This is a genomic window from Bartonella sp. AA18HLJMS (assembly GCF_042197245.1).
Classification (GTDB): domain Bacteria; phylum Pseudomonadota; class Alphaproteobacteria; order Rhizobiales; family Rhizobiaceae; genus Bartonella.
In genome coordinates, this window is sequence record NZ_JBHIRP010000007.1 from 14020 (window position 1) to 71690 (window position 57671).

The following is a 57671-nucleotide window of genomic DNA, read 5'->3' on the forward strand; positions in this document are numbered from 1 at the left end:
GTGCATCCTCTTATAGATTGGATACTGCCTTTATGAGGGTTTGGCAGTCTCCGTTGAGGGGAAGGATGCACTCTTTTGAAGGCTAGAGTGCATCCTCTTATAGATTGGATACTGCCTTTATGAGGGTTCGGCAGTTTCCGTTGAGGGGAAGGATGCACTCTTTTGAGGGCTAGAGTGCGTCCTTTCCATGGATTGAATGCACTCTTTGGAGGCTAAAGTGCATCCATAGGGAAAGGCATATTCCATAAGAAACAGAGATAACAAAAAGATTTGTTTTTATATTTTTATTGATAGGTTGCTGTATTTGCGAGGGCTATTCATTCTTTATTCTCAATATTTAAGATGATTATGTGATAAGGGTTGTTCGTCAATACAATCGTAAAAGACGCTGATGTATTTTTATAAAAATTGAGATATTTTTGTGCCTTTTTCTTGTTTTTTTTGTGTTTACACAAGATATGCACGGCTTTTCAACAGTTTGTTTTTTTAGCTTTGCTAATGGCGATGGCGTTGGCTAAACACTTCAATTGTTTTAACTGCTTCAATACCGCCTTAAAAAACAGTGCTTTATAATATGACAAAATAAGCTGTATAATTTTTGATTCTTAAGCGATGCTAGAAAAAGGGGAATGTTAGGAGAGATGTTGTCTATATTCTTAGTTTATCTCTTAAGGTAGGAAGATTAACATACTTTCCGGATCTATTTTTATTCGGTTTGACGGTTAAAGAGCAATATCTGAATGGAATCACACTTGTCTCATGTTTTTATTCTCACGCTTTAGATTTTTTCTCATAGGGATTTTGTTTTTAATGGGGGATTTTGTTTTTTAATGGGAGTTTACGCGACTCACATAAAACAGAATGTTCTAAATAGAATATATTTGTGTTGCACATTTACCTACTTGTTTAAAAACATTATGTGATCTTATCATCACAATTATATTGGTGATTGGAGATATTGGTAAATCTGATAATGGAGAAATCTCTTGTGAAGTGGATAAGTCCTTCTTTAAAATCTCATAAGGAAAAGCCAGCACATTATCATGCTATTCGCGCCTCATATGATGACAGCCTTTGGCTCTTGAGCGTGTTCATAAGAGGCATTTTGATTCTTTATCTTTGAAATCTTTGAAGTGCGTTATTTCATATGTCTCTCATGTTTGTAATGTGGAAAAGACAAGGTGTTGATTGATGCAACATGAAATAAATTTAAAATGAGAGAATCCCTATGATATCTGCGTCTCTTAATTTTATATGGATAACGGGATATGATGATTATAAATCAATATGTTGTCGTGATACATCAACCTGTTGGGGGGCGATAAAGAAAGTTATCCAATAGTTAAGTCATTCTGTTATGCCGTAAAACACGGTCATTTGAGGTTTGGTGATATGAAGCAAGCTTCCTTGGATATGTTTTAAGTGTTTTTTTAAGGGCGTGGTGAATCTTTAAGACAGAGCAAGATTCTGTTGCGCCTTGAGTTTAGCGGAAAAACCTGAATAGAAGCCAAGAGGGAATGGCAAACCAAGAGGGAAGTGTATCCAAGCTGTTTGTAAATCAGATTGAGTTAAGAATCTTTGTTCTTTAAGAATGGAACGCAAGTCAATTTGACAAAAGAATGATCTATTTTGCGGGTAAACCTTATGGAGGAATTATCACAAAGCTCATAAGGAAGTGATTTAAGACAATACAGTCATAAAAAAGTACAGTTATAAAAAAAAGTCCTCCGTCGCAATCAGAGGACCAAAAAGTAGGAGAATTTTAACATTGACTCGCAGGACGTGTCAAAAAAGAATAAATTCAAAAGGCCGTACTAAATACAAAAAATCATACTTAAAGAACCTACCATATTATACTTAGCAGAGAATTGAAAAAATAGCAATATAAAAAATACTTTTTACAAAAAATTTTGTCATTTTGCATTAAAACGTAATACTTTTTTCAATTGAATATTTGTTTTAAGACTCGATATTAATTAAACTATATTTAAAAATATTATGATACATGCAAGCATCTTGATAATATTCTTCAATCAAAAACGAATTAAGAGCCCCTCATGATTATAGGACTGATATGGGGGAAGGCTTTTTGTTTTTAAGAGTGTGGGGTGTATCTTAATTATGTGTGGGGGTGAAGTATTGTCCTTTTGGGTGTGGGGGGCAAGGTAATGGAAATAGGGGCGAGAGCTGCTCAATGGTTGAGCCCGTGTGGGGGAGGTTTCTTTAGAGGGGGCGGGGCAACATGGGAGGCCGCTTAAAATAGCGAGGAGGGGGATTATTCAAAATGTTTATGGTTTGCATATCCCCAATGAAATGCGAGCAAGTCTAAACAATCTCGTAAATGATCGGCAAGGGAGTTTTGTTTGCGTTTTGAAGAACTTAATTCTTTTATCGCTTGTCCATGGCCGATAACGCGTTCAAGCAGTGAATAGCCAAGAATACCCAGTTGAACTTTGATTGTTCTTAAATGATTGGAGGCTTCTATTTGACGTTCAATAGGGTGTGTGTACCCTTGGCTACAGGAAACCTTTTCACGGGTGTAGTCAAGGCTCATGTGGAGATCGGCTTGGCTTTGACGCCAGTAAAAATAAAAACGTTCTGCCGCTTTATATTGGGCTTTGCTGAGATGTCCTTTCGCATATAAAAGTGCAATGGGATGGCTTTGTGCATTGGCAATGGCATTGATGGTGCGCGGGTTGCTGGAACTTTCTCGATGATTGGGTTTAAAATAAGGATTACGCGTTTCAACAGGGATTTCTTGCGTCTTTAAATGACCAATGTGTTTTTCTTGATTTTGATGATCAAGCGGGCAGGTTTGCATATTTTTTTTCTGCTTATGGGTCATAGCATCTCCTTAAAAATTTTAATTTTGCTTCTCGTTTTTAAAAAATGTTGCTTGATCTAGGCAAAAGAGGGGGATGAGAGGAAGACATGTGTTGAAGTGTGCTGTGTGGGTATGCGCTCTTGGGGGTGACTTGGACTGTTGCGCTTGTGTGTGGGAAGCCCCATGGATTTGGTTCTTGAAAAGAGGGGTGTTTTGTCGCATGGTGGATTTTCCTTGAATGACTTGATGGGGGAATGGCATGATGTTGCGCGGGCTTTTGTCTTTGAAGGGATTGGTGTTTAGCTGTATTGTAGCCTATGTCTCTGTGGCTGTTTATGTGGAAATGAAGGCTCTTGGGATGACGTGGGGCGTATTTTTACGAGCTGTGGCGTTTTATGGCATTCCCGGTATTTTCCTTATGTTGGGTTATGAAGTAATGCAGCGGCGGGGTGTAACGAAGGGTTTGTTCCTCAAGATGGTGTTGTTGAGCTTCATTTTGGCTGCTGTCTCTGATTTTATTTATAAGCAAGCTGAGCATTTGGGTTTGGCTCAGGTGTGGTTTTCAAACAAGTGGGTGTTTTATGTCCTTTTGGGCTTTGTCCTTGCTCTTATTTATAGAGGGGCAAGGCGTCTTGGGTTTAGGCTTTCATTCTTTGAAAAGGATTGATCTTTTGCTGCATTTTTGGCATGGTCTCTGATTTTTATTGATGAAGGAGCGGGGCGTATGGTGGTTGCGCGGGACATGTTTTTAAAGGGGCTGGCGTTTTGCTGCGTTGTTGGCATGGTCCTTGGTTTTGCTTATGAAGATGCGGGGAGACCGGCTATTACGTGGGAGGTGTTTTGGCAGGGGATGGAGATTTCTTGCATTGCTGGAGCGACCCTTTGTTTTATTGTTGTGGGAGCAAATAGTAGAACTGTATCGTGGGGCGTGTTTTTGAAGGCTGTGGTGTTTTGCACCATTGCTGTAGTGGTTCTTGGCTTTGCTTATAAGGGAGCGAAGCATTTTGATATATCATGGGAATTTTTAGTGATAGGAGCGGTGTTTGTTGCATTGCTGGCGCTGTCCTTGGTTTTGCTTATGAGGGTGCGGGGTAAATGGATATCGCGTGGGGTGTGGTGCTTCAAGTGGGTGGTGTTTTCTTGCATTATTGGCACTGTCGTTGGGTTGGCACATGTGGGAGTAAAGCATATGGGCTGGAGCACGCATTGGTTCTTGAACAATGGGGTTTTTGCGGGCACTATTGGACTTGTTCCTTTTTTTGCTCTGGAGGGGGTACGGTGTATGCGTGTACTGTTGGGGTGCTTAAAAAAATGAGCATTTTTCTTTCCCACGGGCGTGGTCTTTGATGTTCTTTCTGTGAGGGGTATTTGATGTCGAACGATTTGATGTTTTGGCAGTGGTTGGGGTTTTTCTGCTTTGTTGCTCTTGTCTTTGTTTCTATTTATGCGGCAATGAGGTCTTTCGGGGTTACAAGGAAGGCTTTTTTAAAAAATTTGGCGTTGAGCTTCATTATTATCGCTATCTCTAAGTTTGTTTATGCGCAAGCTGAGCATTTTGGTTTGGCTCAGGTGTGGTTTTCAAAAAAGTGGGTCTTTAACATTCTTTTTGGCGTTGTCTTTGGTCTTATCCTTGGGCTTATTTGTCTAGGGGCAAAACGTCTTGGGTTTAGGCTTTCATTCTTTGAAAAGGATTGATCTTTTGCTGCATTTTTGGCATGGTCTCTGATTTTTATTGATGAAGGAGCGGGGCGTATGGTGGTTGCGCGGGACATGTTTTTGAAGTTAGCGGTGTTTTCCTGCGTTGTTGGATTGGCGTATAACGGAGCCAAGCATATGGGGGGCACTGGTTTTTGATCTTTAACAATGGGGTGTTTGTGAGCAGTGTTGGATTCGTTCCTTTGTTTGTTTTGGAAGGGGTACGGTGTGTGCGTGTACTGTTGGGGGGCTTAAAAAAATGAGCATTTTTCTTTTCCACGGGCGTGATCTTTGATGTTCTTTCTGTGAGGGGTATTTGATGTCGAACAATGTGATGTTTTGGCTGTTGTCTTGGTTTTTCTGCTTTTTTGCTCTGGCCTTGGTTTTTATTTATAAGGGAGCAAAGCGTCGCTCTGTTACAGAGTGGATGTTTTGGAGATGGGTGGTGCTTTATGGCGCCCTTGCCACCTACCTTGGTTTTGTTTATGTGGGCGTGGGCAGGCGCGCTGTTGATGGGGAGCTGCTCTTGAAGGGGGCGGTGTTTTCTTGCATTTTTGCAACTGTCCTTGGTTTGGTGCATCTGGGCGTCAAGAGTATGCCTGTGGCGGGGCAAGTGTTCTTAAAGGCGGTCATGTTTTGTTGCATGATGGGCTTTATCCTGTGGTTCGCTGCTGTGGGCGTCAGGGATATGGATAGCATAAGGGCGGTATTCTTAAAGGTTTTGCTCTTGTCTTTATTGTTAAAAGTGCTCTTGGGGTTCTTTATACGCGAGCAAAGTGATACGGTGCTACAGAGGTCGTTGCGTGCTTTGAATTTTGTGCTGTTTTCCTGCATTTTTGGTACTCTCCTTTTTTTTACTCGTCTGGGAGCAGAGAATCTAGGGTTGAGCTGGCTTTGGTTCTCGAATGAGAGGGTGTTTTTATTCATTTTTGGATTTACCCTTCCTTTTGTTTGTGAGGGAGCAAGGCGTGCGCGTGTTCTATGGGCTTGGTTCTTAAAGTAGGGTGTGTTTTTTTGTCTTATGGGTGTGATCTTTAATGGGCTTGCTGTGAGGGGTATGTGATGTCGAACGATTTGTTTTTTTTGCTGTTGTTGGTGTTTTCCTACCTTTTTATTGTTGTCGTTATTGGTACTTATAAGGTTTCCAAGCGCTTCGATATTCCGTGGTGGCGAGCGGCGTTTTATTGTATTTTTGGTGTTTCCCTCTTTTTGAAGGAAGTGCTGTTTTATTGCATTTTAGGAGTCGTCCTTTTTTTAGCTCTTTGGGGGATGGAGAATATGGACATACCATGGGGTCTCCTGTCCTTGATAGGGATCGTGTTTGCTGCACTGTTGGAGTGGTTCTTGATTTTGCATATGAGGGGGCGGCGAGATGGGGTGGTGACGCGTTGTTTGTGGCTATTGAAGGGGGGGGTGTTTTGCGCCGTTGTTGGAGCGACCTTTTTTTGTTTGCGTTTGGGAGCAGAGAATCTAGGGTTGAGCAGGCTTTGGTTCGCGAAGGATTGGGTGTTTTTCATCATTTGTGGATTGATCCTTCCTGTTGTTTCTGTGGGAGCAAGACGTGCGCGTTTGAAAGCGGAGGCGTTTTTAAAGAGAGTGGGGTTTATGGGGCATTACAGATAACGTCGAGGGAATGATTGTTCAAAAGAACAGCGATAGCGATAAGTTTGGGGATCAAACCAAAGCCCTATTTTGCCTTCAAAATCACCAGAACGTTGTTTGGCAATATTCATAATGACACCTGGGCGTTTGGCTAAATCTGCTTTTTCTTGTGCGAGAGAGGCGGCAAAGATTTTATCTTCCAACGACCGATTGCGCCAAATGGTGATGATGTTAAAGGCATTGGCACCAATTTCTGAGGCGCCTTTAATGTCTTCTGTGCTGGGGATATCTTTATCCAGACCGCCTTTGCGGGCATGGGCGACAAGGTGGATGTGCACACTGTTTAAAACAGCCCAATCAACCATTTTATAAACGGCTTGTTCTTGTCTTGCATAATCATCAGAGGCAATGCCAAGCCGCATCAAACTGTCGATGATAAATTGATCGCAGCCATAGCGCGCACGACAATAGTCAAAGACTTCAAGCAAGGTGTCAACGCTTGATTTGCCAACATGCTCATAAAGAATAAGCCCATCGTCTAAAAAATGAAGAATCCGTTCAATCGTCTCTTTTGTAGGCTGTTCTAAGCCGCCCGTTTGTTTGGTTAAACGGCGAAGCGATTGTTCTCCTTTCATTTCTAGAGACGCTAAGCAAAGGCGACTCTTTTGTGCAATCCAATGGGGAATACAGTCTGATAATAATTGGCTTTTACCTGCACCACTCGCACCGCTCCAGAGCGTTAATTCTGCTGGGCGGAAATGCAATTTGTCCTTCAGTTTAGGATAGGGAACCGTATAACCAAGATGTTTTTCAGGCTCTGGCCAAAAAAGCCCAATCACTTGATCTTTATAGTCTGAGGCGCGCCGTAAACCTTCTGGTGCAAAGCTTTGTGCTGAGGAAAAGGCGGCTTTTATGGTGGCTTTATCGATCCCTGCGGTTAAACAGTCATTGGCATCTTTAAGGGGTAAACGGACACGGTAGCAACGGTGGCGTCCAAGCCTGCTGGCAATCTCACGGGCTGCTTCTTCTCCGGGCGGATCCATATCGGTGGCTAAAAAAATCGTTTCAAAAGATTCTAAATGATCAAATTCATTTTCAATCCAGTTGTGTTTTCCTCCACTGCCTCCTCCAAAGGGAACAGAAACCGCCGGATATCCATAGGCGGCTAAGGATAGCGCATCAATTTCTCCTTCAGTGATAACAATGGTACGGTTTGTTGAAGAAAGAATGGGAAATGGCGCCTGTTGGGGGGTGTGGTTGGTTGAGGCGGTGTTTTGGGATGCCTTTGTGGAGGTGGGGTTGATTGAGGGTACCTGCTGAGGTGTGTTTTGGGGCGTGTGTGTGGAGGTGGGGTTGATTGAGGTGGTGTTTTGGGGCGCCTGTGTGGAGGGGTGGTTGGTTGAGGTGGTGTTTTGGGGCGCCTGTGTGGAGGCGTGGTTGGTTGAGGCGGTGTTTTGGGGCGCCTGTGTGGAGGCGTGGTTGGTTGTGGCGGTGTTTTGGGGCGCCTGTGTGGAGGCGTGGTTGGTTGTGGCGGTGTTTTGGGGCGCCTTTGTGGAGGCGTGGTTGGTTGAGGTGGTGTTTTGGGATGCCTGCGTGGAGGGGTGGTTGGTTGAGGTGGTGTTTTGGGGCGCTTGTGTGGAGGGGTGGTTGGTTGAGGGTACCTGCTGAGGTGTGTGTTGGAATGCTTGCTGGGGCGCCTGCGTGGAGGGGTGGTTGGTTGAGGGTACCTGCTGAGGTGTGTGTTGGGGTGCCTGTTGGAGCGCCTGCGTGGAGGTGTGGTTTGTGGGGTAAAGAGCTTGCCAACCAAATAAAATCGGTTCACATTGGGAGGCTGTTGGTTTGGTTTTTGCTCCCGTTTGCGCAAGCCGTTCTTTGACTAAAGCAAGGGTGCCGTCGGGTTTATAAAAGGGGAAAATGATTTTTTTGCCATTTTCTCCTATGCGGTAACGCTTTATAATTTCTAGAGGAATGCGGCGTTCTTCGTGGAGATAGGTTTTTACAAGATTCTGCGGGCTCTGCCCTGTAGGAACCGGTGGACGGCGATAGGAACGATGGGGCGCCATAAAGGGTTTGGGGCGTGTCAGATTGAGAGTCGCGCGTGCTTCTTCTAAGGCTTGAGAAAGGCTAATGCCTTTGACTTCACACCAAAGGTCTAAAAGATCTCCTCCAGTGCTTTCTGCAAAATCATACCAAAGTCCTGCTTTACTACCACTCAAGCAAATCGATAAACTTTGACCAGCTTCACCACGTGTGTTGCCTACAATCCAATTGTTGCCTCGTTTGTGCCCTTGGGGAAGAAGCATTTCTGCTATTTTATCGGCTTGTGAGATAAGTTTTTGTTTGATTTCAAAAATTGTGCTCATGGTCATTCGTGATATTATTTTCGTTTTTCTCAAGATGTGAGAAGTGAGGACTCTGTTTTTGCTGTTCTCACCGTTTGATCTGATCGTAAAGTCTCGTGGTGCTATGGGGCTTGCCAGTTTACTTGAGAGCTTCTTTGCCGCTCTTTTCTTGCCAATGGTCGCGAAACTTCTTGGCTTGCCAATGGGCTTGGCTCTCACTCAAGCCTTCTGAAATGGCTGTGTTAATGTTTGTTTGCCAAGAGCATGGGAAGTGGCGCCTTGGGAAAAGGAGGAAGGTGGAAAGGAGGAAGGATGCAAGAAGGTGGGGTGGATGTCTGAGAGTGTGGTGCATGCTGGGGTCCTGTTGGGGGATACCTTGTTGGGGCATGAGTTGGGGTGCCTGTGTGGGAGGGGTGGTTTGTTGCCAAAGAGTTTGCTTTTCATTGAGTTTTTTTTGCAGCTGCTCTGTTGATGTCTGTTTGCCAAGAGCATGGGAAGTGGCGCCTTGAGAAAAAGGAGGAAAGCGGAAAGGAGGAAGGGGGTGAAAGAAGGGCGGGGTGGATATGTCTGTGAGGGTGTGGTGCATGTTGGAGTGTCCTGTTGGGGGGGTGGGGCATGAGTTGGGGTGCCTGTGTGGAGGGGTGTTTTGTTACCAAAGAGTTTGCTTTTCATTGAGTTTTTTTTGCAGCTGCTCTGTTGATGTTTGTTTGCCAAGAGCATGGGAAGTGGCGCCTTGGGAAAAGGAGGAAGGTGGAAAGGAGGAAGGGGGTGCAAGAAGGGTGGGGAGGATATGCCTGTGAGGGGGTGGTGCATGCTGGAGTCCTGGTGTATTGGGGTGCATGTTGGGGTGTGTATGTTGGGGTGCCTGTGGGGGTCTTTTGCGTGGGGAAAACGCTTTTGTGATGAGAGCAAAATGGTCGATGTTGACGCGTTTTGCTGTGTGAATCGCCTATCCAAATGTTGTTTTGCCGCCTTTTGTTTTGTCCGATGCTGTTGTGGTGTTGAAGCATTTTTGTCCCCGCGCTTGCTTGAAAAATACGTTGTTTGTGTGATGTCAAAAATTGTCGTTATAGTTGATCAAACTGCGGTAAAGCGTGTCATTGTTCTCAGAGGTAAAAGATGAGGAGCTCCTTTGTTTTTGCTGTTCTTGCCGTTCGATCTCACGGCGAAACCAGTTGCGCCATGTGGCTTGCCAGTCTACTTTGAGAGCTTCTTTGCCGCCTTTGGCTTGCCAATAGTCGCGAAACTTCTTTTCTTGCCAATGGGCTTGGCTTTCACTCAAGCCTTCTGAAACTGCCGCCTTGATGTCTGCTTGCCAATGCTCAGGAAGACGATGCCCTTTGGCAACTGAGGTTGTGGTTTTTTTGTTGGAAGAAGGAGGGACGGAGGCAGGAAGATTGCTGGGGGGAAGAGTGGTGGCGGATTTTGTTTTTTCCCCCGTGACAATTTGCGCGATAGGGGCGGGAGTGAACTCGGCTTGGGGAGCGTTTAAAGGGGAGGCGTTTTTTTGCTCCGCTTCTGCTTGGGCAGGCAAAGGGAGAGGTGAATCAAGAGCCGATAAGGGTGATGGATGATCGCTTTGTTCAAAGTTCTCTTCGCAGGAAAAACAAGGTTCTGTCTCATCAAACAAAATTTTCTTTTCTAAAACACCGTAAGGTGTTTCCTTTTCTTCTGCCTTTTGAGCTTTTGAGTTTTGTGCAACATCTTTTGGACTTTCGTTAAGCAGTTGTTGCATCTCTGCATTGATTTTCTTGCGTTTTTTTGCCGAAGAACGACCCGCAAAGGATTTTTGTTCAAGCAATTTTTCACGCTCTTGAAAAACATTTTCGCAACGCTTGTTCCATAATCCATTGGCTAAATTTAAAATCTTACCCTCTTGGATGAGCATCTCTAAAACATTAACAAAAGTTCGCTTGTCACAACCACAAAGACGCGCTAAACGTTCTTTCGATATTTCTAAAGGTCGGCCACGGGCATACATTTCATTGAGAAGAATCGTATAGATTCCAATTTCGTGTGCGCGCATCCCACGTACACCTCCTAGAAAGTCATTTTGATACCAACAAACATATGGAAGCCTAGACGATTCATAATGAGGAGTTTCTTGTTGATTAGCGTGTTTCATACTGCAATCTACTTTCTTCTTTTTTATACATTTTTATTGATGATAAAAGCTCAAATAAGGATTTAACTTGTGTTGCTTTTGGCTCTGTTCGATGATGACTAGAGGCTTCTTTACGATGCTTATAAATGATTGGCTGTGCTTGAAGCGCATGCAAACTTACGATTTAAGATTGCGGTGATGGAAAAAATAAAGAATACCACACATTCTCAACGTACTTGCTTTTGGGCAGAAGCTTTGGAGGTGGTCTTTTATATCCGGTAGGGTGGTTAAAGTGTTTTTATGATCTAAAAATAAAAAAATTTCCCCCTAAAAAGTAAAATTTGTTTCCTTAATTTTATCCTTTTTAGAGGATAATGCAAGCCCGTTTTATAAAAAGGACGTGTTTTTTTAAAAAGACGCGCTATATGGTGAAATTATGAATATCAATGGTTGGCGTCAAAGATTAAGAATCGCTTTGGAAAAAAGTGGGCGGTCAAAAAGATCTATCTCCCTCGCTGCCGGTAAAGGCGCGGGGTACCTTCATTCTATTCTTGCTGAAGGAAAAGAACCAACAATCGAATCTCTCTCGCGAATTTGTCACGAAATTAATATCAGTATGAATTATATTCTTTACGGGAAAGGGGCTAGCCCTGAAGATAAAGAATTTATAGAGCTTATTTCGAAACTCTCTCCGCAAGAGAGACAGGCGATTTTGACTCTTTTGCGGCGACCAATTGACGAAGCTTCAAAATAACTTCCTTCTGTGCTTTTGAGTCAAGGCGACTCCAGTGTTTTATTAATATTATGTCACTCATTTTATCTCTCCTGTGTGTTTATAATTGCAATTTTGTAAGAACAAATAGAGAACAACAAAGGGGCATGAGAGGAACAAAGAATAATAGATTTTTCTTTACATATGTCATTTGAACCCCGTAGATATTTAAAATATATCTTTTATGAAGGATAAAATGGTTGACATCTCTCCTATAGAGGAGATAAGACTAACGCTATATTTAGTCTTGTCAAGACAAGGCTATGCTTTATCAACTATCTAAAGGGGGAAATCATGAAAAATATTTCATTCGTTAAAGAGGATGAAATCATTGTCGTTTTATGCGAAGAGGAAAATCCTTGTACTTATGAAGGACCAATCGACGAAATCGAAGAAGTGCTCGAACTGATTGAAGAATGTGAAACTGTTTATAGAGTTTTACGACTCGATCTGACAACTTCTCATGCTGAAGATGTTACGGAACAAATCGCTGATTTTTATGTCGAAAATCATGAAATAAATGAAGAAAATACACAATTGCAGCCCTTTATTTTGAATAGTGAAGCTTATCATGCTTGTTTAAATGAAAGAGCGGCTTGCGATTATGAAGATAATCTCTATGGCTCTTATGAAAAACAGCATCGTTTACGCCCATGTGATGTCTTGACAGATTATTGGTGGTAAACATGCCAAGTTATCTCAAGACTTCTTATCAAGGGTTTCCACTTTATTATGCTGGCAACACGCGAAATTTAATCAGACTCGAACCACAAAAACACAACGCTATACATTTTATATCGCAAGAGGTGGCTCAGTCTATGGCAAAAAAATTGGAGGAAGAATATTGCCGCCATGATTTTTTCGTCGTGCAGTAGCAGGGTTGAAAAAAGAATCCGCAATGATGGGCCCAAGTGCTTTTTCATTGCGGTGACAATGGTGCACGTTATGCTTTCGTTCTTGGGGGGGAGCTTTGGGGGGGGGTTAGCCGATATGGAAAGGGGGGTATGAAGAAAAGAGCCCTATATATATGGGGAATTGCGGGCGCTTGTGTGGGGGAAGTTGCCGGCTGGTTCATTGGGGGGGTAAGGCAATGAAGGGGCAGCGGGTTATCCAGTGGGGTTGGAGTGATATGAAAGCATGCTGGAGAACAAAAATGAAGGCTTAGGGGGAAGGAGTAGAGTGTTGAGGGAGGGGGGAAAAAGTAGAGGGCTTGGAGCGCAGGGAGTGCAAAGAGCTTGGATATGAATGTGAAAGCATGTTGGGAAATGAGGGAAGGTGTTTGAGAGGGAAGAAGAGGAAGGCGCTATGGGGCGCGGTTCTGACCGTTTTTGTATTGAGCCTTAGGGGGCAATGATGGGCGAGAGGTTTTTTTATCGGGGAGAAAATATCACGCGTTATGCTTTCGTCTAGGGGTGCGCCGCTTGGGAGGGGCTTAGCTGATATGGAAAAGGAGGGGATGAGAAACTTGTGGGGAGGGGGATGTTGAGGGGGCGTTTCCAAAAGCTTTTGTGATTTCAGCAGCACAATATTTAAGGATGCTGTCATTCTTAGTGGGGAATGCATCTTAAAAGATATGAATGTTTCAAAGAGAATATGTTGCAAAAAAAGCACCTTAAAGAAGGGGAGAAATACTATGCCAATCATTATCGATTGTATTCAAGGAACAGAAGAATGGCAGAAAGTGCGTAATGGTTTGATTACGGCTTCTTTGTTTGAGATGGTTATGGCGCAAAAAAAACAGGGGCAAAAAACGTCACGCTATCAGAGTGTGATGATGAAATTGGCGGGAGAAAGAATTACCGGAAAAACCGTTGATGAAGGGGCAACACTTTCTATGCGACGTGGGACTGAATTAGAACCAAGCGCGCGACAGCTTTATGGGAAACTGACACATACAGAACCTGAATGTATTGGCTTTGTTTTGGCTGATGATCGCGGACAAGGATTTTCTCCCGATGCTTTTATTGGAAAAAATGGATTGTTGGAAATTAAAACAAAAAAACCTGAAATTTTAATTCCTCATTTCATGCAAAAGGGCTTTCCAGCAGAACATAAAGCACAATGTCAAGGAGGGTTATGGATTTCTCAACGCGAATGGGTGGATTTAATGCTCTATTGGCCGGATATGCCTCCTTTGATTAAACGAGCTTATCGTGATGAAGCATATATTTGCAAGCTTGAAAATGAAATTAGCCGTTTTAATGAGGCTTTGGAGAAGATGGTACAGCAAATTAAATCGGTTGAGACAGGTTTTCATATAAGAACAGAAATTGCTTTGAAGGAGGGAGAAAGCGGGGAGTTTGGAGCGCATGCAAGACGTATGCTGGAGGGCAAAACAAGAATGAGACGTAAGAGGGGAAGAAGGGGATCTTGTGTAGCGTTGAGGAGAGGCAAAGTTCTATAAAAAGGAAAGAGCAGAGGGGGAAAAGAGCAAAGCATATGTTGGAAGAGGGTGCCAAATAAGGGGGCGCAAAGAGTGCAGGGAGCACAAAGAGCTTGGTCATGAATGTGAAAGGCATGGTGGGAAAATGTGGGAAGAAAGGGTGCTTGGAGCGCATGCAAGGCGGCGCGGTATGCTGGAGGGGAAAACGAGAATGGGGAGTAAGGCTAAGTGTTCAGAGGTATGGAGGCTGTGATTTTGGGTGCTTTTGTGGTGAGTGCTGGGGGAGTACAATGACGGGCAAGTGTTTTTTTATTGCGGGGACAATGGTGCGCGTTATGCTTTCGTTCTTGGGGGGAGAGAGCTTTGCGGGGGCTTGGGAGATTTTCTTAGCCGATATGGAAAAGGGGGAGATACGCGGCTTTGGGAAGAGAAATGTTGGAGCGGGATGAGGAGGAAATGGTGGGGATGAAGGGGGCAGGTCGTTATCCTGTGACTTGGAGTGACACGAAAGCATGCTAGAGAACAAAAATGAGGTTTAGGGGGAAGGGAAGCAGCAGTACAGACAGGTTCCAACCTATAAAAAGGCACGTTCAAGGAGGAAAAGAGCTGGTTTTTGTGTTGGAGGAGGGTGCAAGCAAAGAGCGCAAAGAGTGCAGGGAGCGCAAAGAGCTTGGTCATGAATGTGAAAGGCATGGTGGGAAAATGGGGAAAGAAAGGGTGCTTGGAGCGCATGCAAGGCGGCGCGGCATGCTGGAGGGGAAAACGAGAATGGGGAGTAAGGCTAAGTTGTTTAGAGATATGGTGGTGTGATTTTGGGTGCTTTTGTGGTGAGTACTGTGGGGGAGCCGCAATGAAAGGGCTGAGTTGCTTTTTCATTGCTGTGACAATGGTGTACGTTATGCTTTCGTTCTTGGGGGGAGAGAGCTTTGCGGGGGCTTGGGGGATTTTTTTTAGCCGATATGGGAAAAGGATGTAGGGGCATGAGAAAAAGTCTGTGTGGAGTCAAGTGGGCTTGTTGGGGAAAAGATTGGGGGGCAGGTTGTGGAAAAAAATAGAGGGGTGGAGGAAACGGGAGAATAAGAAAAGAACGGATAGAGACATTATAATCTCTATGTTTTTCTACACTACCTTGTTATAGAAAATCAAAAATGACCACACCTTGTGAATTCACTGTGGGACTGATCTTAAAGCTCTTCAAAAGCACTGATCAATAGATACTTCTCCATATAACTTTGATAAATGATATTAGTATGATCCCGAAGATAAATGCACCAATATTTACCAAATATCCTTTTATACTGATGAAAATTAATAACCCTATACTTATTATTCCTAGTGGTATATTCCACGTAAAAAACGAAATTATATAACACATTATAGGTATTATTCCACAAATAATGAAAATTACATTCATGATACTACCAATTACATGCTCGGTATTATCTTGTCGTCTGTTCTCTTGCTTTCTACTAATTTCAGAAGCCTTGTCATTATCTTTAAAAGTTTTATGATAGAACTGATTGTAAGCAGCTCTCTTTTGAGGATCTTTAAGAACTTCATAGGCTTCACAAATTTTTCTGAATTTTTGTTCTGCTTCGGTACTAGAATTATGATCAGGGTGGTATTGCAGAGCTAATTTACGAAAAGCAGATTTTATCTGTTTATCGTTGCATGCGTAGCTTACACCAAGAATTCCATAATAATCGTCTTCATTTACTATCATTAAATACAGCTATTTTGTGTATTGCTCTTATTTTATAAGATCGTTTAATTGATCTCTTTTGAATGTATCGACATGTGTTATTTTTATGTTAGAAATATGGTGAAAATTGTATTGAGTGGCATGGCTGTACTTGGGGCTATTGTCTCTAAATGAGAGGAGATACAGTTCAAAACGCTTAAAAATGCAGGGTGTTTTTAATATTTTAGAAATATTTTTTACAAAAATAGATTAAAAGAGAGACGATAAATCAAATGTAAAAGGGACGGCAATAATAGCCAAGGTTGTCATTATTGTAAATAAACAGGCAGAAACCTTAAATCTAAAACGCCAAAGTAAACTTATGGGAACAGACATTATCGTTGTTATTACGAATGCTACGATAAACCATTGCAGGAATAAGTTCATTATATTAATTTCATTATTAAAATGATTTTGATTAAGACGATTTTGTTTTAGTTCTTCCTCTGAAACACAATCGATAATAGAAACGCCATAATAAACAGGAAATTTTCCACCTAGACAAGCGCTAACAGAAAATTGTTCAAGCTCTAACCATTCTCTTTCGCGTTCTTTTTCTAATAGCTTCTTTTTTATTTTCTGTCTTATATATTCTTTTGAAATACAATTGATCGGAGAAGTACTTCCAACAAAAAGACCATCTGTTGTACATCCACTCGTTGTATGATGCGTAAATAAAACAGCGCTTATTACGATAGCGAAGAAAATAAAGTGTTTAAACATAAGGTATTTATTGTCGTTTGTTTCTGATGAGCTTTTATAAGTCATTTCTGTTAAATAAATCAATATGTGTTATTTTTGTGTTGGTAAAATACAACAAATTGTATGATAACGTTACTGTACTTTGGCACTCTGTATCTAAAGGTGGCGATAGATAGTTCAAAACGCTTGAAAATACAGGGGACCCTTTGAGAAGCACTTTTCATAAAGTTATGGAATGAATAGATCAAAGTTTATGGTAATTTTGTATATTCTATGATAACTTTGTATAAGATCTCAATTTCATGATCAAGTTTCTCAAGTTCTTTCTTGTTTTTAGCTATACGCTCTTGATATGTCTCTATGTGTTTCATAAGGTTTGAGAGATCTGTATGCTCATGAGAGTGTTTTGCTTCATTCACATGTCGCATTGCATCTATTTCTAATTCTATAAGGGTGCACAGAGTATTAAATACATGATGTCGTTTTTTGATTATATTCTGCCATTTTTTTATTATATTGACATGTTTTTCATAGAGCGGTTGCGATAACTGCCGCTTGTTTTCCAAAAAAAATGTTTTTTCTATCCAGAGAATTTGGTAGAATTTTTCTTCCCACCAGCGACTTCCATTAACAAGGAAAATGCGGAAGAATCTCTCTCTTTCTGTAATTTCTTTTGAAGAGAACACTTCATTCGAATGAGTATATCCCTTTGAAGAATAAAAAAGATGCATTGTTAAAAGAGCGATAATTAAGACGCTTCTCAATAAAGACTGTTTAATTAACATTGTTTTTATACCCTCTTTGTGCCTGATTATAGTCATTGTGAGGGGGGCTTAATGGTTCTTTAGAAGTATTTTGAAAGGCGTTTTATGGTCCGTTTAAAGATTTTTTAAATACTGCTTCCATTTTTCAAAAGTGCTATATCTTACGGGCGGTTTTACATTTTCTTTGGGCATCATGGCAAGGTATACCTCTCTAGCCATAACGCACATTGTTGCTGTGTTTCTAAAACGAGTGAGTTCATTGCCTATTATGAGCAGCTCTGTCTGGAGAGTTTGTTCTTTTCGACTAATGCCATTAGGGGAATCCAAAAATTTTTCTGCGTACGCAAACATTGGATCATCAAAGTTTGTTTCAAACTTTGCTTTGAGGAAAATATTTTCTATATAATCCCAATTTTTCCTGTATTTCATCCCGTTAGCTTTAAAAGCTTTCAGTCTTGTTGGTAAGTCGTTAAAGGTAAGTGTGGGCATCGTTTTATCACCTTGCCATAAATCAAAAAAACGTCCACAAAAAACAAGCAATATGTGATAATGTTTAAAAATATTGAATTCTGGAGGATTACTGGGCAATGTTATTAAATGCCTCCAAAATTGACTTTTGTCATGGGGTATGTCTACAGTCCATTCCATATACGCTTTTAAATATTCTACCTCTTTTTTTGCTTTTTCTAATTTCTGAGAATATGCTAAAGGAGTGTAATTTTCATGGACATATTTTTGGTAAAGCCTATCGTATTCAGCAAGGTCGCTTACTTGAGTACAACCCAATAATATGAATACAGAAAAAAACGTTATAAATATTATGACGTACGTTCTGAATAATAATTTCATCATTTTAACTTTTAATGATTATCATGAATATTTAATTGATTTCTGTTAAATAAATCAATATGTGTTATTTTTGTGTTGAAAATATACGTAAAAACGTATTTAATAAAAATGGTTATAATGATCATAATGTGTCTAAATAAAGGTGTGGTACTGGCTAAAACCCCGCATATGTGGGGTTTTAGCTTATTGGAGGAGATATGACAGCAGAAAATATAAGAGGATCTGTAGCCAAAATGGTTGTCCTAGGGTGGGGAGAGTAGGCAATATCCAAAATACTCCAAATGAAATATACTTGTTGTTGTACATTCACGCACTTGTTTTAATAAAGATATCTCGCTCTAAGCTCATTTCACAGCCATTTTATGCCGGCGTTCATAAATTTCATACTGGCGCCTGTGAATAATATCGTGAGGGGTATAACGGTCAAGCCCCGTAGATTATAAAGTCTGTAGATTATACCCCCCCAGAGATTATAAACATTGCGCACCCTATTTTTACTTTATGAAAAAGTAAGTTGGTACTATTGGGGCCCGTTGCCAAAATTGCGGCATGGGCTGTAGCTCTTGAGACGATTCATAATCTCGTTTACTGGGAGGCTTTTTACGAAGAGATATGCTTTTCTTGGAAAGTTTCTCGCCATACGGATCTTTCTGTTTGTGAATTGTAAGCGAAGAGGGGTGATTGATTTCAATAGAACAGAGGGAGAGAGCTTTTCGCTCTTGGGGCTCTTATGCAAGACGAATAACGCTATCCGTATCAATCAAAGTATTCGTATAAAAAAGATGCGTGTTGAAAGAGGGAGGCTTAGAGCACGTGGAAAACCATAGTGTATAAAATTGGTAATGAGGGATCTTCTTTGAAAAGGCAGGCTCTCAATTTTCTGCCATATGGGATGTCTAGTATATGGGGATGCCTGTCATATGGGATGTTTGGCATATGAGATGTTTGTCATATGGGATGTTTGCCATATGGGAGCGTGGGGTGCTTAGTGAAAGCTTTATTGAGGGGGATTTTATCACTGTTTGGTTTTTGCTTTTGGTAAGGGGTGGGGAGAATGGGAAAGGCGTTGAGAGGAGGTTCTGGAAATGGCTCTGTTAGATTTGTTGTAAATGACGAATAGGATCGATGAAGCTTATTCTAATTTTTACAGGGAATACTTGTGTTGCTTGAGATGGATAGAGAGGCTAGAAAGATAAGATTATTCGTTTTGGGGCGGATAAAGGTATCAATGGGATATGTTCAAACAATGAGTTTATAATAATTCATTATTGAGATTTAATTTGAATTTCAATGAGAGCCCGAAATAGTGTGAGATGTTCTTATTTCAACCCTTCTTATTCAGACGCTCTTATATTGAATCAAGTAAAATCGTTTGTTTGCATATTACAAACAGGGTGAGCTTGTGGGGAAAAATATTCAAGAAATAAAATATTGAAAAAATAAAAATGCCTATACCGTCTCAAGTGCCAAGAGCTGTTGCAATAGTGAGGCTTGGTAAAGACAAGGATAGGGCAAATCTTACAGAAAGGAAAGAGGGGGGAGGCAAGGAAAGGGGTGGGGGGATATTCTTTGGGGGGCGGTCAATTTCAAAAGCCGTTCGTAAGGCATTTTAGAGATTAAGCGTGGCATTGAGGCTCTTGATTTTGAAGCCATTGATTTTGAAGCTACTGATTTTGAAGCTACTGATTTTGAAGCTACTGATTTTGAAGCTACTGATTTTGAGGCTATTGAAGCGCATGGTTTAAAGGATGGAGGATTTGATGAAGCCGATGAAGGTTGGGGAAAAGATTTAGGCTTATAGGGAAGACTTATAAGGGCAAGAAGAGAGAGGCAAAAGAAGAATAAAATGGTGCTGCGAGAGAGGATTGAACTCTCGACCTCTCCCTTACCAAGGGAGTGCTCTACCACTGAGCTACCGCAGCCCTTTTCAATCTTTGCGCTGTCTTGTGCCATATTGTCAGAAAATAGGCAAGAGAACATTTGTATATTCTTGCAAGAAAACGTATCTTATGTCATGACATATGTTTCTTATATGCTTAAATATTTAAGGTTATGAGTTGCTTGGATAGAAGCTCAACACTGTTTAAAAGGTTGCGCAATGACACAAATGCATCAAAAACAAAAACAAAATGAAATTAATCATCAAGATGAAAAAGCAAAACGACGTCAAGAAAGATTGGCACAACAATTGCGTCAAAACCTGAAACGTCGAAAAGAGCAAAGCCGAAAAAGAGCACAACCAGAGCTCTAAAATGCAAAAAGCTCTAAAATGCAAAAAAATGTTTTTTAGTAAATTTTTGCAACCAAACTTCTCAATAATTTGTTCTCATAGTTAGAATGCGTTCTAAAACGATTAATAAAGCATAACTTCCCGAAGGGGGACAATCCTTTGGAAGGGCAGGCACAAAGGAAAAGAGGGAAAACACGATGGATTCTATTCAAATTGTTGGGGGAAAAAAACTTCAAGGAACAATTCCTATATCTGGGGCAAAAAATGCTGCATTGCCTCTTATGATTGCGGCGCTGCTGACAGAAGAAACGCTCACTTTAGAAAATATTCCGCATCTGGCCGATGTTGAATTGCTTATTCGTATTCTTAATAATCATGGTGTTGGATATGCCGTTGATGGACAAGAGTTTAACGATGAATGTGTGAATTCAAGAACAATTCATTTTACGGCGCAAAAAATAGCCACAACACGGGCACCATATGAACTGGTGAAAAAAATGCGTGCAAGCTTTTGGGTTATCGGACCTCTGCTTGCACGATGCGCAGAGGCTTATGTTTCGCTTCCTGGAGGATGCGCTATTGGAACAAGACCTGTCGATTTTATCCTTGAGGGACTTAAAACTTTAGGCGCACAGATTACGATCGAAAATGGATATGTTCATGCAAAAGCGCTAAAGGGGTTAAAAGGCGCTCACTATCGTTTCCCTAAAGTCACTGTTGGTGGAACCCATGTGCTGCTGATGGCGGCGACAATGGCAAAGGGAACAACCACTCTTGAGAATGCAGCTTGTGAGCCAGAAGTGACAAACCTTATTCGAACCCTGAATGCTATGGGGGCTCAAATAACCGGTGAAGGAACAACAACGCTTACAATTGAAGGGGTTAAAAAACTCAACGGTGCTAGAGTACGCGTTATTGCTGATCGAATCGAAGCGGGAACATATGCAATGGCTGTTGCTATGACGGGAGGAGATGTCTTTCTTAAAAATGCAAATCCTAATCATCTCACAAAGGTGCTTAAGGTGCTCCAAAAAACAGGACTCGAGATTCAAATAGAACCTCAAGGAATTCATATTAAGCGAAATCCAAAGAACACCAAAATTATGCCCGTTGATATTAAAACAGGACCTTATCCTGCTTTTCCAACTGATCTCCAAGCGCAATTCATGGCGCTCATGACACGGGCTGAAGGAATCGCGCATATTACAGAGACGGTTTTCGAAAATCGTTTTATGCATGTTCAAGAACTCAATCGCTTAGGGGCACAGATAAAGCTTGATGGGCAGACGGCAACTGTCTATGGAACAGAGAATTTGCAAGGGGCTCCTGTCATGGCGACGGATTTGCGTGCTTCTGTTTCTCTTGTGATTGCAGCATTGGCAGCAAAGGGAGAAACAATCGTCAATCGTGTTTATCATCTTGATCGTGGATTTGAGAGATTAGAAGAAAAATTGGCTCGTTGTGGCGCAAAAATCCAACGTATCACAGTGTAAAGCTTTCAAAGTGTAAACCTGTTAAAGATATGCTGAATGCTTTGCGCTGTGGTTGAGGGGGGCGATTGCTTGGGGGCGTTTTAACACAATGTTTGCTTGTTGGGAGGGGCTGGGCTTGGGGGGCTGGGCTTGGGGCGCTGGGCTTGGCTGGTGCATTTTTAATGGTTTACTCTCTTGCTTGTGGAATTTTGGAGCCGTACATTCTTGATGATTTTCTCAATAGTTCTTTCAAATCTCCATCTTTCAAGGGTATGGCTTTTGTGGCTGCTGTTTTCTTTTCGGAATGGTTTTTCTTTCGTGTAAAGTTTTGCTTCTCTCACTCTTGAGGAGGCTCGTGATTATTGTCTAAGTTTCGTTCATGGCGCTCATGACGCGGGGTTGAGGGAAGCGCGTGAAATTACAGAGACGGTTTTCGAAAATCGTTTTATGCATGTTCAAGAACTCAATCGCTTGAGGGTGCAAATAAAGCTTGATGGGCGAGAGAGCAACGCATCTCATAAAACAGAGAATTTGCAAGGGGGCCTCATCATGGCGACGGATTTGCGTGCTTGTTGTTTCTCTTGTGATTGCAGCCCTCTTACTCTTGTTACATTGGCAGCAAAGGGGGAAACAATCGTCAATCGTGTTTATCATCTTGATCGTGGATTTGAGAGATTAGAAGAAAAATTGGCTCGTTGTGGTGCAAAAATCCAACGCATCACAGTGTAAATCTGTAAGACGTCTCTCAAAAATGGCTTTGGGAGGGGGTGATATGTTGTTAGGTGTGCTTTTGGGAGGTGTGATCTCAAAAATAAAGGGTTATTAGTCCTCTCAATAAACGTGGGTTTTATTTCATGGTTTTGGAGTTTTTACGAGCGGGCATAAAAGTTTGAGAGGCGGGGGTGGAGCTCATAAAATAAAGACTGTTTTTAAATTTTATTGCTAATTTCATGAAATTACTTTATTGGTAAGAGAATGTTTTGGTCGTCTACGCAGCGATCAACAGGGAATGAAAGACCCTAAACTTGAGACACGTATTTATCCAGCTTTATGGATATCCCGGATTTCCGGGAGCTTTTGTTATGTCCAGGTGCGCTCTAGCACTAAAAGCAAAAGGCTGAGTCAAGTTTCAGCTCTTTCAACTCCCGGAATACCAATGCGAGGGCGCTCGCAACCGGCAGGGGAGCTTGAAGTGAAAGCTAAAAATCCACACTTTAACGACATTTCGATAGGCAGAAAAATTCGCTTTAAAAGAACAATGATCGGAATGTCGCAAAAGCAATTAGGCAGTCAGTTAGGTGTGACTTTTCAACAAATCCAAAAATATGAAAAAGGCTCTAATCGTATAGGAGCTGGGCGTTTACAAGAAATTGCTGATATTCTCAATGTTCCCATTTCTTTTTTCTACTCCGATCTCTCGACAAAAGAAAATGCCTTGTATTGCTGTGATGAAGGGATCGCAAGTAAAGAAGAGCACATCCTTTTGAAAAGTTTTAGAGAGCTCAAACCTCAAAAACAGAAAGCAATTTTGTGTTTGATTGTCTCATGAGATAAAAACACTGTTTTAATTTTTATTGCTGGTCTCCAGAAATTATTTTATGAACAAGCACCAAGGTTCTCGTCGTATAGTGTGGTTGAATGGTGGAACCCAAAGCCTGAAAATCCAAGATGAAACATTAGCCTGCTTTATAAGTATCGCGAGATTCCGGGAGTTTTTGCTATGTCCAGGTGCTCTCTAGCACTAAAAGCAAAAAAGCTGACTGAACTCAGTGTTTTTGACTCCCGGAATACGCATAAGAGGCGCTCGCAACCGGCAGGGGAGCTTGAAGTGAAAGCTAAAAATCCACACTTTAACGATATTTCGATAGGCAGAAAAATTCGCTTTAAAAGAACAATGCTGGGAATGTCGCAAAAGAAATTAGGTAGCCAGTTAGGGGCGACTTTTCAACAAATCCAAAAATATGAAAAAGGCTCTAATCGTATAGGGGGCGGGGCGTTTACAGGAAATTGCTGATATTCTCAATGTTCCCATTTCTTTTTTCTACTCCGATCTCTCAACAAAAGAAAATGCCTTGTATTGCTGTGATGAAGGGATCGCAAGTAAAGAAGAGCACATTCTTTTGAAAAGTTTTAGAGAGCTCAAACCTCAAAAACAGAAGGCAATTTTGTGTTTGATTTCCTCCCGCTCTACGCTCTAAAGGATGCATATTCCTGACTTAAGGGCTGCTCTGTAAACAGTCCGGCTTCTGTTGGCGGGGTTTTGACCTACTCCTGACCCATTCATGTGGTTCACTTTAAAAAGGGCGTTACAGGGCAAGCCATGCCCATTTATTACACACTCTAAAAACACTTAATATGGAAAGTTTTACATGCCTTATATCACGGCTCTAAACAACAAGGTTTTACGGCACAACATGATAAACCGCGCTTTTTTTTCAGTGAACACTAATGCGTATTGTTATTGGTTTTTTTTTCTGTTAAGAAGCATATACAGTGTCGTAAAAGAGTTAAGTAAGAAATTTAAATAGCGCGTGAAGCATCAAAGAAACTTTGGAAAAATTCTTGAAAAATTAGTTTAGGGGAGCTTTTTATAAAAGCCCGTCTTAGAAAGGCAGATAAGTCTTTCATCTTAAGATGGTTTGCTTTACGTTTCAAAACTTGATAAAAATTCAAAAATTTCGAAAAAATAGGAAGAGAAGCTTTTTCTGGTATGCAGGGGGGAAAATGGTCAATAAATTAGACAAAAAACAGATTATATTTTTAGCATTGCCACTCATCTTTTCAATCATTGTAGCTTTTTTGGTCAATATAACCATCAATAACATTACAGAAAATGGAACGACGCCTGATGCTTATTGGTTTGTAAGATCAAAGCCACTGGATATTTTAATCCTTATTGCATTTTCATGTTCTTCATTCATCTTATTACAAAAAAGGCATATCAGAAAAAATATCACTATTTCGTCCATGATCATCTTTGGTTTGTTTGCAACTTATTATAGTGCAAATGAATATATCAGACTTAGTCCCTATGTAGGTCAAGATAATATGACATGGGCGGATGTTCTTCCTTTCTTTGATAGGATGGTTTTATGGGGTGTTGTTATTGGCGTTATTATCCTTGGTTACACGATAAAACTATCATTACCTAAAGCTTCACCTTTGAAAATTTCAAAAAATACGATCTTTGGTGGTGTTCAATGGATGAGTATGAAACGCCTTGAAAAGATTTTTCCTCGTGATGGCGAAGTCGTCATAGGAGAGCGCTATAGAGTCGACAAAGATATTGTTAAAGATGTCCCTTTTAATCCTAAAGACAAAACAACATGGGGAAAAGGTGGTCGCCAGCCATTGTTGACATATAAACTCAATTTTGATTCAACCCATATGTTATTTTTTGCTGGTTCTGGTAGTTATAAAACAACCAGTAATGTTATTCCAACTTGTCTCAAATATTCCGGTCCACTGGTCGTTTTTGACCCTTCAACTGAAGTCGCTCCAATGGTAAAAAAAACAAGGCAGCTGTCAAACAGAAAAGTATACGTTCTTGATCCTCATGGTTCTTCAACGGAAACTTTTAATCCTTTAGATTGGCTGTTAGATGAAAATCTACCCCTTTATGAAAGAGAAGCGGGGTTGGTTGAAGTTGCTAGACTCCTTCTTTCTGAAAACGACAAATCAACTTCGACTGATCAATTTTTTGTATTACAGGCACATAATTTGTTAACAGGACTACTTGCGCATATTGTCTTTTCTGATGAATACACATTAAAGGAAAAAAACTTAAAAACCCTTCATACGATCATGTCAATGCCAGAACCATCCGTGATTGGAAAATTGCAATCTATACGATCAAATTCTCCATCCCAATTTATTCGTGAAACCCTTGGGGTGTTTACAAATATGGCTGAACAAACTTTCTCAGATGTCTATTCTACTGCTGCAAAAGATATACAATGGCTTTCACTCTCTAACTATGCAAACCTTATCAGTGGTCATGATTTTAAAACTACCGATATAACAAAGGGAAATATTGATATTTTTCTAAATATCCCCTCAAAAATTTTAAAATCTTATCCAGGTGTTGGGCGTGTCCTTGTTGGCTCTTTTCTCAGAGCTATGGAAGCCGCTAATGGTAATTATGCAAAAAGAGCGCTCTTTATTTTAGATAATGCTGATCTTTTAGGATATATGAACATTTTAGAAGAAGCACGTGATCATGGACGCAAATATGGTATATCTCTCATGCTTTTTTACAAGTCTGTAGATCAAATAGAACACTATTTCGGTTCGTCAGGCGTTATGACATGGTTTGAAAATTGTGCTTTTGTAAGCTATGCCGCAATAAAAGATATTAAAACTGCTGAAAATATATCTAAGGCATGTGGTCAAATGACCATTGAAGTGAAAGATTCAAGCAAACCTCTAGGAGGATTCCATACAAGAGGGACAGAAAATATAAACACCCAGCATAGACCTTTAATATATCCACATGAAATAACACAAGAAATGCGAAAAGACGAACAGATTATTCTTATGCAAGGGCAACCACCTGTTCGTTGTGGACGCTCTATCTATTTTAGACGTAAGGATTTAACAGCTCTTACTAATGAAAATAGCTTTTCTTCTTAATAAAGCACTTGTTTTTAGTTAAAATGAATAAAGTATTGTTGTATTTTTGGATGATATAATTAGAGATAAATCATTTTTATAATACATATTTTATAATATAGTGGCTTGAAAATGGGGGAGATCATGAGCGATCTTTCTGCTAAGAATACAAACACCAAAAAAATTAAGACATAAAAAGAGTATCTTATCAATTATAATGCGTGGGGTGTTCAACATAATACGTAGAATATTGGCTGTGATAGTTAAAAGGTTGCTTTACGCAATCTTCCTTATTTTATTATTCATTCGTAAACCAGTTTTTGCCTTCTTAAACTTCTTTGCTGGTGGCTTGGCTTTATTCCTATTTTTCTTTTTTGGGGATACACAGCGAGAGTTGCACCCTATGAACACCAAACAGCAATGGTCATTGGTGGTATCATCATGATATTTCTTTGCTTGTTTGCTCATGATGCCTATGAACGGTTTTTACTACGTCTAGCATTTCCTGATTATGATCTTATACTTATTTCAATAAATAGAGCTCACTTCGTTCATACATAATTTAATCAAAAATGAGAGGTTATCTGCCTCTTATAAAAATACAAATAAAGACTGTTTTAAATTTTATTGCTAATTTCATGAAATTGCTTTATACCTTAAAGGGTAACTTTGGTCGTATACGCAACGACCAAGAGGGATTCAAAACCCCTAAAGTTCAGTACATAAGATTAGCCTACTCTTGTGGGTATCCCAGGATTCCGGGAGTTTTTGCCATGTCCAGGTGCGATGAGCACTAAAAGCAAAAAAAGCTGACTGAACTCAGTACTTTCAGACTCTCGGAATACGCATAAGAGGCGCTCGCAACCGGTAGGGGAGCTTGACGTGCAAACTAAAAATCCACACTTTAACGATATTTCGATAGGCAGAAAAATTCGCTTTAAAAGAACAATGCTGGGAATGTCGCAAAAGAAATTAGGTAGCCAGTTAGGGGCGACTTTTCAACAAATCCAAAAATATGAAAAAGGCTCTAATCGTATAGGGGGCGGGGCGTTTACAGGAAATTGCTGATATTCTCAATGTTCCCATTTCTTTTTTCTACTCCGATCTCTCAACAAAAGAAAATGCCTTGTATTGCTGTGATGAAGGGATCGCAAGTAAAGAAGAGCACATTCTTTTGAAAAGTTTTAGAGAGCTCAAACCTAAAAAGCAGAAAGCAATTTTAAGATTAAATTTTCGTTAGAATCAAAAAAAGATTAAAGAGGCTCTTGCTAAATAATAAATTATTATATAAAGCTTTTTCTAGAGAAGGGGGTTAACATTTCTCCTCCCCCCCCCCCCCGCAGAAATGTCCAAATAAAACCTCCTTCTCATCGTTTTAAAAATCACGAAAAATTTTATCCTTTATCTTTTATCCTTTTAAAAAGAGTGACTTATTTGTGCTAGAAAAGTTGCTGTATTAGGCAAATTGGAGGGCGGGGTGTTTTTAGTAGGGATTTGGGAAGGGCTGGAAAAGTCGTCTTGCCAAATAGAGTTCTCAAAAGAAAATCTTGGAAAGAAACTATCAAAGGGGTGGCTTAAAAGAAGCTACCAAAAATCCGGAACTTCAGGCTTTAAATGAGGACCAATCCGTACCGCCGAGACCTTTTCTGCTAAACCGGTGCGATCTGAAATCTCAACCGCTAAACCACAAAGGGTGGCAGGACCACATGCCGGTTCAAAACGATCTTGCTTCGTCTTATAAAGAAAACGGTGTAAGGGTTCTTCTTTATCCATTCCAAGAGATGAATTATAATCTCCACACATGCCTGCATCTGTTAAATAGGCGCTCCCACCTTCTAAGATCTGCGCGTCAGCCGTGGGAATATGCGTATGTGTGCCAACGATAACACTCACACGACCATCAAGAAAATGGCCAAAACATTGCTTCTCGCTTGTCGTTTCTGCGTGAAAGTCAAAAATAATCGTATCGGCTTGCTCCATCAACGAACAGGCAAGCAGAATATTTTCCGCTGTTTCAAATGGATCTTCTACTTTACACGGCATAAAAACGTTGCCCAACAGATTGGCGACAAGAACACGGGCGCCATTTTTTGCCGTAAAAACACCAGAACCTTTTCCAGGAGTTTCTTTCGAAAAATTGGCAGGGCGTAAAAAACGATCACTCTCATGGGCATACTGCAATGCTTCTTTGTGAGAAAAAGCATGATTACCTGTGGTGACAACATCAACACCGGTCATCAAAAGATCTTGATACGTTTCTTGTGTGAGACCAAAACCACCAGAGGCATTTTCACCATTTACCACAACAAAATCAAGCTGCCATTTCTCAATCAGTTGAGGAAGGTGTTCAAAAACAGCTTTACAGCCTGTGCTACCAACAATGTCACCTAAAAATAAAAAACGCATAGGCGCTTTAATCACATTTTAACATTTTAAGAAACCTTTTTCTGTAAAAATTCCTTGTACCTGTAGATCATATTCTGTCGGAGGAATAGAGGAAACCTCCTGACATGAAAATCCTATGCCCCATAATATCATTTGATGCCCTTGTTTTTCAAGAGCTGCAACAGCACGGTCATAGTATCCTCCTCCATAGCCAAGACGGTGACATTGACGATCAAATGCAGAAAGCGGAACAATAATATTATTGGGGGCAACAACGTCATTGTCTGCACTCGGACCAAAGGTGCCAAAACGCATGGGCTCTAAAATTGTGCTGGGCGAAAATGCACGGAAAATCATGGTGGTGGAATCAAGAACTGCTGGTAAGGCTAAATGCCCACCGCGTAACGCTACAGCATTCAGTAAAGGACGCGGGTCAATTTCCGATTTAATGGGCCAATAGCCTGCTAAAATGAGGCGTGAAAAATCGGTTCCCTTCTTTTCAAGGTATTCAATAAAGTGGCAACAAGCACGCTGCGAAAAGAGTGCACGCTCTTCTGTTAAAAGAGCATCACGACGCGATAAACCGCTTTTGCGTTGCTGTGTGCGAAGGGATGAAGCAGATTCATAGAGGGGATTTTGTGTCATTGTCTCGTTAATTGTTTTATAAGATGCTGGTATTTTATCCATTGTTGGCGTTTTGTAAATCTCTGTATGGACAAGAGCTGTGCTCATGAAAAAAAAGCATGAAAAAAAGTGTGTGCTCTTTAGGGGGTATTTTGGTGCAACAAGCCGCTTTTGCGTTGCTTGCGTGCGAAGGGGTGAAGCAGATTCACAGAGGGGATTATTTGTAAGTGCTGTCTGTTTTATAAAATAAAGCCTATCGTAATTTTTATTTCTTGAAAAGAGAGTATCGTCATTGGTCTTATGTAAAAGGACGCTCTCAATTTTAGCTGGAAAAATTTGATGTAAAAAAGTTATATAAATAAAGGGTGATCCACAACAGCCGATGGAAAAAGCTGATCCCAGGAACCTATACAAATAGGTGGGCGCCATATGAAAAAGCCCACGGGCTTGATCAGGGACAGCTCCCTTGGAGATCATTAAGGTCTCAGGAATACGTTATTTCCTGTCGAGAAGCGCAGAACACCCTCCTTAATATAAAACAATTTCAGAGCTTCTGCTAGAGATAAAATAACTTCGCTCTCTTCTTTTTCATAAAGTATTTCAGGAGAGATTGATGATATTGTCGGTGGTTGCTCGAAATGGCTGTATGATGGATGGCTTATTCAAAGTAAAAAATATGAGTGGGGGTGGGTGATTGAGTGACGTAGAACGGTTTATTGGCAATGGCTTGATTAGCTCTTTTGGGACAGTGCTTGATTTTTATGTTTCGGGGGTAATGCTTGGAGGAGTTTTGAAAGGAATATTTCTTATTCAAGGATGTTGGTTGAATTGGTGTTGCACCTTTGAAGTTTTTGCTTTGTGAAGCCATATTTCAGGGCTGTTTTATCAACTTTGAGGGGTGGAGGAGAGCCGATACGGTATGTGCTGCTATATGGTTGAAGCTCATAAATAAAAAACAGACGGTGATAGTTTATTAGAGGCGCTAAGCGATGTTTTAAGCTTTTTTCAAAAAGTATTTTTTGAGGATCGTGTTTACAATTTTTTTTATCCATGATGGAAGGTGTGAAAAGAAGAAACGGCTGAAGAGGACTTAGGCGTGAAGCCCGTATGCTTGCTATGAGAAGAAATTCTGTAAGGGGCATATTGGCAGTGTTTGGAAGATGCCTTCAATACAAAAAAGGTCCAAATTCAAAAAAAGGCACTGTCAATTGTGTGGGGGGGGGTGATGGTGTGGTTATAAGCAGGGGCAGTTTATTGAGTGGAATGTGAAACAGGTTTTTGCCGTCTTATCTAGGTTTGAAAGGATGCCGTAAAGTGTCTTGTTCTTGAATGGTTTTAAAGAGCTTGGGGTGATTGTTCGTCTAACAGAGCTTGCACGCGCTTTTGAATTCTGCGCATTTGTGGAGTGTAATCCAATGCTGTTTCATCAATCTTAAGAGCCAAGTTTTGGACGCTCTGTTGCTTCCATGGTAATGGCTAAGTTTCAAAAAAAGACACTGTCAATTGGGGGGGGTGGTTATAAGCAGGGGCAGTTTATTGAGTGGAATGTGTAGCGGGCTTGCGTCTTATCTAGATTTGAAAGGATGTCGTAAAGTGTCTTATTCTTGAATGGTTTTAAAGAGCTTGGGGTGATTGTTCGTCTAATAGAGCTTGCACGCGCTTTTGAATCCTGCGCATTTGTGGATAGTAATCCAATGCTGTTTCATAAGCTTTAAGAGCAAGTTTTGGACGCTCCGTTGCTTCCATGACAACGCCAAGTTCAAAAAAAGCACTATAATTGCGCGGCTCAAGTTCAAGAGCATGGTTGAGATCAAGCAGGGCAAGTTTGAAATCGTTCAGCTGAATGTGAATCCAAGCACGCCTTATCCAAGCTTCAGCATGAGTAGGTAAAAGTGCAAGAGCATTGTCAATATAATCAAGCGCAAGTCCATAATCGTCGCTGTTGAGTGCATTTTCAGCCCATGACATTAAAAGATCAATCGTCTCACTCCCCGATTGGGACCATAAATGTTGAAGTTGTTGACTGATCTTTTTCGCTTTAGCAACATCAGCACAATATTTCAATTCTTTGAGTAAACGTGAAATTTCTGCTTCTTTGCGCTGCTTAACTCTGTCAACATGGGAAAGCTGCTCTTTGTCAAGATCTTCAAGAATAACCGCCGAGGAATCAGAATCGGAGGGCGTTGAGGAAGGGGGAGGAGAATTGGGAATAAGATCATCTAACGGTAAAAGCGATTGTGGAGAAGGCCGATCTTCAGGAAGAGAAGGAGGATTTTGCCCATAGCTCGAGGGAACAAAACAAAAAACGCCAACAAAAAAAAGAAAAAACGCGCGCTGAAAAATACAGAAAAAACGCAGCTGAAAAAATCGAAAGGCTTTTAAAAAAATAGAAGAATCCATAAAAACAAGCCCCCAAAAGATAAATCACCAAATATTATCAAATACTAGACTTGTAATCAACGGACTTATAACCAAAAAAACGCAAGAAAATTTTTTTAAGCCTACAATTAAAGTAGGCATAAAAACATTGATCCTAAAGAAATTAGTCCTAAAAGAATTAGCCCTGACGTGCTCTAAAACGTGGGTTCGTTTTATTAAGAATATAAACACGACCCTTACGACGCACCAAACGATTGTTACGGTGGCGCTCTTTTAGTGCTTTAAGCGAATTTTTAATTTTCATCATATTCACCGTTTAAATAGTTTACGTAACACAATACTATAATACAATATTAAAACACGAAAATACAATATTACAACCCCAATAGACTGCTTACTCTATGAGCATTGCATTGCGATATCGTACTTGCATGATAACATCACACGATACACTTTTTCACTGTGATCACAAAAAGAAAAGCGCACTCTTAAGGTACGCATTAACCACTTCATTAGCACAACGATAAGTGAAAATTGCAAAAAAGTAGGAGAGATTTAACAAGAAGTCTTATTCTTGTCAAGGGTATATCCCTTACAAATTCCTTAGGGTGTGTTAAGGGTTGGCCTTGAAGGTAAAAATTTTCTCGTAAAAAAAGGACACAAAAAAGCACAAAGAGTGGAAAAAAGTAAAAGCCTTGTCAGCTTTAAACAAATAAGCTCTGTTAGGGAGTGTTGCAAGAACAGGAGCGCTGTTGAGCCGTTGGATTGTTGAAGTGGTGTGGTTTTTGTCGTTAAGGGCAAAGGGGGACTTCTTAAAACGCAAGAGGCTTGTTTGTTGCGGGCTCGTGAAGCCCTGTCAGGTGCGTGCGCCGGCTGAAATGCTTGAAGTGGGGGGAAGAGGGGACGCCGTTGGATTGTTGAAGTGGTGTGGGTTTTTGTCGTTAAGGGCAAAGGGGGACTTCTTAAAACGCAAGATGCTTGTTTGTGGGGGCTCGTGAAGCCCTGTCAGGTGCGTGCGCCGGCTGAAATGCTTGAAGTGGGGGAAGAGGGGGAGCCGTTGGAATTGTTTCTTGTATTGGCTGTACGCACATAATATCATGCCTATAGTTTCAAACGTCCCCTTATGAAAAATCTTATACCCTCAATATGGGTCATCAATAACTGGTAATCACATTAAATACGTCTAGAAATATGAAAATAAGGATTATGGTATTTTAATACCACGTTTTTCACGACTTTTTTTATTTATTAATTTCTTTATTACATTTTTGAATTGCTAAGTTTAGTCCTGTAAGCGCTTTACGGTACAGTTTTCGATATTTAATGGTAGAATAAACAAGCCAAACGGATAATGTTATTATTGCACAACCGACAATGATCCCTAGAATGCGCCCTAATATTATAGCTTCAATCATTTTTCTCTCCTTATTATATTTTGATTAGCAACCGCTTCGTCTAGTTGTTTCATTACTTTTTTCAGTTTCTTCTTTACTATGATCCGTAGCACCAAAGAGATTGGTATCGAACCGTACAGAATTAATGCGCATAACAGCCCGATTGCAGTTGCTACATTCATCTGAGGTTTATCCGTACTGCCTAATATCTGAGAGGAAAATGTATAAACAGACGCTTATAAAGATTATGAATATAAATTCTCTCAGTGAAACAACACCAGCCTTTAATGTTTCCTTAACTTCTTTTTGGATATCGAGGACTAAGTCCCATTGAGAAGATGTATCATTTTGTTCTTTTGGTGATGCATTTGATAGGTTTGGTTTTGTCATGTTGATATTCTTTTGTTTCTTGAAGGTTTTGTCTTTTGATAAAGCGAATAACTCAGTTTCTCAGACTATTTTTATGAAATGAAAAAAGATTTCTGTACTTGTTATAATTATAATACGAATGACTTGCTACGTCTGTAGCGCATCTTCCCTTTATTATTATGAGGCATGTACAATTTTTCGTGCCGCTGTATAAAAGATTCGTTTTGTGAGTACAATTATATTTTATCACTAAACTATAGGCGAAGAGGCATTTAATATTGAAGTGTTTAGCCGGTTGAGTTTACTTAAGAAAAGCTTGATTGTTGACAGATCGGCACAGAAATCTTCGTCCTTGAGCGCGGTTAGGCGCTCAAATTTGAATAACGTAATTTTATAGGGGAAAGAACGAAGGCGATAGACATAACGAAGGTGACAAATATTACAGATATTAAAGTGAGTGATATTTTAAACGGTTGTTGTTTTAGAGTGTAAGCTAAATTTACGGTTTTCTTTCGGTGTGTAGTGTATGTACATCTGTTATTTTAAGCTTTATTGCGAAATGAAATAAGGAGAGACGCTGCAAGCTCTAGAAAATACGACACAGGTAATATCGCCTTATGAGGGGAGAGAGGATATTTCTATGATGGATAAGCTTAGTACTGTAATTATATCTTTGACATGAAACTCAAGGCGTGGTGCGGAGCGGCGCTTGGCACTTTTGTGAAAGAATGAACACAAGAAGGGAGACTAGAGGCAATGAGAACGCATTGTTAGAATGCTCTCTATAGGCCGCAAGAGGTAAGTTTATCCTCTAAAGGTTGCAATTAAAGGCCTAAAGATTGGCATTAAAAGAAAAATGAAGGGGCTGCGTATGTTATAGGGGAATATTTATGCTGTGGGAGGTGGAGGGGTAGTGAAGTTGGGGGCTGGTGGATTATTTTTAGCCGGGGGATATTTTTGAGAAAAGGAAGGGGAGAAGAGCTAGGGGGTGGAGTTGAAGGGTTGGGAGCGCTTGTTGTGCTGCTTGGATATTGGTGTGGAGTGAAGCTTTGTTTTTGAGGGCGGATGAGATGTTCGTGTAGGATGAAGCGGTTTGGAGGGGGAAGAGGTGATGTTTTTAAGAGAGAAGGAGCTTGTAGGAGGGCTTCACGCCCTTTCAGGGGAGAATTAAAAGGTTAGGGGGGGGCGCTTTTGAAGCCGATGGATATCGGTGTGGGGGGAGAGGTTGTTTTTTCAGTTCATTTAGGGGAAAAGTGTGAAAAAGTATTTGTATATATGTGGGCTTAAGATTTGTTGGCTGGTCCCAGTAATTGGATGATATGCCCCATTTTGCGGTTGGGGTGAACAGTGCTTTTGCCATATAAATGGATCGAGGTGCGCTCTTGCTTCAGAAAATATTTTAACGTGCTAAAATTGTTACCAAGAAGATTGGTCATTTGGCAATCGCTATGGCGATAGGGACTGCCTAAGGGAAGTCCGCAAATAGCACGGATATGCTGTTCAAATTGTGAAGTTATGCATGCCTTTTGTGTCCAATGACCAGAATTATGGACACGCGGTGCTAATTCATTCACTAAAAGATGACCATTCGTTAAGACAAAAAATTCAATGCAAAGAACACCAACATAATTGAGGGCATCCATAACTGTTAAGCTGATTTCTTGAGCTGCTTTTTGCACCTCAGGTGGAATATGTGATGGAACAAAGGATTTATGAAGAATACCATTTTTGTGTTGATTTTCAGGGCAGTCATAAAAAATATGTTCTCCTTGTTTTGTACGTGCCGAAAGAACCGAAATTTCCGATAAAAAAGGAACTATTTCTTCCAAAATACAAGGCTGTTCCTGAAAAGTCCTTAAGGCTTCGTCAAGGGTTTGTTCATCTGGGTGATCAAGCTTGATCTGGTTTTTTCCGTCATAACCAAAACGACGCGTCTTTAAAAGACCACGTCCGCCTAAGGTATCAAGAGCGGAAAGAAGAGAAGAAGAATTGTCAACAGCGTGCCATAACGCGGTGCCAATCCCTTGATCACGCAAAAATTGCTTCTCAAAAAGTCGATCTTGCGTGATCTTTAATGCTTTGGAAGAAGGATAAACAGGCTTACTCTTTTCTACATATTGAACCGTTTGAAGCGAAAGATTTTCAAATTCATAGCTGACAACATCACACTGAGAAATAAAATGATCTAAAGCTGATATATCGTCATAGGCGGAAACAATATGGTTGTTTGCTGTTTGAGCGGCTGGGCAATCGGCTTCAGGGCAAAAAATAACGGTTCGAAATCCTAATTCTGCGGCCGCTATGGCGAGCATCCGTGCTAATTGTCCCCCCCCGATTAAACCAATGACGCTGCCTGGAGGTAACATGGTGAAGGGAGTGGTGTTGGATGAGGTGGTGTTGGCTGAGGTGGTGTTGGACGAGGTGGTGTTGGCTGAGGTGGTGTTGGACGAGGTGGTGTTGGATGAGGTGGTGTTGGAGGGAGTGGTGTTGGCTGAGGGGGGGGTGGAAAACGGTGCCATTTTAAACCTCCGTTACAGGCGTTTGGGCGACATTGGCTGTTTGTTGTTGACGCCAATCTTCTAATCGTTGGGCGAGATCATGGTCATAAACGGCCATAACGGCTGCGGCTAAAAGGGCTGCATTAATTGCGCCTGCTTTGCCAATTGCTAATGTGCCGACGGGTATCCCTGCTGGCATTTGCACGATTGAAAGCAAAGAATCTTGACCAGAAAGAGAGTGAGAATGCACTGGAACGCCAAAAACAGGAAGAGGAGTAAGGGCTGCTAACATACCTGGAAGATGCGCTGCACCCCCCGCACCGGCAATTAAAACTTTAAACCCTGCTTCTTTTGCTTCTTTGGCAAATTGATAAAGGCGTTCAGGAGTTCGGTGTGCTGAGACAATATGCGAACTATGAGAAATACCAAGATTCGTCAAAATATCTGCACTATGGCACATCGTTTGCCAATCCGATTGGCTCCCCATTAAAATCGCCACATCACATGATTTTTTCATCATTCTCTATCCTTTTCAAAGGTTCAATGCGATTCTTTATCATTATTTTTTTTAAAGTTTTATATTCTTTTTGCAAAGCCAATTGATGACAGAGAAACAGTTATTTTTCAAATAAGGCGGAAAGCTAAAAATTTAAAGGGGATCTCGAGAGATGAAAAACTAAAGTATTGAAGGCATGAAGCACTTCTTGTGAGCGGGGAGGGTAATGTCACGGGGTGGCGTGGGACCCATGAGGCTGTTGAGCTTGCGGTATTGTCTTTTATTTAAGATAAGAGGGAAAAGTGTATTGGGGAAAAGCCATTGATTATAAGTTTTTTTTTAAAAATGTCTTATTTTTTATTTGCTAAAATAAACAAGATCACCATATGATATAAAATCTGTTGCAATTTGAAACATTGCTTATGAGAAAAAGAGATTTTTATGTCAAAAATGTGTTGCAAAATGAGGATATTCTTTTGAGAAAAAAAGAGATGTATATCTCTCGATTTCAAAGCCTATTTATTTTGTTGTTCAAGTGATTCTTTTGTGAGTGGGGGATATAATCTTTATAGGGGATATAATCTTTATAATTGTCGATATATCTTTAACAATGGCTGATATAAGGGGAAGCGAATAATCAACGCTTTTGTGCTTTTAACGCTTTTGTTGAGATGTGCTTCTGAGCGATTATATCGTTTTTTCACTTAAATATAATGGCAATATCAATCGCGAGTGACGAATTGTGAATAATAAATCCATGGTCTCTTTTTTGCCCAATTTTGTAATATGGTGAACGCTGAAATAAATAAGAGTTAAACAACGGATGTAAAGGAGATTTAAAAGCTATGTTTCTTCCATTTTTAATCGCTTTAGGTACTGCAGTAACGACTATGTGTGGTAAAAAAAATATAAGTTATGCTTTGTGGGCAATTTTATTCGTTGTCATTCTTCTCACTTTCAATCATCACGCAACTTCTACTTTAAATTTATCTTTTTGAGAGAATAGCCATGGAACATGTTGAACAAAAAAATCCTCACTTCGTCATCTTTATGAATACGCTAGGACTCTTTGGGTTATCTATTGTCTTGGTGGTGGCTTTTTATTATCAATTGGTAAAGTTTGAGTTACCTTGTCCCCTTTGTTTGCTGCAGCGCGTTGGATTGATGCTGGCAGGTTGTGGGTTCTTGCTCAATATTCACCATAAGGTGAAAAATACCCATTATGGTATGGTTATTCTTGGTTGTATGGTAACCAGTGCTGTGGCAGCACGGCAAGTGTTTTTGCATATCACACCCGATGATTTAGGATATGGTTCAACGTTCTTTGGATTGCATTTTTATACTTGGGCTTTCATTATTTCTGTCCTTTGTATCTTTGCTGTCTCATTTGTCATGATTTTAGGCGAATTGGCACACAAGTTCAAAGAATTTTCTCCTTTTCCAGTCTTGAGTAAAGCGGCAAGTTTCTTATTTGTGTTTTTGATTGCGGCAAATTTGATTTCTACCATACTGGAATGTGGTGGTGGACAGTGTGCCGATGATCCTGTAAGGTATGAATTGTTATCAAATTGGTTCCCTTCACAGTCTTGAAATTTTTTAATAATCCCTCATCATAATTTTTATTGTTAAAGAGGCGGAAATATTTAAGAATCCGCTTCTTTTTTATTTATTGGGAAGACATTTTAGCAAGATTGTTCGATAATCTGATCTTTTATACCAACGCTGGCTTTTATGAGCGCTGGCGATTGATATTTTTTTAGCGAAGACTTGTACTGTGAACCTTTTATGCTGTCTTTTGAGAGAAATGAAGGGATTGATTGGCTTGGAGGCGTTTGTAGAGAAGCCCCGGACTTTTGAGCCGCGTGGGTTAAGAAGCCTCGTTTTTTAAAGGTGCATTAACGATAAAAATTTTTTGTTCTTGATTTTTCTTAACATTGTGTTAAATTGATCTTTGTATTCATTTTGGTGCTTCTAAAGCGTTTTTATTGCTTCTAGAGGGATTAATTTAAAATTTTGAAAGTTATGTGAATAATTTTCTGCAGAGGTTTGTTTATTAGAGGCAAACCTTTTTTTTTATCTAAGTTTTAGATGTTTTCTTTCAGTGTGAAGCCTTTTTTTAGAAAAAGGTAAGCGTCTTGATGATGACTCTCTTCTTTATTAATATATTGATTTATAATAATAAATAACCATTTTTTAACGTGAAGCGCGTTGCTGAATATAATAAAATTTCTCATCACCAGTTCTCTCATATTAAATCAATTAAAATTACTTGGCTTATACATCATAAGTGGTGGGGCGTGCATGTGGGTCAAAACTGTACAAGAAAGGCATGCCTTTAATGAATTATCTCTTGAACCGAAGGCTGTCTGCAACATTGGGAGCTGGCAGAGTTTTGTGATGATGCCGGCCTTGTTCTTCCATAAGCGTAAACGTGTTTTTCCATACGCGTAAAGATAGGGGAGGGCTGAATGGATTTTATACACTTCATGGGGGCTTTAACCATTCCTTTACGGGCGGCGTTTTGCAAAATGGGTGTGATGAGCGTTGAGAGATCTTTCTTTAAAACAAGCGCGTGAATATGCAACACAAGTCTATTCCTTTTGGTGCGTTTTGTATTACGAAAAAAATTGATTTATAAGAAGGAGTTATCGTTGTGGATGTTGAACAAGAAAAACGAAAAGCTTCTCTCATTTCAAACTTTCTTATAGTCAATTAATTAAATGTGCTCTTCTACGTTACAAAAAAGCACTGGGTGTAAATAAAAATTCTTTTAAAAGTCGTAAAATGCTTCTTATGCACCCTTTTGATCGCTAGAATTTTTCGAAAAATTTTATGCTGGTTAATACAAATAATAGGGCGGTTTATATCTATGATTTAAGTGAAAATAGGGGGATTTAGATGAAAAGGGAGGCGAGATTTTAATGACAGTTGTTGAAAACGTTATTGTGTAATGCATTTTTTGCAGATTTTCTGCTTTCTGTAAATACGTAAAAGCGTAAAAACGGAAATGTGCAAAAAAGGAAGCTGGGACTTTATGCGTGGTGTATGATTTTATCATGGCATGGAATGTGGAGAGAAGATTGGGGGGGATGAAGAGGCGGGGGTGTTGAGGAGAGAGGGGGTTGGGGGTGAAGAGTTTATGAAGGGAGGGGGGAGTTGGGATGAAGAGGTGGGGGTGTTGAGGAGAGAGGGTGTGGGGAAAGTTGTTTTTGAAGTGGGATTGACCGGTGCTTTGCGTGATCTTACTTTAGGGTGGTGAAGGGGCAAGAATATTTTAAAATAGGAGGTATCTGTCGCGTTTGATGCAACATTATCCTTTGTGGTGTCGTGATCTGAAATCAGCAGGGGAATTGGCTAGAGTAAGAAGCTGTATTGTTGACAAACCTATGTTTACAAAGTGGTGCGGGGGGAATTTGAAAGTTTCATTTGGCTGCTTTCTGTAAATGTGGAGAAGCATCAAACCGTTGATCCGTAAAATAAAAACGTATATCCGTAAAATGATGCGGAGGATTTATGCTTTGTGTGCTCTTTTGCTTAATCAGAAATCAACCATAAGATTGCTTTTTGTTTTTTCGGCTGGAGCTCTCTAAAATTTTTCAAAAGGGAATGTTCTTTTTCGCTGTATGTTTCTTGATCATAGTGTGCGGTATGTGTTGAAAGATTTTCTTTTGTGGCAATATCTGCATAAAAAAAGCTTATGGGAACATCCAGTTTTTGGGCGATTTTGAGTAAACACCCTGCGCTTACACGATTTAAGCCTTTTTCATATTTTTGGATTTGTTGGAAACTGACACCTAAATAGCTTCCTAATTCTTTTTGCGAAAGGCTCATTGAAATGCGTCTGTGGCGGATTCTTTTACCTATCAAAATGTCGATAAAATTTGGATTTTTAGTTGGCACTTCAAGCCCCCCCCCCTCCGGTTGCGAGCGCCCTCGCATTGGTATTCCGGGAGTCTAAAAGTACTGAACCCTAGTCAGCTTTTTTGCTTTTAGTGCTCATCGCACCTGGACATAGCAAAAACTCCCGGAATTCCGGGATACCCACAAGAGTGGGTTCAATTGTACGCTAGGGTTTAGGGCTTTTAGTTCCCTGTTGATCGTTGCGTGGACGATCAAAATTACACTTTAAGTGATAAAGTAATTTCAGAAGATTGGCAAGAAAAATCAAAATAATCTCAAAGACTATAAGATTGGATACTTTTTAAAAAAGTGCGAAATATGGATTATAAATTGCGCTTTTGCCTATCAGAATGTCGATAAAATTTGGATTTTTGGTTTGCACTTCAAGCCCCCCTCCGGTTGCGAGCGCCCTCGCATTGGTATTCCGGGAGGTTGGATTCACTGAACTTAAACAGTCTCTTGTTTTTAGTGCTTAAAGCACTTGGACATAACAAAAGCCCCCGGAATTTCCGGGATAGCCATAATTGTTTATGTGTTAAGTTTTAAGGAATCCAACTCCTTATTGACCGCTGCGTAGACGACCAAAAAACACAGGCCAATTCATAAAGTAATTTCAGGAGATTGGCAAGAAAAATCAATATCCCATAAAATGGCGTGATTTGGAGGGGTATGGAGTGCTGGTTTGAATTTGACTTAAGGGGGTATATGAATGGAATAATATTAATTGTTACTCTTTTGCTTAATCAGAAATCAGCCACAAGATTGCTTTTTGTTTTTTCGGCTGGAGCTCTCTAAAATTTTTCAAAAGAGTGTGTTCTTTTTCGCTGTATGTTTCTTGATTGTGGTGTAAGAGAGTGTCTTTTGTGGGAAGATTTTCTTTTGTGGCAATGTCTGCATAAAAAAAGCTTATGGGAACTTCCAGTTTTTGGGCGATTTTGAGTAAACACCCTGCGCTTACACGATTAAAGCCTTTTTCATATTTTTGGATTTGTTGGAAACTGACACCTAAATAGTTTCCTAATTCTTTTTGGGAAAGTCCCATGGCAATTCTTCTTTGACGAATTCTTTTGCCTATCAGAATGTCGATAAAATTTGGATTTTTGGTTTGCACTTCAAGCTCCCCTCCGGTTGCGAGCGCCCTCGCATTGGTATTCCGGGAGTCAAAAATACTGAACCTAAATCAGCTTTTTGCTTTTAGTGCTCATCGCACCTGGACATAGCAAAAACTCCCGGAATTCCGGGATACCCACAAAAGTGGGATAAATTCATGTTTTAGGTTTCGGGTTTTTGATCCCCTATTGATCGTTGCGTAGACGACCAAAATTACAGTATTCATTTATAAGGCAATTTCAGAAAATTGGCAAGAGAAATCAAAATAATCTCAAAGACTATAAGATTGGGTACTTTTTAAAAAAGTGCGAAATATGGATTATAAATCGCGTCTTTTGCTTAATCAGAATGTCGATAAAATTTGGATTTTTAGTTTGCACTTCAAGCCCCCCTCCGGTTGCGAGCGCCCTCGCATTGGTATTCCGAGAGTCAAAATACTGAGCTCTAGTCAGTTTTTTTGCTTTTAGTGCGGAAACGCACCTGGACATGGCAAAAACTCTCGGAATTCCGGGACACTCACAAGAGTGGGCTCATTTTACGCTAGAGCTTAGGGTTTTTGAATCCCTCTTGATCGCTGCGTAGACGATCAAAATATCTTTTAAGTGATAAAGTAATTTCAGAAGATTGGCAAATGAAAATAGTTTTTATTTATAAACTTTATTTTTTAATGAGAGGCTTTCCGCCTCTCAAACTCTCCGGAACGCTCACCAAAATCATGAGATCAGACCCGCGTTTAATGAGGGGACTAACAATCCTAGGTTCTTAAGGTCAAGGAGACCATTACATGGCGCCTAACGGCGTCCTTGACCCCCAGAACTTAACGGCTTGTTTTGTCCCTCTCACGCGGCTCCGAAATCATGATTAGAAGGGGAGCTTAAAAACGTATATTCGTGAAAAAGGAGTAGAGGATTTGTGCATTGTGTATGCTTTTGGCATGGCATGGAATGTGGTGAGATAAATGGGGGAAAGAGTTTTTGTGAATGGAGTGGTAAGCTGGGATGAAGCCTGCCGGGAGATTGAAGGGAGAAGAGAGTGTGGGGGCGGAATAGGAATGAACAGACTAGAGGGGGAAGAGGCGGTGGTGCGAAGGGATGCGTAAAGGATGGTGTGAGGAGATAGCGCTTTGTTTTTATGGTACTTGATGAAGTGGTGTCATTTGAGGGGAATCTGAAGTCCGTGGGTGGGTGATCTGAAGTGTGCTTGGGGAGATTGGCTAGGCAAGAAGCTGGGGTAATACTATTGTTTATAGAGTGGTGCGGTGTGGAAGTTTCATTTGGCTTTATTCTGTAAATATGTAAAAGCGTAAAAACGGAAATGTGCAAAAAAGGAAAAGGCTTTATGTCGTTAGAGGCGTTGTGGTTAATGATACGCAATGTATAGGGATCGTGTTTTCGAAGGTAGGAAGAACAACATAAATGGAAGGAGTGGCTTAGAGGAAGCGTGTGAAGAGAGAGAAAATGGGGAAGGCTGTATGGGAAATGCGTAGAGTATGAAGTGTGGGGCAGTGAAGCATGTTGTGAATGGTGTGTGAAGAATGGAGAAGGTTTTTGAGAAAAGGAAGGGCTTCTGGCGTGGGGGGAGTGGTGTTTATCTGAAGGGCACATGTTTAAGGTGTGGAAGGTGAGGAAAAGTTGGAGAGAGGATGATTGTTCGTAAGTTGTGGAGGGATTAGTCAGAGGTGTTGGGAAAATGCTTTAGGGGAAAAAATTAGCGTAATTTCTTGTCACACTGAAACCAAAATCATCATAAAAATTGAAGGAAATTAGCGGGTAAAATTGGTGGAAAAAAAGTTTTGATTCTTAAGGTGTGGGATGACGTTTTTTGAGAGCATGGAAGAGTAAACTTGAAAAACCTTTCCCTTTTTGTGGAATTTTTATTCACAAACTTAAGAAAATAGGGTATGAACGCTGGAAATAACGCGCAGCTTAACAAAATATGTGCACTGTAAAGGAAATGTTTGTTTATGTCAAAAGAAGAAGTTTTAGAATTTTCTGGTATCGTTACTGAACTCTTACCTAACGCGATGTTTCGTGTGAAACTGGAAAATGATCATGAAATTATTGCCCATACCGCTGGTAGAATGCGGAAAAATCGTATACGGGTGTTGGCCGGTGATAAAATCATGGTGGAAATGACACCTTATGATTTGACAAAAGGGCGTATTACATATCGCTATAAGTAGCCTCGTGGGTGGCTTGCACTTTTTTCTAAAAGCTATCATATTATTTCTATTATTTTTTAACAGTTTTTTAGTTTGCTTTTCATGAGTGAAAAAAGGGGAGTGTTTGAAGAGCCTTGAAAAACTGTAAAATCGATGCGGAAAAAGGATAAGGAGATCAATAGCGCTTAAAAGGGAGGCTAAAGGGGCGCTTAAAAGGGGGCGCTAAAGGGGGTGAGAGGGAAGTCAATTGTGAAGGGGTGGAAATGAGAAATATAAGAGAGTGGGGGGAAAAACGTTTGGCAGATACTCTTACAGAAGAAATTCATTTGGTGCTTGCCTCCGCTTCGCCAAGGCGTTTAGCGCTCTTGGCACAAATAGGGATTGATCCCCAGCAGGTTTATGCAAGCGATATTGATGAAACGCCAAAATTAAAAGAACATCCTGCAAACCTTGCCAAACGTTTGGCAAAAGAAAAAGCACTGAAAGCCCAAAAAATTTTGCGCTGGTACAGTCAGAATGGTCAAGACGAGTTGCAGAATGGTCAAGAAAAATTACCTGGACAGAAAATGATTATCTTGGCGGCTGATACGGTGGTGGCTGTTGGGCGGACCATTTTCCCCAAACCAGAAAGCGAGGATGAGGCTTATGAATGTTTACGATACCTTTCTGGGCGTTCGCATAAGGTCTATGGTGCCATTTGTGCGCTCAATGAACGTGGAAAAATAACCGTAAAATTGGTTGAAAGTCGTGTTCGCTTTAGACGCTTAACCTCTGCCATGATGAAGGCTTACCTTGCTTCAGGAGAATGGCAAGGGAAAGCAGGTGGCTACGCTATCCAAGGAAAAGCAGGGGCTTTTGTTGTCCATATCACGGGTTCTTATTCTAATGTTGTGGGATTGCCTTTGGCTGAAACAGCCGATCTCTTGACCGCTTATCACTATCCACTTTTCACTCACTGGGCTGAACAAACGCATTAGAAAAACTTTAAGGTAAGATCAATGCAAGGTGAAAAGCAACAAAAAGAGAAAAGCAAAAATGAAAAAAAAGCAACAGAAGAAAAGTTAATGAAGAAGCCAATGACAAAGGTGTGCCAAGAACAAAAAGAGCTAAATTTGCAAAAAGAGACCCGTCCTCCGCATCCTTGTCCTATTTGTGGTCAGATGTCACAAAAATCTTCTTATCCTTTTTGTTCCACACGGTGCCGAGCTATTGATCTTAATCGTTGGCTTTCAGGCTCTTATATTTTACCACCCCCACCACAAGTAAGTGATGAAGAAGAATAAAGAGTTCTCTTGAGAAAGAACGCTAAAGCGTTTTTTGTGTGGAAACTGAAGGGGAGGCGCGCGGGATTATCGTAAATGTATTTAAGAGCTGGATTAACGGCTTGCTTATTATCGTCATTCGCAAAGACGCAGATTAAGTTCAATCAACGATGGAAGTTTTAATACATATCTAAGACTTATCCCCAAAGGTTTTGTTTACCATGGATAATTATAAATTGCTTTGTTGCATGAAGGTCGATGGTGCTTTGTTGCGTGAAAGCTGTTGGTGCCTTTAGGGCGTGAGGAAAAATTGGTCATCTAATCAGTATTGCTAACAAAAAAGAGGGGTGCGTGTTTTTGTGCAAAGAGACGGGGTAACAAAAAATCGCTTGTTGGTGCTTTGTTGCGTGAAAGCTGTTGGTGCCTTTAGGGCGTGAGGAAAAATTGGTCATCTAATCAGTATTGCTAACGAAAAAGAAGGGGTGCGTGTTTTTGTGCAAAGAGACGGGGCAGTAAAAAATCGCTTGTTAGTGCTTTGTTGCGTGAAAGTTGTTGGTGCCTTTAGGGTGTAAGGAAGAATTGATCATCTAATCAGTATTGCTAACGAAAAAGAAGGGGTGCGTGTTTTGGTGCAAAGAGACGGGGCAGTAAAAAATCGCTTGTTAGTGCTCTGTTGCGTGAAAGTTGTTGGTGCCTTTAGGGTGTGAGAGAAAAATTGATCATCTAATCAGTATTGCTAACAAAAAAGAGGGGCGCGTGTTTTGGTGCAAAGAGATGAGGCAGTAAAAAATCGCTTGTTGGTGCTTTTGCTGGGTAATGGCGTGGTGTCATTTGGCGGTTGGATTGATTATATCGTGATTTTGACCGTATCTGTGTTCACGTGGAAAGCTGATCAATATGATGTCGCTTTTATTGGAGCGGCAACATTATTACCTGGTATCGTTTTGTCTAAGCCAATTGGAATGTTGGTAAGTCACCGTTCTATGATCCATTGGTTGCGGGCGTCACTGCTGTTACGGGCACTCTGTACTGTCGGTTTATTGATGGCGACGAGTCTGCAAGGATTTATTATACTGGCAGTTATTCGAGCGACATTCAACAGTCTAGCCATGCCTGCAATTTCCGTTCTCAGTGCAAATTCGGTGCCTGAAAACGGACGGACTCGTTACTATTCTGTGCTTAACATGATCAATAGCGCGGCAAAGATGATAGGACCTGCTTTGGGGAGTGCTCTGTCTGTACTTTTATCAGATACCTATACTTTATTGTTTTCTGGATTTTTGACATTGCTAGGCTTTATGGTGTTTTGTTGTCTTGGTGCACAACCTGTCTCGTCGCTCATGATAAAAACAGCGAATACCATAAAATCAAAGCAGAGGCTTTATGGGACAACTTGGTATGCCTATGTGGCGGTGATGTTTGTGTATTTTGCCATGATCTTTATGGTGAATAATCAGTTGCCGGTTATTCTTAGTGCAATGAAAATGAATAAACAGGCTCTTGGGATGCTGGTATCGGCTTCGGCAATCGGTAATTTTCTCTATGGATTTTGGAGTGTGAAACAATCAAAGCATAAACCCCTTACAGGCAAAATATCAGAGTTGTTAATGCCGGCAATGTCAACAATGATTGGTTTTGTCATGATCTCAGTGTGCTTTTTTTACTTTGATTTACTCCGTATTGAGACTTTGTTGCTCTGTTTTTTCCTTATTGGAATGGTTAGCGCTTACTTTTCCATATCTTCTAATGTTTATCTGGTAAGCAATTTCAATGAACAGATTGGATTGGCTTCCGGATGGGTGCAGTCTATACAAAATTTAGCTATGTTGGTGGCGCCGTTTGTTGGAGCGTTTGTTTTAGGTCACACTTCGGCTGGAAAATTGTTCCTTCTTTCTGGATTGAGTGGATTATGCTGTTTATTGGCTATCAGGATATTGCTGAACCGTTCTTTGTTAATTGTTCGATCTCAATGATTGGCTCATCAATAAAACAAATGTTTTAAATCATTTTTCTGAGATTTAGAGGACGTGGAGATAATCCAACATAGAGCAGCTTTTTTGACGTTATAGGTTTAATCTTTGATTTTTACTTAACCGCTCATATTTTTATTTTTTTTCGGGGCTTTGCCTTCTTGACGCTGTTCTACCGTCTCGTAAACGCAATAGGGGGCATGGTTTTGAGTAACAATGTCATTTTTGTTTAACTCCGCTTTGCTACGAATAGCCAAACTTAAAAAACTCAGCTGCCAATCCTTAATCAGCTTGACTTGAAGCAATAATGGAAACAGACAACAAGCTATAGTGTGAATTATCTTATATGCCGTAAAATATCATTCTTGGAGGTATGGTGATATCAGGTATGGGAAACTTTAGGCAGGGGGTATGGTGATTGTTGTGCTTTTGCTTAATCAGAAATCAACCACAAGATTGCTTTTTGTTTTTTCGGCTGGAGGTCTCTAAAATTTTTTAAAAGGGTGTGTTCTTTTTCGCTATAGGTTTCTTGATTGTGGTGTAAGAGAGTTTCTTTTGTTGAAAGATCTTCTTTTGTGGCAATGTCTGCATAAAAAAAGCTTATAGGAACTTCCAGTTTTTGAGCGATTTCCAGTAAACATTTGGCACTTACACGATTTAAGCCTTTTTCGTATTTTTGGATTTGTTGGAAACTGACACCTAAATGGCTTCCTAATTCTTTTTGGGAAAGGCTCATTGAAATGCGTCTGTGACGGATTCTTTTGCCTATCAGAATGTCGATAAAATGTGGATTTTTAGTTGGCACTTCAAGCCCCCCTCCGGTTGCGAGCGCCCTCGCATTGGTATTCCGGGAGGTTGAAAATACTGAGCTCAGTCAGCCTTTTGCTTTTAGTGCTTACCGCACTTGGACATAGCAAAAGCTCCCGGAATTCCGGGATACCCGCAAAGCGGGATAAATTTATGTACTGAGCGTTCGGGTTTTCAACTCCCTATTTGATCGTTGCGTGGACGATCAAAAACACACTTTAAGTGATAAAGTAATTTCAGGAGATTGGCAAGAGAAATGAAAATAATTTCAAAGACTATAAAATTGGGTACTTTTTAAAAAAGTGCGAAATATGGATTATAAATCGCGTCTTTTGCTTAATCAGAAATGTCGATAAAATGTGGATTTTTAGTTGGCACTTCAAGCCCCCCTCCGGTTGCGAGCGCCCTCGCATTGGTATTCCGGGAGTAACAAGTACTGAACCCTAGTCAGCTTTTTGCTTTTAGTGCTTAAAGCACTTGGACATAGCAAAAACTCCCGGAATTCTAAGGATATTCGCAAAAGTGGGCTCAATTGTACGTTAGGGTTTAGGGCTTTTAGTTCCCTGTTGATCGCTGCGTAGACGATCAAACTTACGATATTTATTCATAAGGCAGTTTCAGAAGGTTGGCAAGAAAAATGAAAAATTTTCTATTCTGTTATACCGTAAAACGGCGCTATTTGAAGGAGGAGTGAAGAGCTTGAATATTCATGATAGGGCTTTGATTTGTTGAGCCTGATGAAGTGCTGTCGTTTGAGGAGGGTAGTCTGAAGACTGTAAGGGGACTAGGCAAAAAGCTGGGTTCGTTTTCAGAACAGTGTTTACAGAGCGGTGCGGGGTGGTGATGTGGAAATTTTATTTGGCTGACTTCTGTAATAACGTAAAAGCGTTAAAACGTATATCCGTAAAATGATGCGGAGGATTTGTACTGTGTGTATGCTTTTATCATGGCGTGGAATGTGGTGAGATAAATGGGGGAATACATTTGTGAGTGGAGAGGGGAAAGCTGGGATGAAAAGGGGTGTTAAGTGCGTTTTCTGGAGAAGAGTATGTGGAGAATATTTGGAGGAAGGGCTTATTTGTCTTGTCTGATGAAACAGCATTTTTTGATATGTGGGATAGCCATATGAAATAATCAGCAGGGGAATCTAATAGACAAGAAATCAGATTTTTGCAGAGCAGTGTTTATCGAGCGGTGTGGGGTGGTGAATCTTTCGTTGGCTGTTTTCTGTGAATGTGTAAAAGCGTAAAAATGTGAATCTGTAAAAGTGAAGAGGAGGATTTATGGATTTATGCATTGTGCGTGTTTTGGGGGCACGTTGGGTTTTTGCATGGATGGGGTGAGATAAATGGGGGGAGAACGAGAGCTTATGAATCGAGGAGGGAAGCTGGAATGAAGAGTGCTGTAAGTCGTGAATGTGTGATGGGAGAGAAAAAGGAGTGCGTGGAATGGGAGAGTGCCTATGGACAAGGGGGAGGGTGTGGATAAGAGGCGGGGTAGTGCAGAGGGATGCGTGAAGGGATGGTGTGAGGGTGATAGAAGAGGGAGGTGAGGATTTTATTAAAGGGTGTTGTGGTTTTGAAAGAGGGTGAGAATGGAGAAAATGCGCTGGAAAGTATGATGATGAGGTGAGCTAAAGGGATGAGAGTAGTGCTCGAAAAAATAACTGGGAAAGGGAGCCGTGGTGGGGAAATGAAAAAAACTTCCTCACCCCCATTTATTTTTAAAGGGGAGTGAGGGGCTTATCAAGAAGAAAAAAGTTAGTTTCTTTTCATAATTTTCCAAGTTTTTCCATCAGACATATACATAATCTTTTGACCCGTGGTTATCTTTTGTGTGCCGTGAGTGGTGTGAAGCGTAGAACTGAAAGCCGCTAGATGATCTATAAAGATTGATTTCCACTTAAATGAAGCAGGAGATGGAAAAAAGATATTGGGTGCCCAAGAACGATCTTTTGAACGAATAACGACAAGCTCTTTTTGTTTCAAAACGTTAGAAATTGTTTCTGCAGACAGATCTTTCCCATTGGAAATGGGGACTTCTGGTTTAGCTGTAGGCGAGGCTAAACCTCCAAAGTTGCTTATACTTGTCATACAAAAAGTGAACGTACATGATGTTTGGATGAGGTCAGAATCTCGACACTTTCCTTGATTAGAAACTTTCAGAGTCCCTTCGTGTAGCTTGTTTTGTTTTAAGCCATTAGGATCAAAAAAAATCGAACTTTGCGGACTTAAATCATAACAGGAGGAAAGATGTCTCTTCCAACGAGAATGGTCTTCAACAAAACTTGAAGATTTACGGAGTTTGCCAAATGTATTTGGTACTTCTATGGTCCCAATATTCACTTTTTTACCCGTTGTAAAATCGACTACTTTCGCTGTAACTAGATTCTCATTTTTTTCAACATATAATCGATATCTGCGTCCCATCTCCCATGGAAAGTTAATTTCACATCGTACTCCTGAACCTTCCTGAGTAAAATGCTTACATTTATCACCCTTCCATCCCGTTGCATTCCAGATAGAAAAATGAATGGTACGGCTGCTCCTGTTGAAAAAACCAATTTGTCCACTTTTTCCGTTTTGGAATTCAAATTTATTTCCCCAGAAATAGATGGAGTTAGGCCCACCATCGTAATTTACTTGCTGGGTGAACACAAATAGATCAAATAATGCATTTTCAGGCCATTCATGCTCTATTGTAATAACTTTGCCGGCAAAAACGGCATAGCTTGGTTTACTTATTAGAAGGAATAAAAGTATTAAAATAACCTTTTTTACAGTATGGTACATACTCAAATCCTCTATCTTAATAAAAATAGTGTAACTTTATAAGTATTAAAGCACATATTCAATGTTTTGTTAAGTAAAATTAGAGAAAATACTTTAATGTTTACTCTAAACTATATGCTGTAAAGACTACTTTGTTTAAAGTGTTTTTGCATGCTCCTTTTCTGCTGTTCAAATTTAAGTTTAATGGTGGAATTTAGGGGTGATGGTTTAAAAGGGGGAGTGATGATGGGGGTATAAGAAAAGTTGCGGTTTTTATTTAAAATGATAGCGTATTTTTTTTCTCCCTCTTGCTATGAGGCTTGTAGAAACCCATATTCTTTTTAGCACTATGGTTCTTCTTCTTGCTGCTTTTTTCGCGGTGTTTTTTAGAGGCTGGATAATCCTTTCTGGATGTTTCTTTTGTGGAATATTGGAGAGGTTAAAGTGTGGTGATGGCTTGAGATTTAAGGAAAAAAAATGAACTTGGAAAAATATAGCGAACGCGTGCAGGGTTTTTTACAATCAGCACAAAATAGCGCTCTTGCTTCTGATCATCAGCAGTTTATGCCGGAGCATTTCCTGAAAGTGTTGTTAGACGATTCTCAAGGATTGGCTGCATCGCTTATCCAAAACGCTGGTGGTGATCTTACTCTTATTCAAAAGGCGCTAAAAGAAGCACTTGATGCTTTGCCTAAAGTGCAAGGGGGAAATGGACAGCTCTATCTTTCGCAGCCATTGGCAAAAGTTTTCGCACTGGCTGAGGATATTGCGAAAAAAGCCGGTGATCAGTTTGTGACCGTGGAGCGCATGTTGCAAGCGCTGATCATGGAAAAGACCGCAAAAACAGCCGATATTTTAACAAGTGGAGGATTGACCCCGCAAGCGCTTAATCGGGCAATTAATGCGCTGCGGAAAGGAAAAACAGCAACAAGCCCCCATGCTGAAGGACAATATGATGCCTTGCAAAAATATGCCCGGGATCTCACAAAAGATGCACGTGAAGGAAAACTCGACCCTGTGATTGGGCGGGAAGAGGAAATCCGCCGCACTATTCAGGTGCTTTCACGGCGGACCAAAAATAATCCCGTGTTGATTGGTGAGCCTGGGGTGGGGAAAACAGCTATTGTGGAAGGGTTGGCATTGCGCATTGTTAATGGCGATGTACCTGAAACTTTGCGGGATAAACAGCTTCATGCGTTGGATATGGGAGCGCTTATCGCTGGTGCAAAATATCGTGGGGAATTCGAAGAGCGCCTTAAAGCGGTGCTGGCAGAGGTGCAAGCTGAAAATGGTCAGATCATTTTGTTTATTGATGAATTGCACAATCTTGTTGGCGCTGGAAAATCTGATGGTCCTATGGATGCTTCTAACTTGTTAAAACCTGCTCTTGCACGCGGAGAACTCCATTGTGTGGGCGCTACTACGCTCGATGAATATCGAAAATATGTCGAAAAAGATGCTGCTCTTGTACGCCGCTTCCAACCTGTCTTTGTACCGGAACCCTCTTTGGAAGATACTATTTCTATCTTGCGCGGTATTAAGGAAAAATATGAACAACATCACAAAGTGCGCTTGGCTGATAGTGCTTTGATTGCGGCGGCGCGTTTGTCTAACCGCTATATTACGGATCGCTTCTTGCCGGATAAAGCTATTGACCTTATCGATGAAGCGGCGGCGCGGTTGCGGATGCAGGTCGATTCAAAGCCGGAAGAACTCGATGCTGTTGATCGGCGTATTTTACAGTTGAAGATCGAACGGGAAGCTTTGAAAACAGATGTCGAGCCAACAGCAAAAGAACGTTTGGAAAATGTGCAGGAGGAACTCAAAACATTGGAACAACAGTCCGCTGAGATGACAAGTGCTTGGCAGGCTGAGAAACAAAAATTAGGGCATGCTGCTGATTTGAAAAAACAACTCGAAGAAGCTCGTAATGCTTTGGCTATTGCACAACGTGATGGACAATTCCAACGCGCTGGAGAGCTCGCTTATAGCGTTATCCCTGAACTCGAAAAACAATTGAGTATTGCGGAAAATGATGACCAACAAAATCATCTCGTTGAAGAGACGGTTACTGCTGAACATGTGGCGCGGATTGTTTCACGCTGGACCGGTATTCCTGTTGATCGAATGCTGGAGGCAGAACGGGAGGCGCTGTTGCGGATGGAAGATGAAATTAGCAAACGTGTGATTGGTCAGGGAGAGGCTGTTCAAGCTGTTTCTCGTGCTGTACGCCGCGCGCGTGCAGGGTTGCAAGATCCCAATCGTCCGCTTGGCTCTTTCATGTTTTTGGGTCCTACTGGTGTGGGGAAAACCGAATTAACCAAAGCTCTTGCCGCTTTTCTTTTCCAAGATTCCAATGCCATGTTGCGTATCGATATGTCGGAATATATGGAAAAGCATGCTGGGGCGCGGCTGATTGGGGCACCTCCTGGATATGTTGGATATGAAGAGGGGGGGGTGCTGACTGAAGCTGTACGTAGAAGACCTTACCAGGTCATTCTGTTTGACGAAATTGAAAAAGCACACCCTGATATTTTTAATCTCTTGTTGCAAGTGTTGGATGAGGGACGCTTGACTGATAGTCAAGGACGTACCGTCGATTTTCGTAACACTTTGTTGATTATGACCTCAAATCTTGGTGCTGAGTTTTTAACTGCTTTGCCTGAAGGGCAAACAACCGATCAGGCAAAAAATGATGTTATGAATGTCGTTAAAGCGGCTTTCCGTCCTGAATTTTTAAACCGTATTGATGAGATTATTCTCTTTCAAAGGCTGCAACGTCACGATATGGAAGCTATCGTCGATATTCAGATAGAACATTTGCAAAATTTGCTCAATGAACGCAAAATAACTTTGCAAATCGAGCCAGAGGTGAGAAAATTTCTTGCCGATAAGGGCTATGATCCGCTCTATGGTGCGCGTCCGCTTAAACGGATTATCCAAAAAGAAATTCAAGACCCACTGGCGGAAAATATCTTATTTGGAAAAATTCACGATGAGACAACGGTGAAAATTACAAAACAAGGAGATCGGTTGGAATTTTTGCCTGAAGATTAAGTTTGGAAAAATTCATGGTATAAAGGGCGGTGATAATCCTATTATGTGATAAACACCGCTCTTTGAAGCGTGCTGATTTAGAAAAATTCACGATGAGACAGCGGTATTTTATTGCAAAGCAAAGGGAGTGGCTGGTGTTTTTGCATGTTAAATCAGCGTTTTCGAATATCGTAGGATTCTTTTACTTCTGTTTGTCGTGAAAACTATTTTCTTGCAATGTTATAAGTGAAGTCACAAGCGGGATTGCTTTATTGCTTTGTGCGTAAAAACGTTAAAGAGAAATGCCGTTTATCCGCCGTAAAACATTGCTCTTTGAAGGGGTGTGGGGAGCTGATCTGAATTTGACTTAAGGATGTTTCGTTGTTTGATATATTAACAAATAATGTTGATCGTTGTGCTGTTGCTTAATCAGAGATTAGCCACAAGATTGCTTTTTGTTTTTTTGCTTCGAGCTCTCTAAAGTTTCTCAAAAGGGCGTGTTCTTTTTCGCTATAGGTTTCTTGATTGTGGTGTAAGAGGGTTTCTTTTGTTGAAAGATCTTCTTTTGTGGCAATGTCTGCATAAAAAAAGTTCATAGGAACTTCTAGTTTTTGAGCGATTTCTAGTAAACATTTGGCACTTACACGGTTTAAGCCTTTTTCGTATTTTTGGATTTGTTGGAAACTGACACCTAAATGGCTTCCTAATTCTTTTTGGGAAAGTCCTATTGAAATGCGTCTGTGACGGATTCTTTTGCCTATCAAAATGTCGATAAAATGTGGATTTTTAGTTGGCACTTCAAGCCCCCCTCCGGTTGCGAGCGCCCTCGCATTGGTATTCCGGGAGCCTGAAAGCACTGACCTCGAATCAGCATTTTGCTTTTAGTGCTCATCGCACCTGGACATAGCAAAATCTCCCGGAATCCCGGGACACCCACAAAAGTGGGTTCATTCTTATGTATCGAGGTTTCGGGCTTTCAGTTCCCTATTGATCGTCGCGTATACGACCAAACTCACCCTTTAAGTAATAAAGTAGTTTCAGAAAATTGGCAAGAAAAATCAAAATAATCTCAAAGACTATAAAATTGGGTACTTTTTAAAAAAGTGCGAAATATGGATTATAAATCGCGTTTTTTGCTTAATCAGAAATGTCGATAAAATGTGGATTTTTGGTTTGCACTTCAAGCCCCCCGCTAGGGGCGAGCGCCCTCGCATTGGTATTCCGGGAGTTAAAAACACTGACTTGACTCAGCTTTTTGCTTTTAGTGCCAAAGCACCTGGACATAGCAAAAACTCCCGGAATTCCGGGATACCCGCAAAGCGGGATAAATTTATGTGTCAAGTCTTCGGGTTTTTAATCCCTATTGATCGTTGCGTAGACGATCAAAATTACACTTTAAGTGATAAAGTAATTTCAGAAGATTGGCAAGAAAAATCAAGAATTTTCTATTCTATTATGCCGTAAAACACCGCTCTTTGAAGGGGTGTGGGGAGCTGATCTGAATTTGACTTAAGGATGTTTTATTGTTTGATATATTAGCAAATAACGTTGATCGTTGCTCTTTTTCCTAATCAGAAATCAACCACAAGATTGCTTTTTGTTTTTTCGGCTGGAGGTCTCTAAAGTTTTTCAAAAGAGTGTGTTCTTTTTCGCTATAGGTTTCTTGATCACGGAGTGGGGTATTTTCTTTTGTTGAGATATCTTCTTTTGTGGCAATGTCTGCATAAAAAAAGTTCATAGGAACTTCTAGTTTTTGAGCGATTTCTAGTAAACATTTGGCACTTACACGGTTTAAGCCTTTTTCGTATTTTTGGATTTGTTGGAAACTGACACCTAAATGGCTTCCTAATTCTTTTTGGGAAAGTCCTATTGAAATGCGTCTGTGACGGATTCTTTTGCCTATCAAAATGTCGATAAAATGTGGATTTTTAGTTGGCACTTCAAGTCCCCCTCCGGTTGCGAGCGCCCTCGCATTGGTATTCCGGGAGGTTGAAAATACTGAACCTAAATCAGCTTTTTGCTTTTAGTGCCAAAGCACCTGGACATAGCAAAATCTCCCGGAATTCCGGGATACCCGCAAAGCGGGATAAATTTATGTGTCAAGTCTTCGGGTTTTTAATCCCTATTGATCGTTGCGTAGACGACCAAAATTACACTTTAAGTGATAAAGTAATTTCAGAAGATTAGCAAGAAAAATCAAAAATTTTCTATTCTATTTATGCCATAAAACACTGCTCTTTGAAGGGGTGTGAAGAGCTAGAATATTTGAGGGCAGGCCTTGATTTGTTGAGCCTGATGAAGTGTTGTCGTTTGAGGGGGGTGTCTGAAGACTGTAAGGGTACTAGGCAAAAAGCTGGGTTTGTTTATAGACTATTGTTTATAGAGCTGTGCGGGGTGGTGAACTTTTCGTTGGCTTTGTTCTGTAAAGATGTAAAAGCGTAAAAATGTGAATCTGTAAAAGTGAAGTGGGGGATTTATGGATTTATATATTGTGCGTGTTTTTGGTCACTTTGGGCTTTTGGGGGCGTGGAATGTGGTGCGAGAATTGGGGGAAGTGTCTTCGTGAATGGAAGTTTAGAGGAAGAGTGCTGTTAAGTTGTTAAGTGTGTGATGGGAGAGAAAAAGGAGGAATGGAGGATGAAGAGAGTGCGCATGGATAGGGGGAGAGTGTGGGTAAGGCGGTGTTGCAAAGAGATGCGTGAAGGATGGCGGTTTTTAAGGAGATAGGGCTTGATTTGTCGAGCCTGATGACGTGCTATCGTTTGAGAAGTGGTTGGGTGTAAGCTTTATTTTGTGGGGAAAGTTGCTTTTTATTGTGGGATTGTAGACTAGTGCTGGTTGGGAATTTTCATTTTTTGAGACGTGGGGTGGAGGTCAATGTAATAATATGGAAGATTGTGATCTCATAATTTTTACATTCTTTCTTTTTTTAAAGATATTACTTGATATTAGAGTAAATGCTTATATCAAGAGGAGTATTTCTTTAAAAATTTTTACTTAACTTATTAAGCGATTTATTAGAATAAAAGACTCTTCTGAAGTTCATATCACCAATTGTAGCGAAGGAAGTGTAACTTTAAGTGTAGCAAAGTTTAACATCGGATGGTTGATATGAATTTGTTTTTAAAAAAGAGTCCATTAGCTCTTTTTTGCTCTCTCTTTATTTCCAAAGTTGGTGATTATGCTTATGAAGTTGTTTTTATTTTACTGGTCTTAGAATTAACAGATAACACCTTTTTTACAGGTCTTGTGTATTTTTTTCGATTTATCCCTTTTCTCTTTTTGGGCCCTATAGGAGGTTGGTTAGCGGATAATTTTTCTTTGAAGAAAAATATGATCTTAAGTGAAGTTGTTAGATTATTAGCTTCATTGTTTGTTTTTATAACCACTATAACAGGTACGGCACATATCATTGTTCTTATTTTTGCAGCAATATGTACAACGATAGGAAGAAGTATTTTCCAACCAAGTTTTCAAGCTGCTATTCCCAGAATGTTTTCACTAAAAGATCTTACAAAGGCCAATAGCATTGCTCAAATTATCATGGAAACGGCAGCCGTCATTGGCCCTTTGGTTTGTTCTATACTGCTTTTTTTTGCAAATAAATCGGCAGTACTCATTTTTGATTTTTTTACCTATTTTATATCTATTATCGTGTTATTTAATCTCATGAATTTAAATTCAAGCGAGAATAAATCATTCAATTTTATAAAAATTTATCGAGAAACAGCTTCATATCTTAAATATATTTCTACAGAAAATAATAATTTATTTATTACGCTCGTTGGCTCGTCGTTTGCTATTCTCTTTACGGGTGCTATTTTAAGATTTTTAATTCCAGCTTTTGTTCTTTTTGTGGGGGGAGAGGAAAGCCTTGTGAGTTATATTTTTTCTCTCATGGCTGTTGGAACTATTGTTGGTGGTTTGTTATATAGTAAAATTATATTAAATATTACATCGTTGAAGCTCATGATATTTTGGCTTCTTTATGGGGTTATTCTGTTTGTTATGCCCTTAGCTGCTGGACTTTATTTAAAATTCCTTCTCGTGTTAGCATTTGTTCTAGGATTTATTGGTGCCTTTGTGGATATTGGTTTAGTCTCAGCTATTCAATTATACTCTCGTCGTGAAGATTTTGGTAAGAGCTTTGGAACCTTTTCAACTTTAGCAAACTCTGCGGAAGCAATGTCTGGCTTTATTGCGGGACTTTTGGCACTCATGGGATTGTTAAGCTCTTTTTTAGCTATGTCCGCATTAATTATTTCCACCGGAATTATTGGCGTTGTAAAAATTAAGAAAAATAAAGAGTTAACACCCCTTAACACGACAGTCGATGATGACCATTGATATATTTGATATCTCCATGCCTTTTCTTTTTTCTAAAGACGGTTCGCTCATTATCTTATTCATGAGGTAAA

At 40.4% G+C, this 57671-nt stretch carries 50 protein-coding genes, 1 tRNA gene, 1 other RNA gene and 4 pseudogenes; 33 read left to right on the forward strand and 23 right to left on the reverse strand.

The features are described from left to right. Positions 1 to 2275: 2275 nt before the first annotated feature. Complete coding sequence (locus tag ACFINW_RS05375; RefSeq protein ID WP_375621509.1) at positions 2276 to 2845, reverse strand: hypothetical protein; 570 nt, start codon at positions 2843 to 2845, stop codon at positions 2276 to 2278. 322 nt (positions 2846 to 3167) lie between these two features. Here ACFINW_RS05375 and ACFINW_RS05380 point away from each other — a divergent pair, with 322 nt between their 5' ends. The 6 genes from ACFINW_RS05380 to ACFINW_RS05405 all read left to right on the forward strand — a co-directional run bounded on the left by ACFINW_RS05380 (position 3168) and on the right by ACFINW_RS05405 (position 6142). Next, entirely contained in the window at positions 3168 to 3491 is a 324-nt protein-coding gene (locus ACFINW_RS05380) for a hypothetical protein (RefSeq protein ID WP_375673893.1), read from the forward strand. Positions 3492 to 3506: 15 nt separating this feature from the next. Further along, the gene (locus ACFINW_RS05385; RefSeq protein WP_375673895.1) at positions 3507 to 4139 is read left to right on the forward strand and encodes a hypothetical protein; all 633 of its coding nucleotides are present in this window, start codon (positions 3507 to 3509) and stop codon (positions 4137 to 4139) included. A gap of 56 nt (positions 4140 to 4195) precedes the next feature. Further along, positions 4196 to 4519, forward strand: a complete 324-nt coding sequence (locus tag ACFINW_RS05390) for a hypothetical protein (RefSeq protein ID WP_375673897.1) — start codon at positions 4196 to 4198, stop codon at positions 4517 to 4519. 15 nt (positions 4520 to 4534) lie between these two features. Further along, the gene (locus tag ACFINW_RS05395; RefSeq protein ID WP_375621505.1) at positions 4535 to 4678 is read left to right on the forward strand and encodes a hypothetical protein; all 144 of its coding nucleotides are present in this window, start codon (positions 4535 to 4537) and stop codon (positions 4676 to 4678) included. 160 nt (positions 4679 to 4838) lie between these two features. Further along, on the forward strand, positions 4839 to 5522 hold the full coding sequence (locus ACFINW_RS05400) for a hypothetical protein (RefSeq protein WP_375673899.1): 684 nt from the start codon (positions 4839 to 4841) through the stop codon (positions 5520 to 5522). A gap of 59 nt (positions 5523 to 5581) precedes the next feature. Then, complete coding sequence (locus ACFINW_RS05405) at positions 5582 to 6142, forward strand: hypothetical protein (protein WP_375673901.1); 561 nt, start codon at positions 5582 to 5584, stop codon at positions 6140 to 6142. Here ACFINW_RS05405 and ACFINW_RS05410 read toward each other — a convergent pair. The 3 genes from ACFINW_RS05410 to ACFINW_RS05420 all read right to left on the reverse strand — a co-directional run bounded on the left by ACFINW_RS05410 (position 6133) and on the right by ACFINW_RS05420 (position 10588). Continuing rightward, entirely contained in the window at positions 6133 to 8484 is a 2352-nt protein-coding gene (locus ACFINW_RS05410) for a toprim domain-containing protein (RefSeq protein WP_375673903.1), read from the reverse strand. The two genes, ACFINW_RS05405 and ACFINW_RS05410, sit on opposite strands and share 10 nt — an antisense overlap. Positions 8485 to 8602: 118 nt before the next feature. Then, the gene (locus ACFINW_RS05415) at positions 8603 to 9049 is read right to left on the reverse strand and encodes a hypothetical protein (RefSeq protein WP_375621501.1); all 447 of its coding nucleotides are present in this window, start codon (positions 9047 to 9049) and stop codon (positions 8603 to 8605) included. 468 nt (positions 9050 to 9517) lie between these two features. After that, positions 9518 to 10588 (reverse strand): DUF1376 domain-containing protein, encoded by a 1071-nt coding sequence (locus tag ACFINW_RS05420; protein ID WP_375673905.1) that lies wholly within the window; start codon positions 10586 to 10588, stop codon positions 9518 to 9520. Positions 10589 to 11003: 415 nt separating this feature from the next. Between ACFINW_RS05420 and ACFINW_RS05425 the strand changes: the two genes are divergently transcribed. The 5 genes from ACFINW_RS05425 to ACFINW_RS05445 all read left to right on the forward strand — a co-directional run bounded on the left by ACFINW_RS05425 (position 11004) and on the right by ACFINW_RS05445 (position 14532). Continuing rightward, positions 11004 to 11321, forward strand: a complete 318-nt coding sequence (locus ACFINW_RS05425) for an XRE family transcriptional regulator (protein WP_375621498.1) — start codon at positions 11004 to 11006, stop codon at positions 11319 to 11321. Between the two features lie 312 nt (positions 11322 to 11633). Continuing rightward, positions 11634 to 12023 (forward strand): hypothetical protein, encoded by a 390-nt coding sequence (locus tag ACFINW_RS05430; RefSeq protein ID WP_375621497.1) that lies wholly within the window; start codon positions 11634 to 11636, stop codon positions 12021 to 12023. A 949-nt stretch (positions 12024 to 12972) separates the two neighbouring features. Further along, positions 12973 to 13743, forward strand: a complete 771-nt coding sequence (locus ACFINW_RS05435; protein WP_375673907.1) for a lambda exonuclease family protein — start codon at positions 12973 to 12975, stop codon at positions 13741 to 13743. Positions 13744 to 14012: 269 nt separating this feature from the next. Next, positions 14013 to 14171: a hypothetical protein gene (locus ACFINW_RS05440; protein WP_375673909.1), complete on the forward strand. Its 159-nt coding sequence runs from the start codon at positions 14013 to 14015 to the stop codon at positions 14169 to 14171. 79 nt (positions 14172 to 14250) lie between these two features. Continuing rightward, on the forward strand, positions 14251 to 14532 hold the full coding sequence (locus ACFINW_RS05445; RefSeq protein ID WP_375673911.1) for a hypothetical protein: 282 nt from the start codon (positions 14251 to 14253) through the stop codon (positions 14530 to 14532). 673 nt (positions 14533 to 15205) lie between these two features. Here ACFINW_RS05445 and ACFINW_RS05450 read toward each other — a convergent pair. The 4 genes and pseudogenes from ACFINW_RS05450 to ACFINW_RS05465 all read right to left on the reverse strand — a co-directional run. Next, a pseudogene (locus tag ACFINW_RS05450) lies at positions 15206 to 15445 on the reverse strand (DnaJ domain-containing protein); the annotation flags it as partial. Between the two features lie 228 nt (positions 15446 to 15673). Then, positions 15674 to 16231: a hypothetical protein gene (locus ACFINW_RS05455; protein ID WP_375673913.1), complete on the reverse strand. Its 558-nt coding sequence runs from the start codon at positions 16229 to 16231 to the stop codon at positions 15674 to 15676. 185 nt (positions 16232 to 16416) lie between these two features. After that, positions 16417 to 16950: a hypothetical protein gene (locus ACFINW_RS05460; RefSeq protein WP_375621489.1), complete on the reverse strand. Its 534-nt coding sequence runs from the start codon at positions 16948 to 16950 to the stop codon at positions 16417 to 16419. A gap of 93 nt (positions 16951 to 17043) precedes the next feature. Next, positions 17044 to 17781: a hypothetical protein gene (locus ACFINW_RS05465; protein ID WP_375621488.1), complete on the reverse strand. Its 738-nt coding sequence runs from the start codon at positions 17779 to 17781 to the stop codon at positions 17044 to 17046. A gap of 520 nt (positions 17782 to 18301) precedes the next feature. On the opposite strand from ACFINW_RS05465, the gene ACFINW_RS05470 reads away from it, so the two are divergent. Both ACFINW_RS05470 and ACFINW_RS05475 read left to right on the forward strand, forming a co-directional pair. Next, entirely contained in the window at positions 18302 to 18445 is a 144-nt protein-coding gene (locus ACFINW_RS05470) for a hypothetical protein (RefSeq protein ID WP_375673915.1), read from the forward strand. 778 nt (positions 18446 to 19223) lie between these two features. Further along, positions 19224 to 19391 carry a hypothetical protein gene (locus ACFINW_RS05475; protein ID WP_375673917.1) on the forward strand — a complete coding sequence of 56 codons (168 nt, stop codon included), beginning with the start codon at positions 19224 to 19226 and terminating at the stop codon, positions 19389 to 19391. Between the two features lie 234 nt (positions 19392 to 19625). On the opposite strand, the gene ACFINW_RS05480 is transcribed toward ACFINW_RS05475, so the two are convergent. After that, positions 19626 to 19700 (reverse strand) — tRNA-Thr (locus ACFINW_RS05480). Between the two features lie 176 nt (positions 19701 to 19876). Between ACFINW_RS05480 and ACFINW_RS05485 the strand changes: the two genes are divergently transcribed. From ACFINW_RS05485 to ACFINW_RS05520, 8 genes and pseudogenes are all read left to right on the forward strand, one after another. Further along, entirely contained in the window at positions 19877 to 20029 is a 153-nt protein-coding gene (locus tag ACFINW_RS05485) for a hypothetical protein (RefSeq protein WP_375607050.1), read from the forward strand. Between the two features lie 176 nt (positions 20030 to 20205). Next, positions 20206 to 21501 carry a UDP-N-acetylglucosamine 1-carboxyvinyltransferase gene (murA, locus tag ACFINW_RS05490; RefSeq protein WP_375611654.1) on the forward strand — a complete coding sequence of 432 codons (1296 nt, stop codon included), beginning with the start codon at positions 20206 to 20208 and terminating at the stop codon, positions 21499 to 21501. Positions 21502 to 21566: 65 nt separating this feature from the next. Next, the gene (locus tag ACFINW_RS05495; protein WP_375673919.1) at positions 21567 to 21827 is read left to right on the forward strand and encodes a hypothetical protein; all 261 of its coding nucleotides are present in this window, start codon (positions 21567 to 21569) and stop codon (positions 21825 to 21827) included. A 29-nt stretch (positions 21828 to 21856) separates the two neighbouring features. Beyond that, positions 21857 to 22209: pseudogene (locus tag ACFINW_RS05500) on the forward strand (UDP-N-acetylglucosamine 1-carboxyvinyltransferase); the annotation flags it as partial. A gap of 235 nt (positions 22210 to 22444) precedes the next feature. Continuing rightward, entirely contained in the window at positions 22445 to 23029 is a 585-nt protein-coding gene (locus ACFINW_RS05505) for a helix-turn-helix domain-containing protein (protein ID WP_375673921.1), read from the forward strand. 171 nt (positions 23030 to 23200) lie between these two features. After that, a pseudogene (locus ACFINW_RS05510) lies at positions 23201 to 23678 on the forward strand (helix-turn-helix domain-containing protein). Positions 23679 to 24204: 526 nt separating this feature from the next. Further along, complete coding sequence (gene traG, locus ACFINW_RS05515; RefSeq protein WP_375673923.1) at positions 24205 to 26112, forward strand: Ti-type conjugative transfer system protein TraG; 1908 nt, start codon at positions 24205 to 24207, stop codon at positions 26110 to 26112. An 861-nt stretch (positions 26113 to 26973) separates the two neighbouring features. Further along, positions 26974 to 27331, forward strand: a pseudogene (locus ACFINW_RS05520) (helix-turn-helix domain-containing protein). A 344-nt stretch (positions 27332 to 27675) separates the two neighbouring features. Here the strand turns inward: ACFINW_RS05520 and ACFINW_RS05525 are convergent. From ACFINW_RS05525 to ssrS, 3 genes are all read right to left on the reverse strand, one after another. Next, positions 27676 to 28497, reverse strand: a complete 822-nt coding sequence (locus tag ACFINW_RS05525; protein ID WP_375630057.1) for a TIGR00282 family metallophosphoesterase — start codon at positions 28495 to 28497, stop codon at positions 27676 to 27678. Positions 28498 to 28515: 18 nt separating this feature from the next. After that, a complete protein-coding gene (locus ACFINW_RS05530) occupies positions 28516 to 29121 on the reverse strand; it encodes a 5-formyltetrahydrofolate cyclo-ligase (RefSeq protein WP_375673958.1) in 606 nt (201 codons plus the stop codon). Positions 29122 to 29463: 342 nt separating this feature from the next. Beyond that, positions 29464 to 29624, reverse strand: a non-coding RNA gene (ssrS, locus tag ACFINW_RS05535) — 6S RNA. A gap of 170 nt (positions 29625 to 29794) precedes the next feature. On the opposite strand from ssrS, the gene ACFINW_RS05540 reads away from it, so the two are divergent. Next, a complete protein-coding gene (locus tag ACFINW_RS05540; RefSeq protein WP_375673925.1) occupies positions 29795 to 29962 on the forward strand; it encodes a hypothetical protein in 168 nt (55 codons plus the stop codon). Between the two features lie 752 nt (positions 29963 to 30714). On the opposite strand, the gene ACFINW_RS05545 is transcribed toward ACFINW_RS05540, so the two are convergent. Together ACFINW_RS05545 and ykgO are read right to left on the reverse strand one after the other, a co-directional pair. Further along, positions 30715 to 31500: a tetratricopeptide repeat protein gene (locus ACFINW_RS05545; RefSeq protein WP_375673927.1), complete on the reverse strand. Its 786-nt coding sequence runs from the start codon at positions 31498 to 31500 to the stop codon at positions 30715 to 30717. A gap of 157 nt (positions 31501 to 31657) precedes the next feature. Continuing rightward, positions 31658 to 31783 carry a type B 50S ribosomal protein L36 gene (gene ykgO, locus ACFINW_RS05550; RefSeq protein ID WP_004863016.1) on the reverse strand — a complete coding sequence of 42 codons (126 nt, stop codon included), beginning with the start codon at positions 31781 to 31783 and terminating at the stop codon, positions 31658 to 31660. Positions 31784 to 32401: 618 nt separating this feature from the next. Here ykgO and ACFINW_RS05555 point away from each other — a divergent pair. Continuing rightward, positions 32402 to 32572 carry a hypothetical protein gene (locus ACFINW_RS05555; protein ID WP_375673929.1) on the forward strand — a complete coding sequence of 57 codons (171 nt, stop codon included), beginning with the start codon at positions 32402 to 32404 and terminating at the stop codon, positions 32570 to 32572. A 148-nt stretch (positions 32573 to 32720) separates the two neighbouring features. Here ACFINW_RS05555 and ACFINW_RS05560 read toward each other — a convergent pair whose 3' ends face one another. The 3 genes from ACFINW_RS05560 to purE form a co-directional block, all read right to left on the reverse strand. Beyond that, positions 32721 to 32894, reverse strand: coding sequence for a hypothetical protein (locus ACFINW_RS05560; protein WP_375621480.1), 174 nt, complete (start codon positions 32892 to 32894; stop codon positions 32721 to 32723). A 1631-nt stretch (positions 32895 to 34525) separates the two neighbouring features. Beyond that, a complete protein-coding gene (locus ACFINW_RS05565; protein WP_375673931.1) occupies positions 34526 to 35761 on the reverse strand; it encodes a 5-(carboxyamino)imidazole ribonucleotide synthase in 1236 nt (411 codons plus the stop codon). 1 nt (position 35762) lies between these two features. Then, complete coding sequence (purE, locus tag ACFINW_RS05570; protein WP_375610656.1) at positions 35763 to 36260, reverse strand: 5-(carboxyamino)imidazole ribonucleotide mutase; 498 nt, start codon at positions 36258 to 36260, stop codon at positions 35763 to 35765. 821 nt (positions 36261 to 37081) lie between these two features. On the opposite strand from purE, the gene ACFINW_RS05575 reads away from it, so the two are divergent. The 3 genes from ACFINW_RS05575 to ACFINW_RS05585 all read left to right on the forward strand — a co-directional run bounded on the left by ACFINW_RS05575 (position 37082) and on the right by ACFINW_RS05585 (position 39495). Continuing rightward, positions 37082 to 37234 (forward strand): DUF5993 family protein, encoded by a 153-nt coding sequence (locus tag ACFINW_RS05575; protein WP_273790835.1) that lies wholly within the window; start codon positions 37082 to 37084, stop codon positions 37232 to 37234. Between the two features lie 10 nt (positions 37235 to 37244). Continuing rightward, positions 37245 to 37826, forward strand: a complete 582-nt coding sequence (locus ACFINW_RS05580) for a disulfide bond formation protein B (protein ID WP_375613594.1) — start codon at positions 37245 to 37247, stop codon at positions 37824 to 37826. A gap of 1471 nt (positions 37827 to 39297) precedes the next feature. After that, positions 39298 to 39495, forward strand: a complete 198-nt coding sequence (locus ACFINW_RS05585; RefSeq protein WP_375673933.1) for a hypothetical protein — start codon at positions 39298 to 39300, stop codon at positions 39493 to 39495. A gap of 275 nt (positions 39496 to 39770) precedes the next feature. Here ACFINW_RS05585 and ACFINW_RS05590 read toward each other — a convergent pair whose 3' ends face one another. Together ACFINW_RS05590 and ACFINW_RS05595 are read right to left on the reverse strand one after the other, a co-directional pair. Further along, a complete protein-coding gene (locus ACFINW_RS05590) occupies positions 39771 to 40136 on the reverse strand; it encodes a helix-turn-helix domain-containing protein (protein ID WP_375673935.1) in 366 nt (121 codons plus the stop codon). Between the two features lie 739 nt (positions 40137 to 40875). Next, the gene (locus tag ACFINW_RS05595; protein ID WP_375636930.1) at positions 40876 to 41247 is read right to left on the reverse strand and encodes a helix-turn-helix domain-containing protein; all 372 of its coding nucleotides are present in this window, start codon (positions 41245 to 41247) and stop codon (positions 40876 to 40878) included. Between the two features lie 957 nt (positions 41248 to 42204). Here ACFINW_RS05595 and ACFINW_RS05600 point away from each other — a divergent pair. The 5 genes from ACFINW_RS05600 to ACFINW_RS05620 all read left to right on the forward strand — a co-directional run bounded on the left by ACFINW_RS05600 (position 42205) and on the right by ACFINW_RS05620 (position 46642). Further along, a complete protein-coding gene (locus tag ACFINW_RS05600; protein WP_375673937.1) occupies positions 42205 to 42345 on the forward strand; it encodes a hypothetical protein in 141 nt (46 codons plus the stop codon). Between the two features lie 864 nt (positions 42346 to 43209). Beyond that, positions 43210 to 43428, forward strand: a complete 219-nt coding sequence (gene infA, locus ACFINW_RS05605) for a translation initiation factor IF-1 (protein WP_004857577.1) — start codon at positions 43210 to 43212, stop codon at positions 43426 to 43428. Between the two features lie 242 nt (positions 43429 to 43670). Continuing rightward, the gene (locus tag ACFINW_RS05610; RefSeq protein WP_375611669.1) at positions 43671 to 44384 is read left to right on the forward strand and encodes a Maf family nucleotide pyrophosphatase; all 714 of its coding nucleotides are present in this window, start codon (positions 43671 to 43673) and stop codon (positions 44382 to 44384) included. A gap of 21 nt (positions 44385 to 44405) precedes the next feature. Beyond that, positions 44406 to 44690: a DNA gyrase inhibitor YacG gene (yacG, locus tag ACFINW_RS05615; RefSeq protein ID WP_375611670.1), complete on the forward strand. Its 285-nt coding sequence runs from the start codon at positions 44406 to 44408 to the stop codon at positions 44688 to 44690. Positions 44691 to 45433: 743 nt separating this feature from the next. Further along, a complete protein-coding gene (locus tag ACFINW_RS05620) occupies positions 45434 to 46642 on the forward strand; it encodes an MFS transporter (protein WP_375673959.1) in 1209 nt (402 codons plus the stop codon). A 430-nt stretch (positions 46643 to 47072) separates the two neighbouring features. On the opposite strand, the gene ACFINW_RS05625 is transcribed toward ACFINW_RS05620, so the two are convergent. Together ACFINW_RS05625 and ACFINW_RS05630 are read right to left on the reverse strand one after the other, a co-directional pair. Further along, positions 47073 to 47444 (reverse strand): helix-turn-helix domain-containing protein, encoded by a 372-nt coding sequence (locus tag ACFINW_RS05625; RefSeq protein ID WP_375638494.1) that lies wholly within the window; start codon positions 47442 to 47444, stop codon positions 47073 to 47075. A 1762-nt stretch (positions 47445 to 49206) separates the two neighbouring features. After that, the gene (locus ACFINW_RS05630) at positions 49207 to 50238 is read right to left on the reverse strand and encodes a DUF3472 domain-containing protein (protein ID WP_375673939.1); all 1032 of its coding nucleotides are present in this window, start codon (positions 50236 to 50238) and stop codon (positions 49207 to 49209) included. A 456-nt stretch (positions 50239 to 50694) separates the two neighbouring features. Between ACFINW_RS05630 and clpB the strand changes: the two genes are divergently transcribed. Further along, positions 50695 to 53274 carry an ATP-dependent chaperone ClpB gene (clpB, locus tag ACFINW_RS05635; protein WP_375673941.1) on the forward strand — a complete coding sequence of 860 codons (2580 nt, stop codon included), beginning with the start codon at positions 50695 to 50697 and terminating at the stop codon, positions 53272 to 53274. A 404-nt stretch (positions 53275 to 53678) separates the two neighbouring features. Here the strand turns inward: clpB and ACFINW_RS05640 are convergent, their stop codons facing one another. Together ACFINW_RS05640 and ACFINW_RS05645 are read right to left on the reverse strand one after the other, a co-directional pair. Continuing rightward, positions 53679 to 54050: a helix-turn-helix domain-containing protein gene (locus ACFINW_RS05640; protein ID WP_375673943.1), complete on the reverse strand. Its 372-nt coding sequence runs from the start codon at positions 54048 to 54050 to the stop codon at positions 53679 to 53681. A 770-nt stretch (positions 54051 to 54820) separates the two neighbouring features. Beyond that, on the reverse strand, positions 54821 to 55192 hold the full coding sequence (locus tag ACFINW_RS05645) for a helix-turn-helix domain-containing protein (RefSeq protein WP_375613820.1): 372 nt from the start codon (positions 55190 to 55192) through the stop codon (positions 54821 to 54823). 1172 nt (positions 55193 to 56364) lie between these two features. Here ACFINW_RS05645 and ACFINW_RS05650 point away from each other — a divergent pair. Continuing rightward, entirely contained in the window at positions 56365 to 57600 is a 1236-nt protein-coding gene (locus ACFINW_RS05650; protein WP_375673960.1) for an MFS transporter, read from the forward strand. The last annotated feature ends 71 nt before the right edge of the window (positions 57601 to 57671 follow it).

Bases quoted from the DNA above. Each gene is read 5' to 3' on its own strand.
- ACFINW_RS05630 (WP_375673939.1), bottom strand. From the start codon at position 50,238: ATGTACCATACTGTAAAAAAGGTTATTTTAATACTTTTATTCCTTCTA.
- ACFINW_RS05530 (WP_375673958.1), bottom strand. From the start codon at position 29,121: ATGACACAAAATCCCCTCTATGAATCTGCTTCATCCCTTCGCACACAG.
- ACFINW_RS05420 (WP_375673905.1), bottom strand. From the start codon at position 10,588: ATGAAACACGCTAATCAACAAGAAACTCCTCATTATGAATCGTCTAGG.
- ACFINW_RS05575 (WP_273790835.1), top strand. From the start codon at position 37,082: ATGTTTCTTCCATTTTTAATCGCTTTAGGTACTGCAGTAACGACTATG.
- ACFINW_RS05650 (WP_375673960.1), top strand. From the start codon at position 56,365: ATGAATTTGTTTTTAAAAAAGAGTCCATTAGCTCTTTTTTGCTCTCTC.
- ACFINW_RS05455 (WP_375673913.1), bottom strand. From the start codon at position 16,231: ATGACTTATAAAAGCTCATCAGAAACAAACGACAATAAATACCTTATG.
- ACFINW_RS05410 (WP_375673903.1), bottom strand. From the start codon at position 8,484: ATGAGCACAATTTTTGAAATCAAACAAAAACTTATCTCACAAGCCGAT.
- ACFINW_RS05560 (WP_375621480.1), bottom strand. From the start codon at position 32,894: ATGATTGAAGCTATAATATTAGGGCGCATTCTAGGGATCATTGTCGGT.
- infA (WP_004857577.1), top strand. From the start codon at position 43,210: ATGTCAAAAGAAGAAGTTTTAGAATTTTCTGGTATCGTTACTGAACTC.
- ACFINW_RS05600 (WP_375673937.1), top strand. From the start codon at position 42,205: ATGGGGGAAAGAGTTTTTGTGAATGGAGTGGTAAGCTGGGATGAAGCC.
- clpB (WP_375673941.1), top strand. From the start codon at position 50,695: ATGAACTTGGAAAAATATAGCGAACGCGTGCAGGGTTTTTTACAATCA.
- purE (WP_375610656.1), bottom strand. From the start codon at position 36,260: ATGATGAAAAAATCATGTGATGTGGCGATTTTAATGGGGAGCCAATCG.
- ACFINW_RS05390 (WP_375673897.1), top strand. From the start codon at position 4,196: ATGTCGAACGATTTGATGTTTTGGCAGTGGTTGGGGTTTTTCTGCTTT.
- ACFINW_RS05425 (WP_375621498.1), top strand. From the start codon at position 11,004: ATGAATATCAATGGTTGGCGTCAAAGATTAAGAATCGCTTTGGAAAAA.
- ACFINW_RS05380 (WP_375673893.1), top strand. From the start codon at position 3,168: ATGAAGGCTCTTGGGATGACGTGGGGCGTATTTTTACGAGCTGTGGCG.
- ACFINW_RS05375 (WP_375621509.1), bottom strand. From the start codon at position 2,845: ATGACCCATAAGCAGAAAAAAAATATGCAAACCTGCCCGCTTGATCAT.
- ACFINW_RS05440 (WP_375673909.1), top strand. From the start codon at position 14,013: ATGACGGGCAAGTGTTTTTTTATTGCGGGGACAATGGTGCGCGTTATG.
- traG (WP_375673923.1), top strand. From the start codon at position 24,205: ATGGTCAATAAATTAGACAAAAAACAGATTATATTTTTAGCATTGCCA.
- ACFINW_RS05475 (WP_375673917.1), top strand. From the start codon at position 19,224: ATGCCTATACCGTCTCAAGTGCCAAGAGCTGTTGCAATAGTGAGGCTT.
- ACFINW_RS05400 (WP_375673899.1), top strand. From the start codon at position 4,839: ATGTCGAACAATGTGATGTTTTGGCTGTTGTCTTGGTTTTTCTGCTTT.
- ACFINW_RS05465 (WP_375621488.1), bottom strand. From the start codon at position 17,781: ATGATGAAATTATTATTCAGAACGTACGTCATAATATTTATAACGTTT.
- ykgO (WP_004863016.1), bottom strand. From the start codon at position 31,783: ATGAAAATTAAAAATTCGCTTAAAGCACTAAAAGAGCGCCACCGTAAC.
- ACFINW_RS05415 (WP_375621501.1), bottom strand. From the start codon at position 9,049: ATGCACCACACCCTCACAGACATATCCACCCCGCCCTTCTTTCACCCC.
- ACFINW_RS05565 (WP_375673931.1), bottom strand. From the start codon at position 35,761: ATGGCACCGTTTTCCACCCCCCCCTCAGCCAACACCACTCCCTCCAAC.
- ACFINW_RS05580 (WP_375613594.1), top strand. From the start codon at position 37,245: ATGGAACATGTTGAACAAAAAAATCCTCACTTCGTCATCTTTATGAAT.
- yacG (WP_375611670.1), top strand. From the start codon at position 44,406: ATGCAAGGTGAAAAGCAACAAAAAGAGAAAAGCAAAAATGAAAAAAAA.
- murA (WP_375611654.1), top strand. From the start codon at position 20,206: ATGGATTCTATTCAAATTGTTGGGGGAAAAAAACTTCAAGGAACAATT.
- ACFINW_RS05610 (WP_375611669.1), top strand. From the start codon at position 43,671: ATGAGAAATATAAGAGAGTGGGGGGAAAAACGTTTGGCAGATACTCTT.
- ACFINW_RS05430 (WP_375621497.1), top strand. From the start codon at position 11,634: ATGAAAAATATTTCATTCGTTAAAGAGGATGAAATCATTGTCGTTTTA.
- ACFINW_RS05405 (WP_375673901.1), top strand. From the start codon at position 5,582: ATGTCGAACGATTTGTTTTTTTTGCTGTTGTTGGTGTTTTCCTACCTT.
- ACFINW_RS05460 (WP_375621489.1), bottom strand. From the start codon at position 16,950: ATGTTAATTAAACAGTCTTTATTGAGAAGCGTCTTAATTATCGCTCTT.
- ACFINW_RS05525 (WP_375630057.1), bottom strand. From the start codon at position 28,497: ATGCGTTTTTTATTTTTAGGTGACATTGTTGGTAGCACAGGCTGTAAA.
- ACFINW_RS05585 (WP_375673933.1), top strand. From the start codon at position 39,298: ATGGAATGTGGAGAGAAGATTGGGGGGGATGAAGAGGCGGGGGTGTTG.
- ACFINW_RS05435 (WP_375673907.1), top strand. From the start codon at position 12,973: ATGCCAATCATTATCGATTGTATTCAAGGAACAGAAGAATGGCAGAAA.
- ACFINW_RS05545 (WP_375673927.1), bottom strand. From the start codon at position 31,500: ATGGATTCTTCTATTTTTTTAAAAGCCTTTCGATTTTTTCAGCTGCGT.
- ACFINW_RS05485 (WP_375607050.1), top strand. From the start codon at position 19,877: ATGACACAAATGCATCAAAAACAAAAACAAAATGAAATTAATCATCAA.
- ACFINW_RS05445 (WP_375673911.1), top strand. From the start codon at position 14,251: ATGAGGTTTAGGGGGAAGGGAAGCAGCAGTACAGACAGGTTCCAACCT.